This window comes from Micromonospora avicenniae (assembly GCF_900156065.1).
In the GTDB taxonomy this organism is placed as follows: domain Bacteria; phylum Actinomycetota; class Actinomycetes; order Mycobacteriales; family Micromonosporaceae; genus Micromonospora; species Micromonospora avicenniae.
The window spans coordinates 56865-114535 of sequence record NZ_FTNF01000003.1; the positions used below are offsets into that span (position 1 = coordinate 56865).

Genomic DNA, 57671 nt, shown 5'->3' on the forward strand with positions numbered 1-57671 from the left:
TCCTCGCCCCATTGGTGGGACGATCGCTTCTCGGCGCGCTGTGGTCGTGAGGCGCGGGTGGTCGTCTTCCACAGGTGCTCGGCGTCGGCCACGATGACCGATCCGTCGGAGAACTCGACCTCGTAGCAGGGGCGGCCGTGGCGTACCTCGAAAGCGGCCGTGACGGTGGTCGGCGTGCCGTCGGCGGCGAGGAGGCGGTCCCCGACGGTGACCTCGCCCATGGTGGTCCAGCCGTCCGGGGTGGGCAGCGGGGTGTCCAGAGCGAGCGCCTTCCCGAGACCAGGCCGGCCCGCAACGATGATCAGCTGCCCGCCGTGCAGGCCGTTGAGCAGGCGATCCAGATCGGTGAAGCCGGTCGGCACACCGGTCATCACTCCGCCCTGCGCGCCCACCGCCTCGATCTCGTCGAGCGTCGGCTGGAGCATGTCGGCCAGTACGGCGAAGTCCTCACTGACCCGGCGCTCGGTGACGTCGTACACGGCCTGCTGGGCGAGGTCGACGATGTCGTCGACCTCGCGGCTGCCGCCCTGGGCGGTGCCGTAGCCGAGCTGCACGATCTTGGTGCCGGCCTCGACCAGCCGGCGGAGCACCGCCCGCTCACTCACGATCCGGGCGTAGTAGGCAGCGTTGGCGGCGGTCGGCACGGCGGCCATGCAGGTGTGCAGGTAGGGCGCGCCGCCGATGCGGGCCAGGTCACCGGAGTCGGCCAGTGCGGCAGCGACGGTGATCGCGTCGGCGGGCTCGCCTCGACCGTAGATATCGAGGATCGTGTCGAAGATCGTGGCGTGCACCGGCCGGTAGAAGTCGTTGGTCTTCAGGATCTCGACGACGTCGGCGATGGCGTCCTTGGAGAGCAGCATGCCTCCGAGGACGCACTGCTCGGCGGCAACATCCTGCGGTGGGGTCCGCTCGAACTGACCGTCCTGCTGGGTGGGCACCTGTGGCTGCCGCTCGGCTCGCGGCTCCGCCCGCCTGTCGTCGGTGACCGACACGGTTCCCCCCTCCGCTGCGTCGGATCCTCGCACCGGCTCCGCCGTCCGGGTGCGACACTCCTGCCGACCGGGCCGGGCGATCGGGGGTCATCGCACGGGTGGTCGGGGGCCAACGATACGGAACCCGAGCTCAGCGACTCAACACCGCCGGTGGACGAGCCTCGGGACAACCTGTGGACGCCGAAGGGCGGGCATGTGCGCAGCGTGTGCACAGGCTGTGGACAACTGTTGGGGAATTCGCCCGCTCACCTACCCTGAGCTGGGATTATGCGATCCCCAGGCTGTGGACGAGAAGTTTTCGGTCGGATCGGCACATCCGCCGTCCCGTACGATCTCCACCGGACGGCTACACCTGGGCAGCGGATCGCGCCAACGGTTGAGAAGGGTCACGCTCCGGCCGTGAGTTACCGGGACTGGGGACGCGAGGCGAGCAGCCCGCACGAGCGTGAGCCGATCGCCTCGTGGGACGAAGCCGGCGCACCCGCCCCGGCCGATCCCTATCTTCCCGATGAACGCCCGGGTCCGCCGAGCCGCCGCCAGGCGCGCGACCGGGAGCAGGACGAGCACGTCGACGCCTACCTTCCGCGGTGGGCGATCGACTCCGGGATCCGCCGGCCCGACGGCGGCGGGCGCCATGCCGCACCGGACGACGACGGTGACGGAGCGGTGCGGCCGAGCTCCGGTGAGGGTCGGCGCACCGACCGCGCCGGCGGCCGGCGACGGGCGCACGGGACCGGTTGGCGGGATGTGCCGTCTCCCGAGTTGGAGCACACCGCCGAGTGGACGTTCGACCGCCCGCAGGAGCGGGGATACGTGGGCAGGCGGCGGGCCGACCCGGCGGACGACGCGTGGTTCCCCGGCTCGATCGCGGCCCGTCGCGCCGAGGCGACGGAGCCGGCGTACCAGCCGGCGGTCGACCCGTGGGACGCGTCCGGGATGCAAGCCGTGCCGGCGGCGATCGAGGTGGACCCGTGGGACGCCTCGGGAGTGCATGCGTGGCCGGCGGTGGGCGGTGACCGTGGGCACGGTACCGGCCAGTGGAAGCAGCCGGAAGGCGCCGGTCGCTGGGAACAGCCGAGCCGGCGGCGTACCGATGCCATTGGCGCACACCGAGGCACGAGGCAGACGCCGCCGCGCCGGCGGGTCGACACGGTCGCGTCGGACGACTGGGCGCGGCGCCTCGAGGATGACCTGCTCGACGCGGATCCGGTCGGAACGCTCCGATCGCTGCTCTACACCACGGCGTGCTACCTGATCCCCGCCGTTCTGGTCTTCGCCTGGTTGCTGACCCTCGACGCGCGGCCACCGGCCGGCTGCGTCACCGACATCACCGGCGGCGGCTGTGGCTCGCCCCGGGCCCATGTGCTCGGCTCGCTGATCGCCGCCGCGCCCCGCTACGGCGTGGCGCTGGCCAGCAGCCTGGTGGTGGCGGCCCTGCTGCGAAAGGTCGGGACGACCTGGCGCTCCACGACCGTCGCGCTCGCCTCGGCCGTCGTGGGTGGCGGCCTGTCGACGGTGCTGATCAGCGCCGTGACGGGGCAGCCGGTCGGCTGAGCGCCCCGGCCGGCCCTCGCCGCCGCACCGTCCCCACCGGCCCCGCTACGAGTCCACGGATCCGCGGATCGGCCGCGGTGCGGTAGCGGTCTGAAAAGGCCAGGGCCCGCACCGATCGCTCGGTGCGGGCCCTGGTCGTGGTGCTTGGCGCGTCAGGCCGCGACGACGTTCAGGTTGAACGAGGCCGTGACCTCCGGGTGCAGCTTGATCCGCACCGGGTAGGCACCGGTCGACTTGATGTGACCGGGCACCTCGAGACGACGCCGGTCGAGGACCGGACCGCCGGCGGCCTTGACCGCGTCGACGATCTCGGCCGGGGTGACCGAGCCGAAGAGCCGCCCGCCGTCGCCGGCACGGGCCTTGAGGCTCACCTTCAGGCCTTCGAGCTGGCCCTTCACCTCGTTGGCGTGGCCGAGGTCGCGGATCTCCCGGGCCGACCGGGCCCGCTTGATCAGGGTGACCTGCTTCTCCGCGCCCTTGGTCCAGGCGATCGCGAAGCCCTGCGGCAGCAGGTAGTTACGGCCGTAGCCGTCCTTCACCTCGACGATGTCGCCAGGGGCACCGAGGCCGGAAACCTCCTGGGTAAGGATGATCTTCATTTCGGCGCCTCCTCTCAGCGGGTGGTGGCCGTGTACGGCAGGAGCGCCATCTCACGGGCGTTCTTGACCGCACGGGCGATCTGCCGCTGCTGCTGCGAGGTCACGCCGGTCACCCGCCGAGCGCGGATCTTGCCGCGGTCGGAGATGAACTTCCGCAGCAGCGCGGTGTCCTTGTAGTCGATGTAGGTGATCCCGTCCTTGTCGAGCGGGTTCACCTTCTTCTTCGGCTTGCGAAGTGCCGCAGCCTTGGCCATTGCTCTTGCTCCTGGTTTGCGATCACGGGCGCTCGGCGCCATTAGAACGGGGGCTCCTCATCAAAAGATCCGCCGCCCGAACCGGAACGCGAGGGGGCGGGCGCAGCCGAAGCCCAGGGGTCGTCGAAGTTGCCTCCGCCGCCCTGGCTACCACCGCCACCACCGCCGCCGAAGCCGCCGCCACTGCCGCCGGAGCGGGCCATCTTCTGCACCTTCGCCGTGGCGTAGCGCAGCGACGGGCCGATCTCGTCGACCTCGAGCTCGATGACGGTGCGCTTCTCACCCTCGCGGGTCTCGTAGGACCGCTGCCGCAGCCGGCCGGACACGATCACTCGGGCGCCCCGCTGGAGCGACTCGGCGACGTGCTCGGCGGCTTGACGCCAGACGGTGCACGCGAGGAACAACGGCTCGCCGTCCTTCCACTCGCCGGACGCCCGATCCATGAACCGGGGCGTCGAGGCGACGCGGAACTTGGCGACCGCAGCCCCGGAGGGGGTGAACCGCAACTCGGGGTCATCGGTCAGGTTGCCGATGACCGTGATGGTGGTGTCTCCTGCCATGACCATCTCCTCGCGCACTCATCGTCTCGTCGTACAGGCTCTCAGAGCCGTACGACAGCGTGGATGAGGCTGATCCGGGCGAACCGGGTTGGATACGCTCAGCGCATTTCCGGCCGGATGACCTTGGTGCGCAGCACAGACTCGTTGAGTCGCAGCTGACGGTCCAGCTCGGCCACCGCCGCAGGCGTCGCCTGCAGGTCGATGACGGCGTAGATGCCCTCGGCCTTCTTGTTGATCTCGTACGCGAGGCGCCGGCGGCCCCACACGTCGGTCTTCTCCACCGAGCCACCCGCGGTCCGGATCACGTTCAGGTACGTGTCGAGCGACGGGGCGACGGTGCGCTCCTCGAGGCTGGGGTCGAGGATCACCATGATCTCGTAATGACGCAAGACGTGCTCACCTCCTGTGGGCTAAGCGGCCACGGTCCTTCCGTGGCAGGAGGTCGTGCGTCGTGGACCGCTCCGGGATCGGGGGAACCCGCCCGGACGCGGACAACCGGACCAGGATACCCGGTCCGGACGATCAAGCCCGGGGTGGTGGTACGGCCGTCGAGCCGCATGTTCCCCACCCGGCCCGGCCGACCGGCGTCGCCCGGCGGCGGCCGGGTCCCGCCGGGCGGAACGGCGACGGGGCCCGCGCCGAGCACCAGGCTGGCAGCGGGCCCCGTCAACGAGGCCGCGGGGCGTCCCGTCCGCATTCCTTGGGTGGGACCTGGGGAGGAACGACCACACCGATGAGGTTGGACCGGAGACGCCCCGCGGAGCTTTATCGTGTTGTTACCTGACGATACAACGGCTCTCGTCACTTGTTGGGGGTATTGGCACAATTTTCGGCGGATTTCCGATGCTTCCGTCTTGTCGCCCGGTCTGGGCAGCTCGGGGCGAACCCCCGCCACGCCGGGCCGCATGACGAGGGAGCCCCGCACCAGGGATGGCAGGTCGTCGTCCGTCGCGGTTCGAGCCTCCACCGGCGGTGAGCCGACGGGCCAGGGCGGCGGGAATCGCAACCTTCCTTCCCACCTCATCAACGACCGCGGAACCCTCGGGTGACGACGCGAGGCACCGACTTGCTCCCGCCGTGATTCCCCGCGTCGGACGCTCGACGTAGGCTCGCCTGCATGCGTATCGGAGCCCACGTCGATTCGACCGACCCGCTCGCGGAGGCGTCCACCCGAGAAGCCGACGCCGTGCAGTTCTTCCTCTCCGACCCGCAGGGATGGAAGGCCCCGAAGTCCCGGGAGGACGCCGAACGGCTGCGCAGCGCCGAGGTCGACATCTACGTGCACGCGCCGTACGTCATCAACGTGGCGACCCTCAACAACCGGATCCGGATTCCCAGCCGCAAGCTGCTGCTCGCCCACGCCACCGCGGCCGCCGACGTCGGCGCGAAGGGGCTCGTCGTACACGGTGGGCACGTCAACTCCGGTGACGACCTGGCGGTCGGCTTCGACAACTGGCGCAAGACCTTCGCGTACGCGGCGGAGTCGGGCGGGTTCAAGGTGCCGGTACTGATCGAGAACACGGCCGGTGGCGAGAACGCCTGCGCGCGCCGACTCGACGCGCTCGCCCGGCTCTGGGACGCCGTCGCTGACTACGAGGTGGGCTTCTGCCTGGACACCTGCCACGCGCACGCCGGCGGTGAGGAGCTGTTGGGCCTGGTCGACCGGGTCAAGGCGATCACCGGACGGATCGACCTGATACACGCCAACAACTCCAAGGGGAGCTTCGACTCCGGCCAGGACCGGCACGACAACCTCGGGGGCGGCACGATCGACCCCGACCTCCTAGTGGCGGTGATCCGGGCGGCCGGAGCGCCGGTGGTCGTGGAGACTCCCGGCGGTGCGGCCGGCCAGGCCGAGGACATCGCCTTCCTTCGTGAGCAGCTCGGGACGGAGCGCCCTGCGGCATGACGACCGGACAGTCGGAAACCGGTGGCGTGCCCGCGCCGCCCGGCGACAGCCAACGACCCACGAGCGGCGCCGCGCCGCGCCCGGCCGGCGATGCCGGAACGGGCAACGGCCGCACGGGCGCGGCCGACAACGGGGACGGGACCGCGCGGAGAACCGACGGGGCGGCCGCGACGACCGCGGGTGGGCCGGGGGCTGCCGCGGCCGAGCCCACCACCACCAGCGCCGAGCCCACCGCCAGCGGCTCGGCCGCCGATGCCCCCGGGGCCGGTAGGAACGGCGTGGCAACCGTCGGCGAGGCCGACGCGGACCACGGAACCGCCGCGAACGGCAAGGCCACGGCCGACCGGGCCGACGCACTCGGCAGTGCCGACGGGACTGGCACGCCCGGCAAGGCCGGCGCCGAGGGGAAGACCGGCACGAAATCCGACTCCGGTGTTGGCGGCGAGGCGGGCGACCGACCGGCGGACCAGGCCACCGCCACGGAGGCGGACAAGAAGGCGGGCGAGACGGCCGAGGAGGCCAAGGACCCGTGGAGCTCCTTCGGGCCCGCTCCTGAGGCGGTGCCGAGCCGACCGCGCCGGGTGGTGCGCGCAGTCGGACGTTTCCTGATCCACGAGTGGACGCTGGCGACGCTCGGGGCGCTGGCCCTCGCGGTGCTGATGACGTGGCCGACGCTGCGCTACCCGCTCTACACGATGCCGCAGGACACCTGGGATCCGAGCCTGCAGGCCTGGCAGATGGCCTGGTCCGGGCACATCCTGCTGGCCGACCCGGCCCAGCTGTGGCAGTCCAACAGTTTCTTCCCGGAGCTGTGGAGCTTCGCGTTCTCCGACACGCTGCTCGGCTATGCCCCGGCGGGCATGATCGGCACCGGCCCCGAGGCCGCCGTCCTCCGCTACAACATCATGTTCGTGCTGGCGCACGCGCTCGCCACGTTCGGGGCGTACGCGCTGGCGCGGCAGCTCGGCTCGGGGCGTACGGGTGCGGCGGTGGCCGGGGTGGCCTACGCGTACGCTCCCTGGCTGCTGTCCCAGGCCGGCCACCTGCACGTGCTCTCCAACGGCGGCATTCCGCTGGCGCTCGCCATGCTGGCCCGGGGGCACGGCTGGTCGCTCCGGCACGGTTACCGGCCCGAGCGACGACACGACGGCTGGGTCTACGTCGGCTGGCTCGTGGCGGCCTGGCAGCTGAGCCTCGGCTTCGGCATCGGGCTGCCGTTCGCGTACTTCCTCGGCGCCACGGTGCTCGTCACCGCGGTCATCTGGTACGTCCGGCGGACCTGGTTCTGGGCGGTACGGCGTCCGTTCGGCACCCGGCTGTTCGTCGCCGACCTGGTCGGCGGGGCGCTCTTCGCCGGTGTCGGCGTGCTGATGGCGATCCCCTACTTCAAGGTGACCGAGCTGCACTCGAACGCCGAACGGTCGATCGGCGACATCGCCCTCTTCTCGCCGCCCGCCTCCGGCTTCGTCACCGCGCCAGCGGAGTCGCGCATCTGGGGTGGGCTGCACGAGGGGGCGCGAGCGGCGCTGCCCTGGCACCCGGAGATGACGCTGCTACCCGGCTTCGTGCTCTACGCCCTGGCCGCGGGCGGCCTCTTGTTCTCGGTCTGGAAGCTGCGGCACCGCCTGCTGCTGCTCGCCGGTGTGCTGGGCACGATGGTGCTCGCCATGGGCACCCGCTTCTTCGGCGGTACCTGGACCTACGTGCCGCTCTTCGAGCACCTGCCCGGCTGGAACGGGCTGCGTACGCCGGGCCGGCTGATGCTCTGGACCACGCTGCTGCTCTGCCTGCTGGCGGCGGGCGCGGTCACGGCTCTCACCGAGCGGGTGTACGACCTCGCCAGGCAGCGGATCCCGTCTTGGCCTGGTCCGTGGCTGCGGCTGGCCACCCTGCTGCCGTTGCTGCTGGTGGCGGTCGAGGGTCTGAACACCACGCCGCACCCGGTGGCCCCGACCCAGCCGGCCGCCATGCGCCTGGTCGATGGCCCGATGCTCGTGCTACCGAGCAACCAGAGCCTCGACCAGCACGTCATGCTCTGGTCCACCACGCACTTCCAGGACATCGTGAACGGGGGCAGTGGCTTCACCCCTCAGCAGCTGGACGAAGTCCGGCGGGTGACCCAGACGTTCCCCGACCAGACAAGCGTCGACTACCTGCGCACGCTGGGCGTACGTAACGTGGTGCTGCTGCGCGACCAGCTCGCCGGTACTCCGTGGGAGATGTCCGTCGACAGTCCCGTGGACGGGCTCGGCATCACGCGGGAGGAGATGGGCGACGCGGTGGTCTATCGGCTCTGGCCCGGGGAGTCATCGGCCACTCCCCAGCCGCAACCGACCCCGTCCGGCCAGCCCGGCCTACCGACGCAGCCAGGCATGCCGACGGGCCTACCCACGGGGCTGCCGACGAACCTCCCGACCGGACTACCCACGAACCTGCCGACGGCGCTGCCCACGAACCTACCGACCGGGTCTGGCGGGCGATGACGATCCGATGATCCGGTCGTGCGGACATGGTGCCAGGTGATGTGAAGCTTCCCGCAACGAACGGGGCCGACATCGAGACGGCCCCGCGAGGCAGGAGGAACCACCATGAAAACGCGAATCCGAACCATCCTCGCCGGGCTCGCCACGCTGGCCGCCCTTGCCGTCGCCACCCCGGCGCAGGCGGCAACCGCCGCTCCCCTCGGCACCGCCGCGAACCCGTTCACCGTCTCGGCCACTTCGGGCTGCGGATCGAGCTGCGACGGCAAGGACCCATCCGTGTACGCCATCTACTACAACGGCCGAATCACTACCTGCTCGGCCGACGCGATCACCGCGCGGGTCAACACCAACGGCATCAACCTGGAACTGCGCTACAGCGCGATCTGCCGCACGGCCTGGACCCGGGTCCCCAACGACTTCTACTACCCGTACATCCGGAGCTACTACCCCGACGGCCGGCTCCGCGTCGAGTACAACGGCTTCGAGGGCGCCTACTACTCGCAGATGGTCAACGACGCGAACCTGCTCGCCGAGGCGCGCGCCTCGGCCGGCCCGACGACCTGGTACACGGGCCGGTACTGAGCCGGTAGCGACCAATACGGACCGGGCGGCGTAACTCTGCGCCGCCCGGTCCGTCGTCATGCGTTCGGCGAATCGCGGCTATGGGCCGGCGATGCGATGAGCATGATCCCGTGGTGAGCGCGCCGGTGATGCTGCCCCTCACTGGTAGCGCCGTCGCACGTCGCGTCACGGCGCAACCGATCTCGATCAGAGGGGATCAGGTTGAAGCAGCGGGTAGGAACAAGACAATGGCTGACGGCGGCGTGCCTCGCCGCCGCCATCCTGGCTGTCCAACCGGCGTCAGTGCACGCCGAGGAGAAAAGAGAGCCTGCGCCGGAACCGACCAAGCCGGTCGCCCAGGCACCGCGCGAGTCCGGCGACAACAGCATCACGCCCGCCCAGCGGGCACGTATGGCGAGTGAGGAGCCACTGGTCAAGGCGGCGTTGCGGATTCGCACGGCTGCGCAGAAGGCCAAGGCGGCCGGCTTCGCCGGGGTGGCGTTGCGCGACGGCACGGTGACCGTCTACTGGAAGGGTCCGGTGCCGGCGGCCAGCCAGAAGACGATCGACCAGGAGTCGGCCAAGGTGCCGGTCGTGGTACAGCCCGCCGCGCACTCCGCAGAGGAGCTGGCCAAGGCGGCCGACGAGATCGGCCGGACGTTGCGCGCCTCCGGCGACCGCTCGGTCGTCTCGATCGGCTACCCGGTGACCGGCAGCGGCATCACCGCCACGGTGACCGGCGCGAAGACGCCGGCCGCCCTCGCGAATACCCCGGTGCCCGTGACTGTGAACCGGACTGCGCCGAAGTCCGTCAAGCCTGCTTCGCAGGGTTCGGCGCCGGGCCGCCGGACGGGCTCACCGGCTAGCGCGGGGACCGCCGGCACGACGGCTACCGGAGACTCGATGGGCACCCTGGCGTTCGGCGACTGGCCGCACCCGAGCCGGCAGGACGACACCGTCCCGGCCTGGGGCGGGGCGCACATCATCAACTCCAACGCGACCGGCGGGAACCAGGGCTGGCAGATCCGGGACGACGAGACCTCTGAGGTAAGGCCGGCCGACGACAAGTGGCACTGCACCTCCGGCTTCCCCGTCATCGTCAACGGCAGCGGCCAGGAACTCATGGTGCAGGCGCTCGGCTGCGGCGGCCCGCAGCGGGCATTTGTCGAACCGAACGGTGAGCCAGTCAACGTGCCAACCAGCAGCATCACGGTGGATGCCTCCTCCGGCGTCTCGTTGACCGTTCCCGTCGGCGGCGCCGAGCCGTACCTCTACGGCGGGGACGCCTGGGCGCAGACCGGCTGGCAGATCGGCGGCTGGGAGGCACCGGTGACAGGCCAGACCGTCTGCGTTTCCGCGGCCGAGACAGGGACTTTCTGCGACGTCACGATCGGCGATGAGGTCGACTCGGAAACCGCGTTCATCCCGACCTCACAGGGCGACTCCAACGAGACCCACAACATGACCAACCTCTACACCCACCCTCATGACGGACCGGTGTGGTCCGACCGGCGGGTCTACAAGCTCGCGGACGGCAGCGTCTGCAACGCGTTCGACTTTTTCAAGGAGGAGGACGAAGAGCACTGCTGGCGCGTTCCGTTCGCACCGGGTGACATGGGCGCTGCCGTCTACACGATGCCGGCCACCGGTACCACGACCGGCGTGATCATCAAGGGCATCCTTGTTCACCACCACGACGGATACCTCCAGAACCCGCTCAACTACCACATGGTGGGGGCCGATCGGATCTCGGCCGCCTACCCATATATCAGCCCCCTGACTTCGAGGAACGACCGGCCGTGAAGAAGGGAGGAACGATGAGTATGTTCAGCACGAGCGGACTCCGTACCGGCAGACCGATGGCGTTGGCCGCAGCTGTTGCGGTCGGCCTCGCGCTGTTGTGGGTCCCACCAGCGCAGGCGAAGCCACAGCCGACCCGGGAGCCGGTCGCCGTCGGGGCGATCGGTGCGACGGAGCGGGACAAGGTGATCGGTACGGGCTGGCAGTCGTCGCCGGACCGGGCGTGGACCACCGCCGGGGATGCGGAGGGCTTCCACGTCCTGGTCGCCGACGCGGCCGACGGTTACACCTGGCGCACGGTCGCCACCCTCAGCGAGAGCGGGTTCGACACCGACCGCTGGATCGGCAACGCGTGCGTCACCGGTTCGGGACGCCGTGCCGTGGTCGTGTACGCGCCCCGGACCTTCACGAACAAGGCCGAGCTGAGCGCACGGGGCGGCTTCACCGCCGTCGTCGATCTGGAAACCGGCGCGGTGAGGAAGCTGCCGGTTACCACCAGCCTCGCCTATTTCAATCCGGGCTGCGGCACCGGGGAGGCGGTGGCGCTGACGCAGGAGGGCGATGAGGAACGGCCCGGCACCCGGCTGCTACGCCTGGACGCCGTCCAAGCGAAGCTGGGGCCGAAGGTCACGGTGAAGGGCCAGCTGACGTCGGCCGTACCCGTCGGGAACGGCTTCATCGGTGCGCGCGGCGCCTATCTCACCAAGGTCGACAGCAAGGGAAGCACGACGAACCTCGGCGAGGGGAGCAACGTGCCGTTCGCCATCCGGCCGGACGGCGCGGGTGGCGTCAACTACCTCGAACTCGACGGCACCTCGATGCGGGCACGTCGGCTGGCCGGCGGCAAACAGGTCACGCTGGCCGAGGGCGGTGTCGGCTCCTTCGGGCTCGAACCCGGCGCCGGTGGGCGGGTGTTTCTGACCGGTCGTCCGACCAGCGTCAGCTCCCTGCCCGCGGCCGTGCAACGGCTCGACGTGCCGGCCACGGCGGAGGTCTCCACCACCGGTCGGCTCGCTTTCGAGCGGACGATGACCGCCGAGGAGACGCTTCCTGGCAGTACCCCGCCGGTGGATAGCGCCCCAGTCCGGTTGAAGGCGCTGGTGCCACAGACCCGTGAGGCGGTCTCCTTCCAGGTGGCGCCGGCGCACGCCGCCACTGCGGGGGCGACCGAGGTCAGCCCGGCGCTGGGCCGCCCGCGCACGGCCGCGGCGGGTACGACCAGCCGGGCGGACGCCGCCAAGGCCGCCGCGGACGACGATCTGATGACGCGGTACGACCCGGAGGACCCGGATCCGTGGTGCGCGGTGCCGCGCAACGACATGAAGACGCTGGCATACCACCCCCGCCCCCGCCAGATCGAGTGGGCGGTCGACTACGGCATCTTCGGGGCGCTCACCCAGGTCCGGCCCGCGAACTTCAAGAACTTCGGGCTGCCGTCGTACTCCCCGCAGGGACTGTTCCCGCCACACCCGCTGGTCGGCGGCGGCCATGTCTCGGCACAGATCATGCTCGGCATCCTGGCGCAGGAGTCCAACCTGTGGCAGGCCTCGCAGACCGAGTCTGGCGAGTACGGCAACCCGTTGATCGGCAACTACTACGGGCGCAACTACTACGACGAGGACACCAGCGACGACTGGCGGATCCACTGGGACGAGGCGGACTGCGGCTACGGCGTCGGGCAGGTGACCGACGGCATGCGCAAGGCCGGCAAGGAGAAGCCTGGCGAGGTGGCCCGACCGGCCGTTCACCAGCGGGCCATCGCGCTGGACTACGCGGCCAACATAGCCGCCTCGCTGCAGATCCTCCAGGACAAGTGGAACCAGACCTACTCCAACGGTCTCGTCGTCAACAACGGTGACCCGACGAAGGTCGAGAACTGGTACTTCGCAGCCTGGGCCTACAACAGCGGCTTCTACCCGTCCAAGGGAGACGGATCGCCGTGGGGTGTCGGCTGGAGCAACAACCCGATCAACCCCCGGTACGATCCGGCGCGGCACCCGTTCCTGGATGTACGGGACCCGTTCGACCTCGATGACAACGTCCCCGTTTTCAGCGATGCGGCGCACCCTCAGGACTGGCCCTACCAGGAGAAGGTCATCGGCTGGGCGGCCCAGTCGATCGATACGGGCGACGACGGCGTCGGCTTCCGTACCGCGTTCTGGATCGGGGAGCCACTGGACGCACGGCTGCGACGAACCCAGCAGAAGCCGGAAACCAGTCTCTTCTGCGACGGCTCGAACAATTGTGACCCGCTGGCCCGTGTGCAGCCGAACGAGCCCGGTCTCGAGCAGGAGCCTCCCGGACCCTGCCTGCACAAGAACAGTGCGGGTCAGTACGACCTGAAGTGCTGGTATCACGCACCGGTCACGTGGAAGGGGGACTGCGACGAGAGTTGCGGCTTCGAGGGCATCCGGTACGACGTGCCGGACAACTACGCCGAGCCCGTTGACGGCACGCACAACCCGCCGCAGTGCACCCCGGTCGGCCTGCCGGCCAACGTGATCATCGTGGACAGCATCTCCTCCGGCACAGCCATGCCACGGTGCGGCAACGCCCCGCGCAACGACGGGTCCTTCATCATGGAGTTCGCGGAGGGCTGGCCCGGCGAGTACACGTCGAAGATCGACACTCACCAGCTGGACAACGGGTTCGGCGGCCACCACTGGTTCACCCGGGCTCGCGGGTCGTACCGGTTCCAGGTGATCGCTACCTGGCGGCCACCGACCAGTCAGACCGGGCGCACCGGCGTGTACGTCTACGTCCCGCCGACCGGCGGGCGGGTCAACGACGCGTACTACGAGATCAATACCGGTGACGGCCGGATCCGGATGGTGAAGGTGGATCAGGAGGCGTACCACGGTAGCTGGGCGTTCCTGGGCAACTTCCAGCTCGGGTCCGGCGCATATGTCCGGCTGGACACGATGCTTTCGGGGCCGTCAGAGAAGTCGATCAGCATCGACGCTGCGGCCTTCGTGCCGGGCGGCGTCTGACGGATGAACCGATGGGGGTACGCGAGGCGTGTACCCCCATCGGCGTCGGGCTTTCGCTGCCACCCAGGGAAGCAGGGCGTCCTGCGGTGGACTTCGTTATGAAGACCGTCCGATCGGTTGGCGGGGTGGGGCGGCCAGACCCGCTCTTGAATCATCCCCAACCGCCGGCAGATGTCTCGAGCATTGGCTGGGTCTCGGCTCAGGTGCAGAGGCTTTACCGGTGCAGTGTGACGACCCGGTCAGGCCGATCAGGTCGCTGGTCGAGGGCCGAACCACAAGAAATGTCGGCCATGTCGACGTGTGGATCCTTGGCTGCCATCCCCGACAGCCGGACGCAGAGCCGGACGTGAACCTCGGCGGCGACGAAGCCACCACCATGACCGGCCCCGTCGTAGGCAACATCCACTTCGAGGCGGCCGTCACGGCCTGCGCGCTGGCCGAAGACGACACCGTGACGGTCTGCCGCACTCGCGGCTGTCGCCAGGGCAGTCAGCCGCTGTTCAACAGTCTGCGTGGTCAAGGCCGGATCGGCGAGCACGACGGTAGCCGTGTTCCGGGCGAGAGCGGCGCGAGATCGCACCGCCTCGGTCGCTTCCGCCGTCGCCTGCCCCTCCGAATCCAGACCACAGCCGGCCAGGCAAAGTAGCGTGACGCCCGCGAGAAGAAGGCATCTTCTCGCGGACCTCACCGTGACTGCCCGGGTCACATGCCCATCATATCGACGGCCACATGGTTCATGACCGATGCGTAGCGGGATGTGCCGTCCTTGTTCGGATGAAAGGATTGCTGCGACAAGCCCCAGCGATTCCAACTCTCCGGCAGATAGTCCGGCAGTGGGCCATTCTCACCCGGCGTGAGGGTAAGGACTATCTTGTTGAGCGCCTCCGGGTCGCCGCATACTCCGTGGCCGGCGAACGCGACCGTGGGGTCACCGAAGTAGGTGGGGATGCCCTCGGCGCTGGCCTCCGTGCTGGCCTGCCCCATCACCGTGGCCAGCAGCAGAGCGGTGCTGTTCAGCCACGTCCGTTCCCCATCGTTGATCTCGCTGAAGCAGAAGAGACCTGTCTGCTCGAACAGCTTCGGGTAACCCATCAGCAGAATCTGTGCGTGGGGCGCCTTCTTGTGGATTTCCCGCAGCACCGTTTTGATGGACTGCTTGACCGGCCCTTCGATGTTCTGCTTGACGGTCGCCGCAAGGGGCTCCGTGTCACCAGGATAGGTGTCGGTGTCGCACTGAAAGCTGTTCAGGATGCAGAACTGGAGCACATCGGCGAAGCGCGCGTCGTTGCCGCCGATCGACAGGGTCACCAGAGTGGTGTTCTCATCAAGGAATCCGCGGTCGAGTTGCGGCAGTTCACCCCAGTGGTAAGCCGCCGACTGTCCCCAGGCGTTCGTCGGGAGCGGCTGCCCGTCTGGCGCGGTGTAGCCGGGCAGCAGGTTCTCCGTCTCGGCGCCGGAGCAGGCGAGAAACTGGTAGTCCATGCTCGGGTCCCAGGCGTCCGAGCGGCTGCCGATGTTCGACGTGCTGTCGGAGAGCACGGCCAATCGAGACCAGGCGTACCGCGACCGATGGCACACATCCTGGTAGCGCACCTGGTCGTTGACGACTTCCTTGTAGTCCGTCTCCGGGTAGTAGTCGGCTCCGTCCAGGCTGGAGGCACCCTCACCGGAGGAGAATGAGTCACCCAGCGCGACGATTTGATGCCGAGGCTTGGCAGCCAGCTTCTGCACGGCGATGGCGTCCCACGCCACGTCTTCGTCACCGGTTCCGTCGTACGCCTCGTTGGTCAACCGCACCCGCGGTGTACCGGCGAACTTGAAGACCCCGAGGGATACCCACTGACTGCGCTGTACGCGTTGCAGGATCACACGCTTCTTGCCGCTGGCAAACCCGGTGCCGAGATCGACCTCGTACGCGGCCTGGCGGGTATGCGCGCCCTGCTCCGGCAGGTGCACCATCACCCGGGCCCAGCCGTTGACTGCCTGATTCAGGGCCCAGGTACCCGTTACCTTCATTTTTCCACCAAGGTCGCCCGGCGCCCAGGTATGGGCGAACCAGAAGTGGCCCCCGAATCCGCCACCGATCTGATGAAAGTCGACCTTGGACGCAAACCGGCCTGCCGAGTCGTTGGCAAAGGTCAGCCCAAAGGTCCCTGAGTTGGTCCAGTTATTCGTGCATCCCGCACGGATTGGGGGAGTCCCGCCAGGGACGTCATCGACTATCAGGCTGCCGGAGGGCAGGCCGGACAAATCGCATTTCGGCGGGTAGGTGTTTGCGTCTTCCTGGTACGCATACCCAGGATCGAACCGCAGGACCTCGTTGCCGAGTTGGCTGGGGCCCTTCCACGTTGCCGACTGGTGGTACCAGCACACCAGGTCGTACTTGCCCGCAGCGTTCTTGTGCGCGCAAGGCCCTGCGGGCTCGCCCACCACGTCGGGATCGTCCGGCGTGTGCAGCTCGCCGGGGTGGCAGTCGTTCGAGTCGTCGCAGAACAGGTACGTCGGCGGTTTCACGTTGACCCGGTCCTCGACCGAAACCCACCAGGCTGCTCGAAAGCCCGCCACGGAGATGTCCGGGCCCTCCGGCAGGCTCGGCGGGTGCCCAGCAAAGCCCAACACCTTCTCCTGGTAGGGCCAATCCTGTGGGTGAGCGGCATCGGCGTAGGTGTCCTCGAGGAAGGGCCTGCGGTCCGGCTTGTATCGCGGGTTGGCCGGGTTGTTCGCCCAGCCCAGGCCCCATGGCTCGCCCGTGCCCAGATCTGGATGCAGGCCCGAGTTGTAGGCCCACAAGGCGTAGAACCAATTCTCCAGACCGGCTGGGTCTCCGTTGTTGATGATCAGATTAGCGGCTCGGGTTTGGTTCCACTTGTCCTGCAGCACCCGCAATCCGGCCGCCACGTTGGCGGCGAAGTCGAGGGCGACCGCCCGCTGCGAGTCGTACGGCAGCAGCGTCTCTCCGGGCTTCGCGTGCCCACTGCGCCGCATCCCGTCGGTGAGCTGGGTGACACCGTAGCCGCAGTCGGCCTCATCCCAGCGCACGTCCCAGTCGTCGTCCGGGTTCTCGTTGTAGATGTCGCGCCCGTAGAAGTTGCCGATCAGCGGATTGCCGGTGACTCCCGGCAGGGCGTGACGCGTTGCCTGCCACATGTTCGATTCCTGGGCAACCACGCCCAGCATCACCTGCGCCGGCACCCGGCCGCCGCCGAGCAGTTGGTGCGGCGGGAACAGATCCTGTGGTGTGTACGCCGGCATCCCGAGGTTTTTCCAGTTGGCGGGTCTCTGCACGTACAGAGAGTTAGTGATGGCCTGGTCGATTGCCCACTCCACCTGCCGCGGCTTGGGCTGCAACACCTGGTTACGGGGATCGTTGCGCGGCACCGAACACCACCGCTCGTCCTCGGCGGGTTCCGTATCGGAGCCGGTGGCGTCGAGCGAGCGCTTGCCGTCTGCGGATGATGCATCTGGCCGCAGGGCTGCGGACGGATCTGTTGTAGTTGATCGCGGTGTCACCTGGAAGCTGACGTCGCGACCCGTGCCCGTGACTCGGGCTTCGATGGCGACCCGGCCGACTTCGGTGGCCTGCGCCGTCGATTCGGCCATCGCACCTTGGTCGGTACGCTGCACCCGGGTCAGCGCAAGCTGCCCCTCTGAGGAAAGTTCCGCCGCCGCCGGCACGTCGAGTCGTTTGACCCCGTCCGGTAGCGCCTGCAGCTCGGTCGGCCGCCCGGTGATGAAAAGCTGACGGCTCGCCCCGGCGCCGACCGACAGATCGCCGAGTGGCCCCTTTGCTAGCGTCCGCACCGTCGCACCCGGCCGAGGCGCCACGTAACCCACCCGCGCCCCGCCGTCGGGGCGGTCGATGAAGAGGACGTTGCCCTTCCGGTCGGTGGTCATACCAAACGGTGTGCCGGCAGTGCGGACGAGCGGGACGAGTCGGCCACCTTTTTTCACCTGCACCAGGCGGGATCCGCCCGCAGCCACGATGCCAGCTGGGGTGAGTACTGGTGCCGTGAGCTCGGCCTCCACAACCTCGGCACCGCCGAGCTTTCCGGTGGCGACGTCGAGCGTGGTCAGTCGAGTCCGCGGCTGATCGCTCAGATTCTCCTCACGCTGACCATTCAGCTGGGTGAGCACGGCGCTCTCCCCCGCACCGCAACTGGGATTGAAGTACGCGAGCGATGTGCGGATCGGCAGTCGGGTGACCTCGCCAGTTTTCAAGTCAACCGTGGCGGTGAATCCACCCCGGTCGAACAGGTCCGACCTGTTCGTGAAGGTCCGTGGCGCGTACACAACCACGAGCCGGCGACCGGACGCGGTCAGGCACGCGTTGCCGATCCACTGATCGGCTTCCACACCGGGGACCGTCAGGTCGGCCACTCCGTGCCAGGTGTACCCACTGCTGACGGTGGCGGCCAACACGTGGAAGCCATCGGCGTCGCCGGAGGTCGTCCAGGCAAGGTCAGACGAGTGCGTCCACCCCTGCGGGAGCAACTGGTCGCGATGTTCGGGTCGAATGGTGTTGGTTGCCTTGGCCTGCTCCGCCTTCGGCGGCGATGCGGGCTCGGGCGGGGCGGCGGCTGCGGGGAGCGCGGGTGCCGCCGAAGCGGCGACGACGACTACGGCGGCCGCCGCTAGGGTGGCCCATTTTCGGATCATGGCCTTCCTACCTCGAGAGGGGATGGGACCAAAACACACTCATCGAGGCCGCCATCGTTCGGCCATCAGCGCCTCATCAGTTCTCAAGGGAGGGCGCAACAGTCCATCCACTAACACACACGCGACGGCGACGGCATGCCGCTACGAATGGAGCGGCATGCCGTCGACGGAGCGAGGTTGCAACTGTCAGTTAACGCAATACTCCATCCACTGGGCCAGTGCCGAGTAGTAAAAGTAGAGGCAGCCACGCGGGTTCTGGTTGGCGGCCGCCATTGGCGTCCAACCCGTCTCGCCGGCGTACGCGGCCAGGGTCTTTTTGTACGTCACCGAGTTGCCCTTGATGCGTGCCTCGCCCGTCGATCCGTACTGATTGGTGTACCTGGTCCAGTAGGCCTGGCAGCCGGAGGAATACCTCAGCTCGATGTAGACACCGTTCTTCGCCACCCCGTCCGCCACCGTCGTTCCGGTGCAGCCCAGCGAATTGGGATCCTTTCCATTGCAGGAAAGGTAACCGGACCCGCCACCGTTGCGGCAGAGGTCGGGATCGGCCGCAGTGCCCGCCCACGCCGCATTGGGCGAAGCCACGAGGGCACTGGCGGCCAGCACCGTCGCCGCCAGGAAGTTCCGTGTCCGCCTGAAATTGAAAACCCGAGCCACAGCAGTTCCTCTCACTCACAGTGATCGGGCCGACTGTAATCATGGGGCTCATCATTTCCCCATCGCCCGGCCACCACGATCCCGCGCCGCTCACACGGCAAGACGTCAAACCACCACGTAGGCAGGACCGATGACCCGCCGATGGGAAGACAACGGCATCGTCTGGCCTGCGACCGTGCAGCGTCGCGGCTCCTGCCCGGCACCTTGGCCCGGCCCAAGCCGGCAACTCCCCGGTCAGACCCGAGCGGTGGGGTCGGCAGTAAACCGTGATATCCGTCTCGCCATCCATGGCGCATCAGGAGCGCCGTCGAGCACCCCGCCGTCCGGGTCGTCGGCGTACGTGGCCCGGACGGCGTCGCGCCCCGGTCGCAGGATGTCGCGCACGATCAGCCCGCAGAGCACCACCACGGTGACCAGCCGCAGGCTGGCGGCGAGCACGAACACGCCCTCCGGGAAGACGGGCCGCCCGGTGGAGGCGCCGAGCAGTTCGCCGTAAAACGCCGCGAAGTAGCAGACCTCGGCCAACTGCCACGCGAGGAAGGCCCCCCAGCGCGGCCTGGCGAGCACGGCGAGCGGCAGCAGCCAGAGCACGAACTGCTGGGACCACACCTTGCTGAAGATCAGGAAGGCGGCGACCACCAGGAACGCGAGCTGCGCCAGCCGGGGACGGCGTGGTGCCAGCAGGGCCAGGGCGGCCACCCCGAGGCAGACCAGCCCGAACAGGGCGTACGAGAGCAGGTTGAGCGTCGGGATGTTGCCGTTCAACCACTCGAACGGGCCCTGGCCGCCGACCTTGCCGTCGAGGTAGCGGCCGATGTACCAGAGCGTCCCCCAGTCGATGGGACGGGTGCTGTTCAGTTCGAAGAAGCGGTCCCAGTTCTCCCAGTACGGCACAGCGGCGGGCAGGTTCACCGCCACCAGCGCGACCGCGCCCGCCGCGATGGCGGTGAGCGCCGCGCGCAGCCGCTTCGCCCGCAGGGCGAGCAGCAGCAGCGGCCAGAACAGGAAGAGTGGCCAGAGTTTGGCCGCGCCGGCCAACCCGAGCAGCGCGCCGGCCAGCACGGGCCGCCGCTTCGCCCAGGCCAGCAGGCCGAACGCGCCCAGCCCGATGGCGAGCAGGTCCCAGTTCACCGTGGCGGTGAGCAGCAGAGCCGGCGACAGTGCGAAGAGCGCGGCGTCCCAGGGTCGTCGGCGGCGCAGTGCCAGGATCACCGCGACCGTGGCCACGGCGAGCGCGCCGAGCACCAGCGCGTTCAGGTTGTAGAACCACTGGCCCTGGTTGATGCCGGGGTCCTCGTTCCCGAGGGCGTGCACCGGCAGACCGAGCGCACCCATGAGATAACCGGTCAGCACCGGGTACTCGACAGGGTGGTCCCGGTAGGGCACCTTGCCCTCGTTCAGCCCTTCGGCGTAGTAGAGGGCGAGCACGTCGGTGTAGCAGAACCGCGTGTACTGCACGTTGTTCTGCCAGGCGCCGTCCTGGCAGGGGGACTTCTGCACCCAGTGCAGCGCCAGCGTCAGGCAGACGAGGGCCAGGACGATCCGGGCCGCCGTCCAGAACCGACGTTCGCGGCCGGCCGGCCGGTCGAGGGCCACGGCGTGGTCGCCCAGCGGGCCGCCGATGAGCCCGGAGACTCCCCGGACGAACCCGTCGGAGCGGGACGGGTGGTCGCTGGTGCGGGCATCGCCGAGGCCGGGCGTCGACTGGGTGCTCATGAAGAGGCATCCTGCCGCAACACCGCGAGGAGAACGAGCACATGCCCCCACGTCAAGGCGTCTGCCCGAGACAGCTGCTCTCCCTCCGTGTGACCTTTTGTACCCACAGCAACGCACATATTGTCCCGTTCACCCCTTCTTCAGTCCTTGACGGACATGGAGGAACGGCTATGCTGAGCGCGGTCGTCCCACGGCCAGGAGAAAGCCACGGGGGCAGTTGTGGAATTTCAATTTCTCGGTCCACTGACCATGCGATCAGGCAATTCCTCTTTCCATATTTCGGGGGAGCGCGGTCGCAAACTGCTTGCCCGCCTCGTAATCGACGTCAACCACGACGTCACCATCGATCGTCTAATAGACACCGTATGGGACGCCGATCCGCCGGCCACTGCGCGTCAGCAAATCCAAAACCGCTTGGGCCGACTCCGCGCCCTGCTGTCGCAAAATGCCTCGGGCCAACAGATCGTCCGACATGGCAACTGCTACCAGTTGCAATCGGCCGAAGAACACGTCGACGGATTGAGGTTTCGCCGGCTCTGCGCCGAGGCGGATATCGCCCACCGGTCTGGTGATGCGGCGCACGCGACCGCTCTACTCCGCCAAGGGCTCACATTGTGGCGCGGGAATGCGCTCCAGGACATCCACTCGGACGCCTTACAAGGGGATGCCACCCATTGGGAGGAGTTCCGCCTCCGCGCCATCGAGAGCCTGGTGGCTCTCGAATTCGCTAGGGGAGCCGGAGTTTCCATCATTTCCGATTTGCAGTCCTGGGTCGCTAGATATCCCTATCACGAGGGTCTGCACTGCCGCCTGTCTGAGGCCCTGCACGAGGCGGGGCGAACGGTCGAATCGCTGGCCGCCATCCGGGATCTACGGCACCGGCTAGATTTGGAACTGGGAATCGCACCGGGCGCCGCAGTCAATGAGCTGGAGCGAAGCATTCTCGTAAGCCAGGAGGCACTGCCACCAGCCAGCATCCACCTTGACCGGGAGGCAGCCGAGGCGCTGCGCCGGGCACTGAGCGAAACCACGCGTGCACTGGCGATCCTGGCCACTGTCTTGGCCTGCTGACCGAAGCCGAACGTTCGGGTCGCACCGCTAGCACTCTCTGGAGTTCGGGCCTGAACTGAGGACTACCAGGGAATAATCTGACGCCGCCGGCGGCCGGACAGGGGTCCGGCCGCCGGCGGCTCGAATTTCGTTCAGTACTGGTCGGGTGGTGTGCTCGGTAGCAGTCCGCCGCCACGGCCTCCGCCGCCGGGGCCTCCGCCGCCGGGCCCGTCCGGTCCGCCACCGCCGGGATTGCCGCCACCAGGGTTGCCGCCACCGTTCGGTGGGCACAGCACACCGAACGGGTCGGCGCACGGCGGCGGCTGCTGGGTGGGCGGCGGTGCGGGCTCGACCCCGTTGCCGGCCTTGTCGTCGCCCATGCCGGTGATGTTCGGCAGGTCCAGCTTGTCCTTGCCCTTGAGCGCGGCGTCCATGAACCGCTTCCAGATCGGCCCGGGCAGGCTGGAACCACCGATGTGGGTGCCGTCCTTGAGTCGGATCTGCGGCTTGTTCTGGTCCCGGCTGCCCACCCAGACGGCGGTCGCCACCTGCGGTGTGTAGCCGACCATCCACGCGTGCGCGTTGTCGTCGCTGTCGTATTCCCAGGTGCCGGTCTTACCGGCGGCTTCGCGGCCGCCGTCGAGGGACGCCCTGTTCTTGCCCGGGATCTCCTTGAGCACCGCGGTCACCTCCTTGGCGACCTCCGGCTTGATCCGCTGCTGCGGCTTGATCTGCTCGCCGGTGCCGGGCACGTTGACCCACTTGCCGGTGTCCCGGTCCTGCTTCTGGATCTTGCGGATGAAGTGCGCCTTGATGTACTTGCCGTCGTTGGCGAACGTCGCCATGCCGTTGGCGTGGTCCAGGACGGTGATCGGGTACTTGCCGAACCCGGTCCGGTTGTCGAACGGGTTCCGCTCCTTCTTCGACAGGTCGTAAGCGCGCGGCGGGTCGACGCCCCACATGGTGGTCACGCCGGCCTGCTTGGCCATGTTGACGACCTTGTCCGCGCCGATCTTGTCTGCCACCCAGTAGAACGGCACGTTGTACGACTGGACGGTGGAGACCTCGAGGGTGCACCACTTGTGGCAGATGCCGTCGCCGCGGCCGGCGTTGCCGATCTCGTTCTTTTCGGGCTCGCCTTCGGGAACGAACGGCGTCGCGTCCCAGTGCGACTTCACCGAGATACCCTCGTCGATCGCGGCGGCCAGCGTGTAGACCTTCATCGACGAGCCCGGCGGGTGTCCACCGGTGAGGTCGCCGTTCTTGTCGATGTTCTTGCCGGCGTAGTCGAAGTCGGCGCCGCTGTCACCGCCGTAGTAGGCGAGCACCCGGCCGGTCTTTGGCTCGATGGACACCACTGCGGCCATCAGGTTCTTCGGCTGACCGTAGAGTTCCGAGCCCTTCACCGACTGCCGCGCGGTGTTCTCGGCAGCAGTCTGCATCTTCGGGTTGATCGTGGTCGTGATGCGGTAACCGCCGTCCCGCAACTCGTCGACGCAGTTCGGCTTGCCGGCCGCGCCCGAGTCGGAGCAGATGCCCATGGCATCCATCTCCTGCCGGACGTAGTTGATCACGTTTCCACGCGGGGTGTCGACGCCGAACCCCGCGCCGCCCTTCTTCGGCGGCAGCACCTTCGGGTATTCGGTCGGCGCCGGCTCCTTGCCCGCGGCGTTCAGCCAGCCCTTCTCGACCATGCCCTTGATGACGTAGTCCCAACGGCTCTTGGCATCGGTCGGGTTGACCGCCGGGTCGTACCCCCTGTGCGTGGCGCTTGCCTCCGGCTGCTTGATCAGGGCCGCGAGCACCGCACCCTCGGCTGGCGTGACCTTGTCGATGTCCTTGCCGAAGTACGTCTGTGCCGCCGCCTGGACGCCGTACGCCCCGCGGCCGAAGTAGATGACGTTGAGGTAGTGCTCCATGATCTGGTCTTTGCTGAACTGGTCGTTCAGCTTCGAGGCGAAGATCGCCTCCTTCACCTTGCGGGCGTACGTGTCGTCCTGAAGGTTCTCGTACGCATTGCGGGCATACTGCTGGGTGATCGTGGAGGCACCCTGCTTGTCGCCGCCGGTGAGGTTGTTCCAGGCGGCCCGGACGATGCCCTTGTAGTCGACACCGGAGTGCTCGTAGAAGTTGCGGTCCTCCGCGGAGGCGACCGCGTCCCTGACGTACTGCGGGATCTGATCGATCTTCACGAGCTGCCGGTTCTCTTCGCCGAGTTTGGCGATCGGCGTCGTTTCGTCGCTCATGTAGACCGTCGTGGAGAGCGGCAGCGGCAACGACTGCGGCAGCACCACGTTGGTGGAGTAGTAGGTGAAGCCGACGACGCCGATACCGGCGAGCATGATGAGCACCGCGAACCCGGCGATGATGAAGTTCATCCGCTTGCGCTTCTTCGCCCGCGCCGCGCCCGCCGAGTCACCCGCACCGCGACCACGGCGCGGTCCACCCGGTCCGCCTGGGCCACCCGGCCCACCCGCCCCCGGCGGGACGCTCGCCCGGGCCACCGAGGCACGACCACCGACCGACGCGGACCCGACACTCGCCCGTCCGGCGGAGGCCGCGCCCACTGCCGCGGCGCCGACGGAGGCGCGACCGGCCGGACCGGCCGGGGAGACCGGAACCGAGGCTCGGCCCGCGCCCGCGCGTCCGGACGCACCGCCCGGTGCCGGCGAGACCGGCACCGACGCCCGTCCCGGGCCACCGGCCGATGCCGAGCCGACCGAAGCGGAACCGACGGACGCCGCACCGGAGGCGCCGCCACGCGACGGGACGGATGCGCGCCCGCCCGAGCCGGTGCCGCGGGACGCCACCGACGCGCGTCCGGCCGAGGCCGAGGCCTCCTGGCCCGACCAGCCGTTTCCGCGCGCGTCCTCGCCGGGGCGACGGTACGAGCCGTCCGCTCCCCGTCCGGGGTCTCCGCTCGGATTCGGGATCTGGGCCCGCCCGCGCGAACTGGGATCGCCGTACGAGTTCATTCCTCACACCCTGCCGGTCGCGGTGGGGCACCACTGCGCCACCACCGGGTTGCCGTGAGCCGATTCACGCGTGACTGCGACACATGTGTGCCGAACGCGCGACATCGCTGCCCGATTAATCGGGCTTATCAGACCAATCACCGTCGTCCATCCTGGCGCTCCTGTGCGACGCCGGGATCGGGCGACCGGTTTGGACTCACCGTTGGGCCTCTCGCCTTCGCCGTACCGTGCCGGAGACGTCGCCACCCACCGCGTCGCCCTCCGATCCGCCCTCGGCCAGGCCGTCCCGACCGAGCAGGTACTGCTCGACAAGATGGTTCCAGTCACAGCCGAGGCACACCTCCACCACAAAGACCTGGAACTCACGTAGCGTCATCGCCAGCACCGGCAGCTCCGCCAGTGTGCGGGCCTGACCGGCGGACTGCTTGAGTTCGTCGCCGTAAATGTAGTGGACGTGGATGAGGTTCTCGCTCCGGCAGATCGGGCAGCGCTCGTCGGTCGGCTCGCCATGGAACCGAGCTGCGTTCTTGAGGTACGGCGAGGCGTCGCAGACGTCGTACGTGCCGACCCGGCCGGCCAGGAGCTCACGCAGCACCGCTCGCTTCCGAAGCGAGTAGTCGACAACCTGGCGCTGCGTACGCATGCGGAGAAGGGTACGCGCTCCGGCCGAACGAGGCGACAGGGGTGACTATCCGTAGTCGAAGGACCTCGTTTTCGGGGTTTGCCCTGATCGGGGCGAGCGACTAACGTGCGATGTATCGGTCCGATACATCGCGGCGGTTATCGCTCCGCGCAGAGGGTAAGAGGGGATGGCCCGTGCTCGAGCTCGCCATCCTCGGCCTGCTGCAGGAGTCTCCGATGCACGGCTACGAGCTGCGCAAGGAGTTGGCTGCCAAGCTCGGCGCAATCCGAGCGGCGATCAGCTACGGCTCGCTCTACCCGACCCTGCGCCGGCTGCAGGCGGCGGGCTGGATCACCGAAGCTGCTGAGACACCCGCCACCGCCGAGGAGGTTCCCGCGCTGACCAGCCGACGTGGTCGGGTGGTCTACAAAATCACCGCGGAGGGCAAGGAACGCTTCGCCCAACTCATCGCACAGACGGGGCCCGAGACGTACGACGATACGGGCTTCGGTGTGCACTTCGCGTTCTTCGCCCGGACCGACCAGGCGACCCGGCTCCGCATCTTGGAGGGTCGCCGACGCAAGATCGAGGAGCGTCGCGAGGGACTTCGCGACGTACTGGCACGGGCGGCCGAGCGCCTCGACGCATACACCCTGGAACTGCAGCGCCACGGACTTGAAGCCTGTGAGCGCGAGGTCCGCTGGCTGGAGGAGCTCATTGCAAACGAGCGCTCCGGCCGTGCCCCGACGGTCCCGCAACTCGGGACGGCCGGCGGCCGACGAGAAGAGTTCAGCCCGCCTCCACCTGGAGAGTCCAGGAAAGAGCGGCCGTGATGAAGAAGAAGGAGGCAGACGCTATGGGCTCCGTCCGCGTCGCCATCGTCGGTGTGGGTAACTGCGCCTCGTCCCTCGTGCAGGGCGTCGAGTACTACCGGAACGCCGACCCCAACGATCGCGTCCCGGGTCTCATGCACGTCACCTTCGGCGACTACCACGTCTCGGACGTGCAGTTCGTCGCGGCGTTCGACGTGGACGCCAAGAAGGTGGGCATGGACCTCGCCGAGGCGATCGTCGCCAGCGAGAACAACACCATCAAGCTCTGCGACGTGCCGCCGACCGGCGTCACCGTGCAGCGCGGCCCGACCTTCGACGGTCTGGGCCAGTACTACCGCGAGATCATCGAGGAGTCGGACGCCGAGCCGGTCGACGTGGCCAAGGCGCTGCGCGACGCCCAGGTCGACGTCGTGGTCTCCTACCTGCCGGTCGGCTCCGAGCAGGCCGACAAGTTCTACGCCCAGGCCGCGATCGACGCCGGCTGCGCGTTCGTGAACGCCCTGCCGGTCTTCATCGCCTCCGACCCGGAGTGGGCGAAGAAGTTCGAGGACGCGGGTCTGCCGATCGTCGGTGACGACATCAAGAGCCAGGTCGGTGCCACCATCGTGCACCGCGCGCTGGCGAAGCTCTTCGAGGACCGCGGTGTCGAGCTGCTGCGCACGTACCAGCTCAACTTCGGCGGCAACATGGACTTCATGAACATGCTGGAGCGCAACCGGCTCGTCTCGAAGAAGATCTCGAAGACCCAATCGGTCACCTCCCAGATCCCGCACGAGATGCAGAAGAGCGACGTGCACATCGGCCCGTCGGACCACGTGCCGTGGCTGGACGACCGCAAGTGGGCGTACATCCGCCTGGAGGGCCGTTCCTTCGGTGACACCCCGCTGAACGCCGAGCTCAAGCTCGAGGTGTGGGACTCCCCGAACTCGGCCGGTGTCATCATCGACGCGGTCCGGGCCGCGAAGATCGCGCTGGACCGCAAGATCGGTGGCCCGATCCTGTCGGCCTCGTCGTACTTCATGAAGTCCCCGCCGGTGCAGTACGCCGACCACGACGCGCACGCCGCCGTGGAGGCGTTCATCGCCGGTGAGGTCGAGCGCTGACGCGCCGACGCAGCAAAGCAGTGAGGGCCGGGTCCGGGTGGACCCGGCCCTCACTGCATCCGGCCCTCGGACGACGATCCGGAACGCCTGAAGCCGCGACCGGCGGGTGCCCGCCGCCGTGGTCAGGACCAGGCGCGTTGCAGCGCGATCCGGGCCTCCAGTTCCAGCAGGTGCACCTTGCGGTCCAGCCCGCCGCCGAAGCCCACCAGCTTGCCGCCGGCGCCGACGATCCGGTGGCAGGGCACGATCACCGGCACCGGGTTGCGGTTGCAGGCGACGCCCACCGCCCGAGCGGCCCCCGGGTCGCCGACCAGCCGCGCCACCTCGCCGTAGGTAAGCGTCTCGCCGTGCGGAATACGGGTCATCTCCCGCCAGACCGCCCGCTCGAAGTCGGAGCCGCGCGGAATCCTGACCGGCACGGTGAAGTCGGTGAGCTCGCCGGCGAAGTACGCGCGCAGCTCGGCGACCGCCTGCCGGGCCGGGTCGTCCTCCGGCTCGGCCGCGGCCGCGTCGACCCGCCCGAAGTGCGTCCCGCACACGCTCGTGCCATCGGTGGCCACGGAGAACTCGCCGATCGGTGAGTCGAGCACGGTCCAGCGCATCCGTCCATTCTCCGCGCCCGTACGACACCTTCGCCAGGCCAGGCATGCCCGGCGCGGTTCCGGCCCGATCAGAGCAGGTTGACTCCGAGCAGCAGCGAGCCGGCGATCAGGCAGCCGCCGCCGAGGACGGTCAACCAGATCAGCTTGTTGGGCCGGGTGTCCTGGGGGCGTACCACCGAGAGGAAGAAGCCCAGCGGCATCAGGACCGGCGCTGCGACCAGCAGTGACCGGATCGCGGTGCGCGTGCCCTCGGACGCGTCGGCCTGGTCAATGTAGGGCAGGACCGCGAGCGCGAACAGGACCAGCACGCCGGCGTGGGCATGTCCGGCCGTCCAGAGGCCGCGGCGCACCGGGTTGTCGAGGTAGCCGCCCTTGCGGCGGGCGAGGTGAGTGAGCAGCGTCAGGCCGCCGTACGCGACGGCGACGACGGTGATCAGCAGGATGCCGGCGGTGGTCAGGGTTGCCGAGGACATGGGGGCACCTCCATCTTGTCGCCGTAAAGATTGCCAAGCCGACGACATCTTGTCAATGGCTAGATCGAGCTCGGAACAATATTCGATGCTGATCGACCTCAAGGGCCGGGAGTTGGCCCGGCAGTCGCTGCCGCAGGCGCTGGACAACCTGACGCTGACGGCCGGGCCGGTCTGATGCGTTGCGGAACGTCGATACCGTGCCGGGCGTGGCCACGGGGACACTCGCTTTTCTGATCATCGGCGGGGCCGGCGTCGGGGTACTGGCGCTCGCCCTGCTCGGCACGGAACTGCTCCACTTCGGCGGCGCCGACGTCGACGGGCCGGTCTCGCTCGAGACGGTCGCCGGTTTCGCGGGCGCCTTCGGCTTCGGAGCCGCGATCGTCAACGAGCTCATCGGTGGTCGGACCACCGGCGCGGTCGCCTCGGCGGCGGCCGGCGGAGCGCTCGCCGCGGTTCCCGTCGCCTGGGTCGCGGCCCGGCTGGGCCGCGCCGCCCGCCGGATGCGGACCGATGCCACCCCGACCCGGAACGACCTGGTCGGCGCGGTGGGGCTGGTCGTCACCCCGGTACCGGTGAACGGCTACGGCGAGGTCCGGATACGGCTGGCCGGTCAACCGGTCAAGCTCAACGCCCGCGCCGACCAGGCCATCGCCGTCGGCACGCGGATCTTCGTGGTCGAGGCGCTCAGCGAGACCAGCGTGCACGTCGAGCCCTACTGATCCAACCCCCTCGCAGACAGGAAACCTGCATGCCCCTTTTCATCGCCATCGGAGGCGCCGTCCTCCTCGTCCTCGTTCTCGTGCTCTTCGTGCTCTCGCGGATCAAGGTCGCCGGGCCGAACGAGGCGTTCATCGTCACCGGCCGCAAGGGCCGCACCACCCAGACCGCCGACGGCGGCCGATCGACGGACATGTCCGGGCAGAAGGTGGTGCTCGGTGCGTCGGTCTTCGTCCTGCCGGTGGTGCAGAAACTCCAGTCGCTCGACCTGTCCAGCCGCCGCATCGACGTCGGCATCAAGGGCGCGGTGAGCAAGCAGGGCATCCGCGCGGACCTGCACGGCGTCGCCATCGTCAAGGTCGGCGGCACCGAGGATGCCATCCGGGCCGCCGCCCAGCGCTTCCTGCACCAGCAGGACGAGATCGAGGACTTCACCCGGGAGGTGCTCGCCGGCGCGCTGCGTTCGATCGTCGGCCGGCTCACCGTCGAGGAGGTCATCCGCGATCGGGCCGCGTTCGCCAGCGCGGTGGCCGAGGAGGCCGAGCACTCGATGACGAACCAGGGCCTGGTGCTGGACACCTTCCAGCTCCAGGACATCCTCGCCGAGGGCTCGTACCTCCAGGACCTGGGCCGGCCGGAGGCGGCCCGGGTCCTCAAGGACGCGGCCATCGCCGAGGCCCGGGCTCGCCAGCAGGCGGAGCAGGAGCGGCTGCTCGCCGAGGAGGCGATCGCCGAGGCCAACCGGAACCTGGCCCTCAAGCAGGCCGGGATCCAGGCCGAGATCGACGCGGCGAAGGCGAAGTCCGCGGCCGCCGGGCCGCTCGCCCAGGCGGAGCGGGACCAGGCGATCCTCTCCGAGCAGCAGAAGGTGGCCGAGCGCAACGCCGAGCTGAAGCAGCGGCAGCTCGACACGGAGGTGCGCAAGCCCGCCGACGCCGCCCGGTACAAGGTGGAGCAGGAGGCCGAGGCGGCCCGCAACGCGGCGGTGCTGCAGGCCGACGCCCAGCGGCAGTCGGTCATCGCCGCCGCCCAGGCCTCCGCCGAGCAGGCCCGGCTCACCGGTGAGGGCGAGCGCGCCCGCCGGGCCGCGCTGGCCGAGGCGAACGCGATCGAGGGCGCCAAGGAGGGTGAGGCGGAACAGCGGCGACGTTCGGCCATCGCCGAGGCCGTCGAGCGGGAGGGTCAGGCCGAGGCCGCGGCGATCCTGGCCAAGGGTCAGGCCGAGGCCGACGCGATGGCCCGCAAGGCCGAGGCGTTCGCCGCGTACGGGGAGGCCGCCGTGCTCGACCTGCTGGTCAAGGTGCTGCCCCAGGTGGTCGAGGCGGCGAGCGCGCCGATCGGTGCGATCGACAAGATGACCGTCATCTCCACCGACGGCGCGTCGTCGCTGACCAAGTCGGTGGCAGGCAACGTGGCGCAGGGGCTGCAACTCGGCAGCGACCTGACCGGCATCGACCTGGCCGGGCTGCTCGCCCGGCTCGGCGCGGCCGCCGACAACGGCAAGTCGAAGCCGGCCGTCGAAGCCTGAGCCGAAGGGACGGGCCCCTCGTCAACGCGCGGCGCGTTGTCGTAGGGGCCCTTCTTCGTGCCGGTCAGGAGACGATGCCCTCGTCGCGGGCCCAGCGGAGCAGTTCCGCCTCCGCGGCGTCACGGTCCAGCGGGCCGCGCTCCAGACGCAGGTCCTTCAGATATTTCCAGGCCCGGCCCACCACCGGCCCCGGCGGTACGCCGAGCAATTCCATGATCGCGTTGCCGTCGAGGTCGGGGCGTACGCGTGCCAGGTCCTCGTCGGCCGCGATCCGGGCGATCCGCTCCTCCAGCGCGTCGTAGTCCGCGGCCAACTGTGCCGCCTTACGACGGTTACGGGTGGTGCAGTCCGAGCGGGTCAGCTTGTGCAACCGGGGCAGCAGGTCACCGGCGTCGGTGACGTAGCGGCGCACCGCCGAGTCGGTCCACTCGCCCCGGCCGTACCCGTAGAAGCGCAGGTGCAGCGCGACCAGCGCGGTCACCTTGGCGGTGACCTCCTTCGGGTAGCGCAGCGCCTTCATCCGCGCCTTGGTCATCCGCGCGCCGACCACCTCGTGGTGGTGGAAGCTGACCCGGCCGTCCGGGCCGACCGCCTTGGTGTCCGGCTTGCCCACGTCGTGCATCAGCGCGGCCATGCGGAGGATGAAGTCGCAGCCCTCCTCCTCGAAGCCGACCGCGTTGCTCACCACGGTCAGCGTGTGCTCGTAGACGTCCTTGTGCTGGGCGTGCTCGTCGATCTCCAGTTTCAGCCCGGTCAACTCGGGCAGGAAGCGCTCGGCCAGCCCGGTGTCGACCAGCAGCCGCAGCCCGGTGATCGGGTCGGCGCCGCAGAGCAGCTTCGTGAACTCGTCCCGGATCCGCTCGGCGGTGATCCGGTCCAGGTCGGCCGCCATCGCGACCATCGCCGCGCGCACGTCGGGATGCACCGCGAAACGTAGCTGCGCGGCGAACCGGGCGGCACGCAGCATCCGCAGCGGGTCGTCGCGGAACGACTCCTGGGGCGAGGCGGGCGTACGGATCACCTTGGCGGCGAGGTCGTCGAGACCGCCGTGCGGGTCGGTGAACCGGTGCTCGGGCAGGCTCACCGCCATCGCGTTGATGGTGAAGTCGCGCCGCTTCAGGTCCTCGACGAGGCTGGTGCCGTACTCGACCACCGGGTTCCGGCTGACCTGGTCGTACGCCTCGGCGCGGAAGGTGGTGATCTCCAGCCGCAGCCCGTCGCGTTGCGCACCGATGGTGCCGAACTCACGACCGGTCTCCCAGACCGCCTCCGCCCAGCCCTTGACGATCCGCAGGGTCTCGTCGGGGTGGGCGTCGGTGCAGAAGTCGAGGTCCTCGCCGAGCCGCCCGAGCAGGGCGTCTCGCACGGAACCGCCCACGAGGTGCAACTCGTGACCGGCCCGGGCGAACCGGCGGCCAAGCTCGTCGGCGACCGGGGAGACCCGGAGAAGTTCGGCGACGGCGTTGCGCTGCGCGGCGGTCAGTTCGCGGCGGTCGGCGGCGTGCGATGCGGAGGCTTCGGACATGGGATCGCCAGCCTATCGGGCCGGGTCTGGATCTCCTGCGGCGGGCGCGGGTAACGGGTTCGGGTTGACTAAGGTCTGTGACGTGCGGGCAGGTGCCCTGCTTGACGTACCCCGGGGAGGCTGGAGATGAGCGGCGGGCTCTACCGCAGCGCGAACGCCGCACAGGGCGGTGGCCCCGGCGGGTACGACGGACGACCTCCGTCGGACGGCGCCACCTTCATCTCTGCGGAGCCGCTGAACCAGCCGGCGGCGGAGGCGGTGGCACCACCGCAGGAGGTCGTCGCGGAGACGAGTGCCGCCGCGAACAGCGCCGTGATGGCAGTCGGCAGTCTCGTCAGTCGGGGCACCGGCTTCCTCCGGAACCTGATGATCGGCGCCGCGCTGGGCAACCTGGTCGGCAACGTCTACACCACCGCGCAGTTCCTCCCGAACCAGGTGTACGAGTTCCTGCTCGGCGGCGTGCTGACCAGCGTGCTGATCCCGGTGCTGGTGCGACGCAGCAAGGCCGACCCGGATCGGGGTGAGGCGTACGCCCAGCGGCTGCTCACCCTCGCGGTGCTCGCGCTGGCCGCCGCGGCGTTGATCGCGGTGCTCCTGGCACCGGTGCTGACCACGCTCTACGCCAGCGGCAAGGACCCCGCCTACACCGGCTTGGTCACGAAGCTGTCCTGGCTGATGCTGCCGATGCTCTTCTTCACCGGGTTGAGCGCGCTGATCGCCGCGGTGTTGAACACCCGGGGGCATTTCGCCGCGCCGATGTGGGCGCCGATCCTCAACAACCTGGTGGTCATCGGCACGTTCGGCCTCTACATCCTGTTCTACGGCGCGAAGGCCATCCGGCCGGAGGACATGGGCTGGGGACGGATCCTGCTGGTCGGCGGGGGCACCCTGCTCGGTGTGGCGGTGCAGTCCGCCGGCCTGCTGCCGGCGCTGCGCAAGGTGGGATTCCGGTGGAAGCTGCGGTTCGACTTCCGCGAGCTGGGGCTGCGGGAGCTGGCCAGGCTCGGCGGGTGGATGTTCTGCTACGTCGCCGTCAACCAGCTCGGCCTGTTCGTGATCGTCAACGTGCTCACCCGGGCGGCGGGCGAGGACAGCGCCGGTCTGCTGATCTACAACAACGTCTTCCTGCTGCTGATGATGGCCCACGGCATCATCGCCGTCTCGATCATCACCGCGCTGATGCCACGGATGAGCGCCGCCGCGGCCGACGGCCGGTTCCACGAGGTCACCGCCGACCTGTCCCGGGGCACCCGGATGGTCACCGCGGTGCTCGCGCCGATCGCGGTCTGCTACGCGGTACTGGCCGCGCCGATCGCGGTGGTGGTCTTCCAGTACGGCGCGTTCAGCGGTGACAACGCGGTGGCCACCTCGACGGTGCTGCTGGTCGCCGCACTCGCCCTGGTGCCGTTCGCGATCAGCCAGCTCTTCACGTTCGCCTTCTACGCCCTGCCGGACACCCGCACCCCGGCGCTGGTGAACATCCCGGTGGTGGTGCTGCGGGTACTGATCCAGGTCGGCCTCTATCTCGCCTTCTCGCGCACCTTCGCGGCGGCCGGCATGATGCTCGGTAACGCGATCTCGTACGTGGCGGCGGCGGTGATCTCCGCGATCCTGCTACGGCCGCGGATCGGACGCATCGGGCTCGGCGCGATCATGCGCACGATGGGCCGGGTGATCGTCGCGGCGCTCGGCGCCGCCCTCGTCGGTTTCCTCGTGGTCACCGTGCTTCCGGGTGACTCGGCGCAGTTGGGTCGGGGCGAGGCCGTACTCCAGCTCGTCATCGGCGGCGCGGCGATCGGCGTGACCTACCTGGCCCTCGCCATGGCGTTGCGGATCGGTGAGATCACCGAGGTGGTGGGCATGGTCCGGCGCCGCCTCGGCCGCTGACACCATCGCCGAACCGCCGGTACGGTGCGTCACCGTGGATCACCAGCCTGGGGATGCGCCTGTGGATAACTCAGCGATTCACCGGCCAACCGCCGGATCGGCCTGTGGATAACCAACCGTACGGCTGAGCGTGGCCGACCGTACGGTGGGAACGACGGAGTTGGGCGCGCGACCACCACTCCGGTCCGAGCCCCTCCGGCAGCCTCTTGCGGCGAACCCGTAGATTGGCTAGTACATGTGCCAGCAACGTGACTGACAACGGTCGTAACCGGACGGCGTGTCATACCCCCGGCACCTCCGGCGGCTACGGCGGGAAGATGACATGTCGGGGAGGCGGGCAACCCGGGTAAGGTCGCTCTCGACGGGTACGGCAGGCGGCGGCGCTCGCGTCGGCACCGGTCGGCCGGTTCCTTCGAAGGCAGAGCGGGAAGCCACATGCCCAGCAGCGCGGGTCCATCGATCGACACGATCACCGAGGGAGGACGGGTGACCCAGGTCGGCGAGGGTCAGGACGCGGACGAGAGCGCTCCGCCGGTCATGACCTTCGGTGCTCCCACGACCGGTGAGATCCTCGCCGAGCGGTACGAGCTGGTCGAACACATCAACAACGACAGTGCCGGGCGGTTGGTCTGGCGAGGTGTCGACGTCATCCTGCGCCGCCCTGTCGCGGTCGTGCTGCGCTACCCGGGCGGCGACTCCGCCACCGAGATGCTCCAGGCCGCCGTCGCGGCCAGCCGTGTCATCCACCCCAACCTCGTCGGCGTCTACGACGCGATCGACGAGGACGAGCGGGCGTACGTGGTCCGTGAATGGGTGGACGGACGGTCCCTGCGGGAGATGGTTGCCGACGAACCGCTGGACTCGGCCCGGGCGACCGCGATCGGCTCCGCCGTCGCCAGCGCGCTGGCCGCCGTCCACGCCACCGGAATGGTGCACGGGAACGTACATCCCGGCACCGTCATGATCTCTGACGACGGCCGGGTGGTGCTGGCCGACGCGCGTACCGACGGGAACGACAGCCAGGAGAGCGACGTCCGCGCGGTCGGCGGCATCCTCTACTTCGCGCTGACCGGGCACTGGCCGCACACCGAGGCGCCGCTGCGGGGCGCCACCGCCGGACACGGCCGTGCCGCCATCCCCGACGCGGTCCGGGACGCCGACGGCGCGCTCGCCGCGCCCCGGCAGGTCCGTGCGGGCGTGCCCGCGTACCTCGACGATCTGACCATGGATCTGCTCGACGCCGAGATCGCGCCGCCGTCGTCGGACGTGCTCGCCGCCGAACTGGCCCGCCTCGACGTACCGGCCGAGGATCAGTTCCTCGACAACAGCGGCCCGTTGCGCTTCGCGGCCGAGCCCGGGGAAGAGCCCTCGCCGCTGGCCGCCGCGGGTGGCCGCAAGGTCGCCATCGGCATCGCCGGGCTGCTGGCGGTCGCCCTGGTCGGGCTCCTGATCGGTATCAGCACCCTGGGCGGCGACGACAAGGACCCGCAGACCAATCCGGTGGCTGCGCCGAGTTCCAGCGCACCCGCCCAGGCCGAGCCGCCGGCCGCGGCCGTCGGCCCGCTGCGCGTCCGGGACGTACGCATCGTCGACCCGGACAGCAAACTGCGGGATGAGTTGGACCACGCGAACAAGGTCATCGACGGTGACCGGGACAAGGGCTGGGGTACCGACACCTACACCACCGCCAAGTTCGGCAACCGAAAGTCCGGCATGGGGGTCTGGATCGACCTCGGCGGCCCGCACACGGTGAAGTCCGTCCAGGTCAGCCTCTCCAGCACCGGCGCCACCGCCGAACTGCTCGCCGGCACCACGAACCCGCCGTCGACGTCCAACGGCGACAAGCAGCTGGTGCAGGACTACAAGAAGACCCGGATCGGGCAGCCGTTCGAGGAGCACGACGGCACCACGATGGCCTTCGACGGCTTCGACGCCGACACGAAGTACCGCTACCTGCTCTTCTGGATCACCCAGCTGCCGCCGAATGACCGGGGTTACCAGATCGACGTTCAGGAAATCACGGTCCAGGGGTCGTGACCCGGCCGCCACGCTCCGGGCACCGCCTCCGCCGGACGTGGTGATGGAAGAGCACGACACGCGGACGACGGCGGGCCTGCCTACCCCGGCTGGGCCCGCCGACCCGTCTGACGATCTCGCTCTGCTGCGCGCCCACGTCGCCGGCGACCGGGATGCCTTCGCTCAGCTCTTCCAGCGGCACCGTGACCGCCTCTGGGCGGTGGCGCTACGGACCATGGGCGACCGCGAGGAGGCCGCGGACGCGCTCCAGGACGCTCTGCTCTCCGCTCACCGGGCCGCGAGCCGGTTCCGTGGCGACTCGGCGGTCACCACCTGGCTGCACCGGATCGTGGTGAATGCCTGCCTCGACCGCATCCGCCGGCGGCAGGCGCACCCGACTGTGCCGTTGCCCGACGGTGTACGCACCGACGGTGGCTCCGCCACGGGCGGTGTGGAGCCGGCCGCTCCGGTACACGATCACGACACCGCGCTGGTCGTCCGCGAGGCGCTTGCCGCGCTGCCCGTGGAGCAGCGCGCGGCGCTCGTGCTGGTGGACGTACAGGGCTATCCGGTCGCCGAGGTGGCGAAGATCCTCGGCGTGGCCGAGGGGACGGTGAAGAGCCGTTGCGCCCGGGGCCGGGCCCGGCTGGCCGTCCTTCTGGGCCACCTCCGCCCGACGGCGGGCGGTGCGGCGACGCCGGCCGGTAGCAGCTCCGGCGTGCCCCCCGTCACCGACGGGAACCCGCGCCGGGTGGAGGGCGTCGGATCAGGGTCGGGGCGATCCCGGCAGGACGTCAAGCGGGAGGACACGTGACGGTCGGGCGATTCCGGGAGGTCGACCACGATCTGCTCGCCGACTACCTCGGCGGGGCGCTGGACGGCACGCCGGAGCAGGCGGTGGTCGCACGCCTGGTCGCCGAGGACGCTGCCTGGTCCGAGGCGTACGCAGAGCTGGCCCCGGCTGTCGCCGCCGTCGAGGGGGATCCCGCCCGCTGGGGGGAGCCGGCTGCCGAGGTGCCGGTGGATGTCGCCGACCGGATCGTCACGGCGCTCGCCGCGCTGCCTCCGGTGCCCGGTGCGCACGAGGAGAAGCCGTCCGAGCCGGACGTGGACCCGACCGGCAGCCCACTCGTCCCGGCCCAGAGCGGTCGGCGCCGGCCGGCTGTCGGTGTACCGCGGTCGGATCGGGGTGCCCCCACCGGTCCCGGCCGGCAACGGCGGCGCCTGGCGCGGGTGGCCGGGCCGGTGGCGCTGGCCGCGGTCGCCGTGGCGGTCGTCGGCCTCGGGGTCGACCAGTTCGCCGGTGGAGGGGACGACGCACAGACCTCCGGTACCGCCTTGGATGCGCCCGCGAATGCTCCCGAGGCTGGGGCCGCACCGGTGCGGACCACGGGGCCGACGACGCACAGCGGCATCGACTACGCGCCCGTGAATCTGGGCTCTGTGCTCGCGTCCGGCGGGCCCAAGGCGCTCGCGGGTAGTTCGGCCCCGACCGGGCGGGCCGCCAGCGGAGCGCAGCACGACCGGCTGTCGGCGCCGTACCGGGGTGACCAGCTCGACCGGCTGACCGATCCGGCGGCGCTGGACACCTGCCTGAGAGAGATCGCCGCGGAGCACCGGGGCGGTGCGCTCGTGGCCGATCTGGTCGACTACGCCGCGTTCCAGGGCGAGCCGGCGCTGGTCGTACGCTTCACCGACGCGACGGGCGCACGATGGGCCTGGGTGAGCGGCCCGGAGTGTGGGGTGCCGGGCTCCGGCGCGGACACCCGTTATCGGACGCGGGTAGGGTGAGTTCGCGGTCAACCGGCGTTCGGGCATCCGCGTGACGTGACCCACCGGACGCCTGGCGCGGGAATTCCCGGTTCGTACGATGACGTTTCGGAAGTAGCTGCCGGCTCCTCCAGGCGTCGGCACAGGATCGGTATCGTGCGCGCGCCGATGCCGAAACACACACAACTCGGGAGACGGCAGTGGACGAGGTCCGCAACCTGATCATCATCGGCTCTGGGCCGGCCGGTTACACGGCGGCGGTCTATGCCGCGCGCGCCAACCTGAAGCCGCTCATCATCGAGGGTGTGCAGTCCGGTGGTGCGCTGATGACGACGACCGAGGTGGAAAACTTCCCCGGCTTCGCCGACGGCATCCTCGGGCCCGAACTCATGGACAACATGCGTAAGCAGGCCGAACGGTTCGGTGCCGAGTTCCTGACCAACGACGTGACCCGGGTCGAGCTGGTGGACACCGGTGACGCCGGCTCCGGCGCGGTCAGCACCGTGTGGGTCGGCGAGACCGCCTACCGCGCCCGCGCCGTCATCCTGTCCACCGGTTCCGCCTGGCGGCCGCTCGGCGTGCCGGGCGAGCAGGAGTACCTCGGCCACGGCGTCTCCTCGTGTGCGACCTGCGACGGCTTCTTCTTCCGGAACCAGCACATCGTCGTCGTCGGCGGTGGCGACTCGGCGATGGAGGAGGCCAGCTTCCTCACCCGCTTCGCCGACTCGGTCACCATCATCCACCGCCGTGACTCGTTCCGCGCCAGCAAGATCATGGCCGACCGGGCGCTGAACAACGACAAGATCAAGGTCGAGTGGAACACCGTGGTCGAGGAGGTCCTCGGTTCCGACGGCAAGGTCTCCGGTGTCCGCGTCCGCAACGTGCACACCGGCGAGACCAAGGAACTCGACGTCACCGGCGTCTTCGTGGCGATCGGCCACGACCCGCGTAGCGAGCTCTTCCGCGGCCAGGTGGAACTGGACGACGAGGGGTACGTGAAGGTGGAGGCCCCCACCACCCGGACCAGCGTGCCTGGCGTCTTCGCGGCCGGCGACCTGGTAGACCACACCTACCGGCAGGCGATCACCGCCGCCGGTACGGGCTGCGCCGCCGCCCTCGACGCGGAGCGCTTCATCGCGACTTTGCAGGGCTGAACAACCCGAACGACCCTGGAGGAGGGCCATAGTGGGAACAACCAAGGCTGTCACCGACGCGAGCTTCGCCAGCGACGTGCTGAAGTCCGACAAGCCGGTGCTTGTCGACTTCTGGGCCGAGTGGTGCGGGCCGTGCCGCAAGGTCTCGCCTCTGCTCGAGGAGATCGCGGGCGAGATGAGCGACCAGGTCACCATCGTCAAGCTGAACATCGACGAGAACCCGGAGACCGCCCGGGCGTACCGGGTGATGTCCGTACCGACCCTGACGATCTTCAAAAACGGCGAGCCGGTGCAGTCCATCGCCGGCGCCAAGCCCAAGGGCGAGCTGGTCAAGCTGATCGAATCGGCGCTCTGACCAACACCTACGCCGCGACCCCGCAACCGGTCCATCCGGTTGCGGGGTCGCGTTTTTTCGCCGGGCGAGCCACCTCACCCGGCCGGAACGCATAACCTCAAGCACGGGCCGCCCGGCCAGCCAGCACCCGTGCAGAGGGGGTCGTGCGTGCGTCCGATCCGTCCCGGTGATCGCGGACCCGCGGTCACGGAGATCCGTACGGTCCTGGCCGGTCTCAACCTGCTGCCGCCGGCGGACGGCGCGCAGATCGACGAGTTCGACACCGCGACCGAGCGGGCGGTACGCGCCTTCCAGCAGTCCCGCGGGCTGAGCGTGGACGGTCGCGTCGGTGCGGAGACGTGGCGGGCCCTGGAAGCGGCCCGCTGGCGGCTCGGCGCGCGCACCCTCTACCACGCGGTGCCCGAGCCACTGACCGGCGAGGACGTTCGTTCGCTGCAGGAACGCCTGCTGGAGATGGGGTACGACGCCGGCCGGGCAGACGCCATCTACGGCATCCGGACGTCCCGGGCGGTGGCCCAGTTCCAACGCGAGGTCGGCCTGACCCCAGACGGCGCGTGCGGTCCGCACACCATGAACGCGCTGCGCCGGCTCGGCCGGAAGGTGGTCGGCGGTCGCCCCCAGTGGCTGCGCGAGTCCGACGCCATCCGGCAGTCCGGGCCGACCCTCGTCGGCCGGACGGTGGTGATCGACCCGGGCCACGGCGGCACCGACCCCGGTGTGGTGGTGCCGGACGGAACGCTGCGCTGGACCGAGGCGGATCTGGTGCACGACCTGGCGAGCCGGCTGGAAGGGCGGCTGGCGGCCTCCGGTGTGCGAGTCCAGCTCACCCGCGGCCCGGCCCCCGGTGAGTGCCTGCCGGACACCGACCGGGCCCAGCTCGCCAACGCGCTCGGCGCCGACGTGTTCATCTCGCTGCACACCGATGGGCACCTCAATCCCGACGCCGACGGGGTGGCGACCTACCACTACGGCACCAACAACGGCGTCACCTCGGCGACCGGCGAGCGGCTGGCGGGGCTCGTACAGCGGGAGATCGTGGCGCGTACCGGGCTGCGGAACTGCGGCACCCACGCCAAGGCGTGGGACCTGCTCCGGCTGACGCGAATGCCGGCGGTCCGGGTGGAGGTCGGTTACCTCACCTCACCGACGGACCGCGCCAGGCTGGTCGACCCGCGGTTCCGTGACCGGGTCGCCGAGGCGATCGTGGCCGCCGTACAGCGGATGTACTTCCCCATCGAACGGGACGTGCCGACCGGCTCGATCGACGTCAGCGAACTCCGGGCGGTGGTGGCGGCCGGCACGGTGGTCGACTGATCCCCTCGGATCAGTTCGTGCTCGATCGGGTGGCAGCGGCGGGTCGGACGGGGCGGAGCAGACTCTCCGGGCTCATCGAGCCGAGCAGCTTCTCCAGCGCGTATTCGACGTCGGACTTCCAGCTCAGCGCGGTACGCAGCTCCAACCGGAGCCGAGGGAAGCGGGGATGCGGACGTACGGTTTTGAAGCCGACGGAGAGGAAGAAATCGGCCGGTGCGACGCAGGCACGGGAGTCGTCGGCCGCGTCACCGAACTTGGCGTCGCCGAACGCCTCGATCGCCTTGATCCCGCGCTTGGTGAGGTCCCGCGCGACACCCTGCACGAGCATCCGTCCCAACCCGCCGCCGGCGAAGGACGACACCACGTTCGCCGTCATCAGTAGCGCGGCGTCGGCCGAGACGGGCGAGGTGGGAAAGGCCATCGAACGGGGAACGTACGCCGGCGGGGCGTACATGACGAAGCCGGCCGGCATGCCGTCGACGTAGGCGAGTTTGCCGCACGACCCCCACTCGAGCAGGGTCTGGGAAACCCAGGCCTCCTTCTCCAGACCCGGATCACCGGCGGCGCAGGCCCGGTCGGCGGACACCGGATCCAGCTCCCAGTAGACGCACTGCCGACAAGGACGGGGCAGGTCCTCCAGCGTGTCCAGGGTCAGGTTGACCAGACGTCGCGACATTGGCGCACCCCACACTCAGGCTCGGTGGTGAACCGGCACGGAACGACAGCGCCGCCTTCCTGCCCCCGACGAGCGATCGTACGCCGCCAGCCGACCGTACGGGAGGGGACGCGCTAACGCCCACCGGAGCGGGTGACCGTCCGGGGAATGGACGCACCCGATGTCCGGTGACCGGCTAGGCGGATGCGGTCTAGGATCGAAAATCGGCGCCCCGTGCCGCCATGGTCGCCGGTGTCCGGGGTACACCCCCGGGCGGGAGTCCGCCCTCCAGCGATCGAGGTGATGTCATGGCCGGCACGACGCTCGACGACTACACCGACCGGTACGCCCGGCGCGTACGGGGCATGAAGGCCTCGGAGATCCGAGCCCTCTTCGCAGTGGCGAGTCGTCCGGAGGTCGTGTCGCTGGCCGGCGGCGCTCCCTACATCACGGCGCTGCCGCTGGACGCGGTGGGCGAGATGCTCGGCCGCCTGGGCTCCGAGCACGGCGCGACCACTCTGCAGTACGGCATCGGCCAGGGGACGCTGGAGCTGCGCGAGGGAATCTGCGAGGTGATGGCCCTCTCCGGGATCGACGCCGCCTGCGGCGCGTCGCCGGACGACGTGGTGGTCACGGTCGGCGGGCAGCAGGCGCTCGACCTGGTGGCCCGCCTCTTCCTGGATCCGGGTGACGTGGTGCTCGCCGAGGGCCCGACGTATGTCGGCGCGCTCGGGGTGTTCCAGGCTGCCCAGGCCCAGGTGGTACATGTGCCGATGGACTCCGACGGGCTCATCCCCGAGGCGTTGGAGGCCGCCATCGCCGAGCAGGCACGCACCGGCCGGCGGGTCAAGTTCCTCTACACCATCCCCACCTACCAGAACCCGACCGGCGTCACGCTCACCGAGGAGCGACGGGAGCGGGTCCTCGACATCTGCGAGCGCGCCGGTCTTCTCGTGATCGAGGACGACCCGTACGGTCAGCTGGGGTTCGAGGGCGAGGCGCCCGCGCCGCTGCGAGCCCGTCGACGAGAGGGCGTCTTCTACCTCGGCACCTTCTCCAAGACCTTCGCCCCCGGCCTGCGGGTCGGCTGGATCCTGGCGCCGCACGCGGTCCGCGACAAGCTGGTCATCGCGAGCGAGGCGCAGATCCTCTGCCCCAGCGGCTACGCGCAGGCCGCCGTCGCGACGTACCTCAACACCATGCCGTGGCGGGAGCAGCTGAAGGTCTACCGCGAGGTCTACCGGGAGCGCCGGGACGCGCTGCTCGACGCGCTCACCGACCTGATGCCGGAGGGCACCAGCTGGACCAGGCCCGGCGGGGGTCTCTTCGTGTGGGCCACGCTGCCCGCCGGCCTCGATTCGAAGGCGATGATGCCGCGTGCCGTCGCCGCACGCGTGGCGTACGTGCCGGGTACCGGCTTCTACGCCGACGGCTCCGGCGGCGGCCACATGCGGCTGAACTTCAGCTTCCCGCCACCGGAGCGGATCCGGGAGGGCGTGCGCCGGCTCGCCGGGGTGATGGAGCAGGAGATCGCCACGCGGCAGGTCTTCGGTGCGGTACGTGGCGAGGGTCCCCGCCGCCGGGCCGGTTCGGACACGCCGGGACCGGCCTTGGCATGATTCCGGCATGGGTAAGACCGCTGCCGACCGCCCCGAGCTGACCGAACCAGCCGGCCACGACGACCTGCACGTCCTGGTGCTCGCCGGCGGGCTCTCGTACGAGCGGGACGTCTCGCTGCGCTCCGGCCGCCGGGTGCTCGACGCACTCCGGGCGGTCGGCATGGACGTCGAACTCCGTGACGCCGACATCGCGCTGCTGCCGGCGTTGGCCGCCGACCCGCCGGATGCCGTCGTCATCGCCCTGCACGGCGCGACCGGGGAGGACGGCTCGCTGCGCGGCGTACTCGACCTCTGCGACGTCCCGTACGTCGGGTGCGACGCGCGGGCGTCCCGGTTGGCCTGGGACAAGCCCTCGGCGAAGACGGTGCTCCGCGAGGCGGGCATCCCCACTCCCGACTGGGTGGCGCTGCCGCACGACCGCTTCTCTGAACTGGGCGCCGTCGCCGTACTGGACCGGATCGTCGACCGGCTCGGCCTGCCACTCATGGTCAAGCCGGCGCAGGGCGGTTCCGGCCTGGGTGCCGCGGTGGTCCGGGAGAACGCGGCCCTGCCGGCCGCCATGGTGGGTTGCTTCGCGTACGGCTCGACGGCGCTCGTCGAGCGGTACGTCCCGGGAATGGACGTGGCCGTCTCAGTCCTCGACCTCGGCGACGGCCCGCAGGCCCTGCCGGCCGTGGAGATCGTGCCCCGCAACGGCGTGTACGACTACGCCGCCCGGTACACGGCCGGACGGACCACCTGGCACGCGCCCGCACGCCTCGACTCCGGGGTCGCGGCGAACGTGGCGGAGGTGGCCCTGGCCGCGCACCGCGCCCTGGGCCTGCGGGACCTGTCCCGGGTCGACCTCATCGTCGACGCCGACGGGCAGCCGCACGTGCTGGAGGTCAACGTGTCGCCGGGGATGACCGAGACGTCGCTGCTGCCGCTCGCCGTCGCGGCCGCGGGCCTGGACTTCGGGCAGGTGCTGAGCGCGCTCGTGGCCCGCGCCGCAGCCCGTCGGCCCTGACCTCCTCGGCACTGCGCGGCCGCAGTGTGAGGCGTTCACGGCCCGTAGGCGAGATTCGTGCCACCGCTGGCCTCGATCAGCCAGGACAGCGAGCCGCTGCCGAACGGCCAGCCGGTGGTGGCCACCTCGACCCAGCCGCCTCCCGATGAGTCGGTGCCCGCGTGCCACCACCACCAACTGCGATCGTCCCCGGCCCCTTCCTCGGTCGGGTCGAAGTAGTACAACCAACCCGACAGGGTCCACGGCCCCTCGCTGACGGCCGCTCTCTCCGTCGGCGTCATCGCCCGCCACTGCCGCAACCATGCCTCGACATCAAGGTGCTCGCTCGGCTCCGGCTCCCTGGGCTCAGGCGCGCACCGTTCGACGAACCAGGTCGGCAGCAGCTGGGGCCACCGCTCGAATGCGGGCCAGTCGCCTGTCCGCTCGACCACCCGCGTCAGCACCTCACGCGCATCGGCGATGACCCGGGCGGGATCCTCGGCGGTGAACCGGACCCGGACGAGAAACAGCCGCTGCTGGTCGTCCTCGGCCTCCAGGCCGGACCGGAGACGCCGCAGCTCGCCCTCCATGATCTCCACGGCGAGAAAGTGTGCACCACCACCGGCGTCGTCACACCTCAATACCGCCAGACCACAAGATCAGGGCCCGCAACTGCCGCCCGCTGCCGGCTCTCGCGGAGTTGCTCCGGGCGTTACGACCCCGTCCCGTACGTCGCAGCGAGGAGCCGGCGGAGTCGGCCGAACCGTGGTCCGACGAGGCCGTGAACGCCTGTCGGTCTTCGCGGCCGAGACGACGGTGGTGACCGGTGCTGGAGTCGACCGGAGTTCTGCGCGGTGGCTCGCCCCGGCCCCGGCCGAACCGCCGCCGCCCGCCGTCGTGGAGCTGGGCCCGGTGCGTGCCGTTTCCGCGCACTCGGTCCAGCCGACGCGGCCCGTGGACCCGTTGATCGGGTCGGTCGGGAAGTGCCGCGCCTAGGCCGGCTTCGCCGCTGCCACGTCGTCCTCGGGGCGCCTCGGCGAAGGCACCTTCGGCTGCCGTCCGGCTTCCCCGTCCGAGGCGTTCCCTGCAGCCTCAGAGCCCGCCAGAGGCGTCGGGCTCTCCGTCGCCTCCTCGACCACCGGGTGCTCTGCGGCAGCCCCGCTCCCGGGGACGTCGCCCGCGGAGAGCGCCTCCGCGTTGCCGTCGTCCTCGCCCTGCGGGCCCTCGTCGAGGGCCGAGCGGTCAGCGTCACCGTCGGCGTCGGCCTCGGCAGCAGCCATCCCCTCGCCGGTAGGCGTCTCCTCGGCAGCCTCGATCACCGAGGTCTCCGGCGCGGCCTCGGTATCCGTGTCGGGAATCGACGAGGCGATGCTGGACGGCGCCTGCCACTCGATCCGGGGCGGCTCCGCGAGCGGACGGCCGCCGAAGTCCGCCAGCCAGGCCGCAACCAGTGCGAGGTTCTCCCGCCACTTCGCCTCGGGGATCGGCGGCAGGATCGAGTCCCAGAGGGACAGGAACGTGCCACGCAGTTGAAGGCGACCGTACGGGCGGGCGAGGAACCACAGGTGCAGGTGCGCGGAGCCGTCGCCCCAGCGATTCACGTGAACCCGGGCCACGTCGTCCAGCGACCGGATCGCGCGCTCCAGCCGTACCGTCATCACACCCAGCTCGGCGGCGAGCAGGTTCGGCAGGTCGCCGAGGTCGAGGTGGGATCGGGTTTCCAGGATGAGGACCATCGGCAGACCGGTCGGCCGATCCATGGCGCGCACCCGCCACCGCTCACCGACCCAGATGTACGCCTCGTCGGGCGCGCCGCACGCGATGCATTCCCGGTTTCCCTCGCCCTTGCGGGGCGGCTCGACCGGGACCGGATCATCGATTTGCTTGACGCGAAGGTCGCCCTCGAAGGGGAATGAGGGCCACTGGGTGAAGTCCGGAACTGCGGGAGGGGTGTCGTGCACGAGGCTGACCCTAGTCGAGTCCGGCACCGCTGTCCCTACTCCGCAACGACCGATGTGACAGGCCCTCCAGAGCCGCTCCGGCGGGTCCGCGCCGGAGATATCCACAGGCCCCCGGAGGCCCGGTGTTCGCGCGTAATCCACAGGTACGCAAGGGGTTCCACGCGCTGTTTCACGTGAAACGGCAGTCGCCTGTGGATAACTGGTGTGGATAAGTTCGCCTGCCGCCGACACGCCCGCCCACCCCGCGTTCCGGGTGCTCCAGCGGCTCCGTTTCACGTGAAACGCCGGGGGGCCCGGCCGTTCCTCCCCGGAGGCGGCATCGACCTGAGTTCCGCGGACGGCGTACTCCCGCGCGACGCGGGACCGCACGACCTTCTCGCCCATCGTGTGTGCGTTCGGCGAGGGGACGGGCCCCTGAAAGCCCGAGCTGACCGTCCCGGTTCCACCGACGAGGCCGCGGCAGGGCAGCAGGGGTGCCGGTCGACGGCTGTCCCTGACAGCACGACGGCCGCCCACCCCGGCGAGGGTGCGCGGCCATCGGGGGCGGTCGCGTCAGGACTCGGACGACTCCTCGCTGACGCCGATGATCCCCACGATCCGCTCCAGGTCGTCGACCGTGGCGAACTCGATCGTGATCTTGCCCTTGCTCCGGCCGATATCCACCTTCACTCGGGTGTCGAAGCGGTCCGACAGCCGATCGGCCAGATCGTTGAGGGCCGGCGCGTGCGGCTTGGGACGCCGGTTGGCGGCCGAGGGCTTCGCCGGGCCGTCGTTCAGGGCGAGGGCGACGATCTCCTCAGTCGCACGGACGGAGAGGCCCTCGGCGACGATCCGCAGCGCGAGCTGCTCCTGCGCCTCCGCGTCGTCGAGGCTCAGCAGAGCGCGGGCGTGCCCGGCGGAGAGGATCCCGGCGGCGACCCGCCGCTGCACCTGGGCGGGGAGGTTGAGCAGCCGGATGGTGTTGGAGATCTGCGGGCGGCTGCGCCCGATCCGGCGGGCCAGCTCTTCGTGCGTGGCCCCGAACTCCTCCAGCAGCTGCTGGTAGGCGGCCGCCTCTTCCAGCGGGTTGAGGTTCGCCCGGTGGATGTTCTCCAGCAGTGCGTCCCGGAGCATCGCGTCGTCCCGCGTGTCCCGCACGATCGCCGGGATGTTCTCCCTACCGACCGCCTGGGCGGCCCGCCAGCGGCGTTCGCCCATCACCAGCTCGTACTTCTCGTCGTCGAGCTGGCGGACGACGATCGGCTGGAGGAAGCCGACCTCCTGGATCGAGGTCTTCAGCTCCTCGAGCGCCTCCTCGTCGAAGACCTGTCGGGGCTGTTTCGGGTTCGGCAGGATCGCGTCGACCGGGATCTCAGCGAACCGCGCTCCCGGCACCGGACTCAGCGTCGACTCGGGCTCCGGCGGCGCGACCGGTGCTTCGACAGCCGGCGGGGCGGCGGCCACCGCACCCGCGGCCGGCAGGTTGTTCGCCGGCTCGACGACCTCCGTTCCGGCAACCGGCGCCGGCCCGGTCGGGATGAGTGCTCCCAGACCTCGACCCAGGCCGCCCCGAGGACGGTTCTTCATGCCACGCCTCCAGACGACTCGTCCGCACTACGCATTCCGGCCCACCGGTTCCTTGACGCCTCGCTCGGCGATCTCCTGGGCTGCCTCGAAGTAGCTCGTGGCACCCCGCGATCCGGGATCGTAGGTCATCACGGACTGCCCGTAGCTGGGCGCCTCGGAGACGCGCACGTTCCGCGGAATGACCGCCTGCAGGACCTTGTCGCCGAAGTGGTTGCGGACGTCCTGCTCGACCGCGTCAGCCAGGCGGGTGCGCCGGTCGTACATGGTGAGCAGGATCGTGGAGACCTCGAGGCGCGGGTTGAGGTGCTGCCGGACCAGGTTGATGTTGTTGATGAGCTGGTTCAACCCTTCGAGCGCGTAGTACTCGCACTGAATGGGGATCAGCACCTCCTGGGCGGCCACCAACGCGTTCACGGTGAGCAGCCCGAGCGAGGGCGGGCAGTCGATGAAGACGTAGTCGAAGTGGCCGGGGTACGCGGCGATGGCGCGGGCGAGCCGGGACTCCCGGGCCACCACGGAGACCAACTCGATCTCGGCACCCGCGAGGTCGATGGTCGCCGGTACGCACCAGAGGTTGGGGATGCCCTCCACGCCCTGCGCCACCTCCTCCAGCGGCACGCTGTTGATGAGGCAGTCGTAGACGTCCGGCACGCCGGTGTGGTGCGGCACGTTCAACCCGGTGGAGGCGTTGCCCTGAGGGTCGAGGTCGACCACCAGCACCCGATTGCCGTGCAGCGCGAGCGCCACGGCCAGGTTGACGGTCGTGGTCGTCTTACCCACGCCGCCCTTCTGGTTCGCGACGCACATGACCCGGGTCCGCTCCGGTCGAGGCATCGTCACCTCGCCACTGGGGTTCAGGATCTGCACGGCGCGCATCGCCTCCATTGCCAACGGTGGGTCATCATCTTCGGCCGTTTCACGTGAAACGTACGAGGGATCAACCGGCGTGGCCTCGTACGGCTCGGCCGGGACAGCGGGGGTGTCGGGCGCTGCGGTGGCATCCGATACCGCATCGGGGGTGGGCTGTTGCGGGACGGCCTGCTCGATCCGAGCCGACGCCGTGGTGTTGCGCCGGGTCGTGGCCGACCGCGCCTCGGACGGTGCGTTCACCGGCCGCGGTACCGAGTCCGGCGGGCGGATCGCCTGCTGCTCTGGCCCGGACCCGTCCGGGGACCAGGCGGGGTAGCTGGTTTCACGTGAAACATGGTCGTTGGCCGACCTGTTCGTTCGTGGGTCGTCGTACCTGCCGTCGTCATGCACCTGTCATCCCTGCCCGCTTCGGATGGTCGGTCCGCATCCGTCAACTGGCCACGCCCGCACACGCCCTTCACGGTGTCCGTAGCCAGCGGGAGCGGCCGGGACCGTCAACGTCCGTCGCCATCCGCTCCACACTATCGACGCGCGGTCAGCCTACGGCGCACAGGCGCGGCCGGTCCACGTCGGGTTCTCATCCCTTCCTCCACCCGCAACGGTTCCAACGACCCAGGCACGTACCGGGAAAGGCTTGCGCCGCAACGGAACCGCTGGTCATCCAGCGCGGCGGCGACCACCGCGAGCCCTGCCGCTGCGAGCGCGACAGGTATCACAGTCGAGGCGGCCGCCGCTGACGGCACGACAGCTCGCTCGCGCCGTCAGCGACGGCGCGAGCGGCCACCCCGGGACCGCTTGGCGGCCGCCGTCCGGGCCGGACCCACGACCCGCTCCCGTACGACCTCCACCACGGTGGTCGGCGGGTCGATCACTCCGACGCCGCAGAGGTGCACGGTCGGCTCCCCGCCGCCGAGCTTCGCGACAGCGGCCTCGTGCTCGACGATCTCCTCGGCCGCCGAGGCGCCCTTGAGCGCGACCAGGCGCCCGTTCGGCACGGCGAGCGGTAGGCACCAGGCCGCGAGCCGGTCCAGCGGAGCAACGGCGCGAGCGGTGACCACGTCTCCGCGCAGCGGGGCCATGCCGTTCGCGCCGGTGGCCGCCTCCTCGGCCCGACCACGGAACACCCGGACGGACCCGCCCAGCCCGAGCCGCTCCACCACCTCGATCAGGAACGAGGTACGTCGGGCCAGCGGCTCGATCAGGGTCACCGCCAGGTCGGGGCGCGCGATCGCCAGGACGAGACCAGGCAGGCCGGCACCGGAGCCGACGTCCAGCACCTCGATGCCCTCCGGAATCCGCTCGGCCACCGCCGCGCAGTTCAGCAGGTGACGGTCCCAGATCCGGGGGGCCTCCCGGGGGCCGATCAGGCCGCGGACCACCCCGTCGGTGGCGAGCAGTTCGGCGTACGCGGCGGCGATGTCGAGGCGGTCACCGAAGAGTGCCCGGGCCGCATCGGCCAGCTCCACCGGCAACGTGGCGACGGCGGGGTCGGGGGTGTCCGCCGTACCGGAGGAACGCGAGAAACGTTCCGAGGGGTCGCCGGGCCGGACAGCCGACGGCCCGGGTGAGGTGCCACCCGGGCCGGTCGCGGCGTCTTCGTGGGTCACCCGGTCAGTCCACCGGCCGGACGACGATACGACGGTTCGGCTCGACGCCTTCCGACTCGCTCTCCACGCCGGCGATCGCGTTGACCACGTCGTGCACGCACTTGCGCTCGAAGGCGGACATCGGCTCCAGCCGCACCGACTCGCCGTACTCCTTGACCTTCTCCACCGCGTTGCGGGCCACCGCGGCGAGTTCCTTGCGCCGGGTGGCGCGGTAGCCGCCGACGTCGAGCAGCAGCCGGCTCGGCGTACCGGTCTGCCGGAAGACGGCGAGCCGCGTCAGCTCCTGGAGCGCTTCGAGGGTGGCACCGCGCTGGCCGACGAGGCTCTGCAGCCTGGCGCCGACGACCTCGACCACCGGGCGCCCACCGGATACCAGCTCGTCGATGTCGCCGTCGTAGTCGAGGATGTCGAGCAGACCCTCGACGTAGTCGGCCGCGATCTCGCTCTGCCGGAACAGGTCGCTTTCGGCCGGGGCCTTCTTCTCCCGGCCTGCGCCGTTGGCCTCCTCGGCCTCGACCTCGGTGTCGTCGCCGGACGCGACGGGAGCCGTCCCCTCCTCGTCCAGGGACTCGTCGGCGCGGGGGATGCTGGTATCGGTCACGGTGTCATCTCCGTACTCGCTCGGCCGGACCGTCGGTCCGCTGGTCTCCCGGGCCCGGCTGGAGGTCGCCGGTGCCACGGGCACGTCTGTATGGGCAGTTTCGCCCGTGCCCGCGTCGCGCGCGGTGTGTTCCGCCCGGCGCCGGCCGTACGGCGGCTGCACGGTGCGGAACGGGCCGCCGACGGTCTCCCGCGGCGGCCCGGATCACGTCAGCCCTGCCGCTTGGCGGGGCGCCCCTTCTTCGGGTTGGCCGGCTTCGCGCCCGGCTTCGGGGCGGCGACCTTCGGGGCGGCGGCCTTGGTCGGCACCTGCGGGGCGGGCTTGCGGCCGAACAGGCCACTCGTCTTGGCCGGCTGCGCCGGGTTGCGGGTCGCCGTCGCGGCCTTCGAGGCGGTGGGCGGCGGCGGGTACTTGCGGAGCACCCACTGCTGCTGGCCGAGCGTGAAGAGGTTGTTGGTGACCCAGTAGATGATCACACCGATCGGGAAGATCGAACCGGACACCAGGAGCGAGAGCGGGATGCCGTAGAGCATCAGCCGCTGGATCATCCGCTGCTGCGGGTCCTCGGCCCAGCCGGTCTTGAGGATCATCTGGCGGCTGGTGAGGTAGGTGGTACCCATCATCACCAGGACCAGGACGCCGGCGATGAGCTTGACGGTGGTGCCGTTCGCGCCCAGGTTGGCCAGTTCTTGGGGGGTCGAGCCGAAACGGCCGGAGATCGGGGCGGTGAAGAGCTTCGCGCTCGAGGCGCTGTTGAACTGGTCGACGGTCCAGCCGTACAGCGTCTTGAGCTGGTTGTCCGGGTTGAGCCGCTTGAGCGTGTGGAACAGGCCGAGGAAGACGGGGATCTGGAGGAACATCGGAAGGCAGCCCATGAGGGGGTTGGCCTTTTCCTTCCGGTAGAGCTCCATCATCTCCTTCTGGAGCGTCTCCCGGTCACCCTTGTGCTTCTCCTGCAGCGCCTTGACCTGGGGCTGCAACGCCTGCATCGCGCGCTGCGACTTGATCTGCTTGACGAAGACCGGGAACAGGATCACCCGGACGGTGACCACCAGGAAGAAGATGGCCAGGATCCAGGCGAAGTTCGTGCCGATGACGGCGTCGACGGGCACTCCGATGGCATCCCAGGCCGAGTGCCAGGTCAGCAGGATCCACGAAATCGCGTAGTAGATCCAGTCGAGACTCAATTCGGAGCTCCAGTCACATCGGCACGGCGGCGACCGCCCGGCTCCGGTACCGGGTCATGTCCACCTGGGTGGAAGGGATGGCAGCGCAACAACCGCCGGACCGCCAGCCCGGTCCCGCGGACCGCGCCGTGCCGGCCCACCGCCTCTAGCGCGTACGCACTGCACGACGGGTAGAACCGACAGCGGGCCGGCAGTGCCGGACTTATCCAACGACGGTACGCGATGATGGGCCCGATCAGCACACGGGCGGCCAGGCTGTCGGACCGGGGAGCGGCGGAACCGAGACTCACCGGCGCCGCCTCCGGGCCACCTGGGCGGCGGCGATCGCGGCGTCCAGGTCGGCGCCGAGCCGCGGGTAGGACACGTCGGCGGCCTCGGGGAGCGCTCGGACGACCAACGTGCTGCCCGGGGGCAGTTCGCCCAGCCGTTCGCGGACGAGGTGCCGCAGGCGGCGGCGGACCCGGTTACGAACGACCGCCGGCCCGACGGCCTTGGATACGACGAAGCCGGCGCGAGTCGGCGCGGACGACTGCTCCGCGCCGGCGTTCCGCGCCGGCTCCGACGAGGTCGGTGTCGCTGGCTCGGGAGAGATCGGCAGGGTCAGGTGCACCACGACCGCGCCACGGCCGGCGCGTCGGCCACCCCGGACCGCTGCGGCGAAGTCGGTGCTGCGCCGCAGTCGCTGCGCGGCGGCCAGCACGACTGCCTCACGTCTCCCCGGACCTGCCCGGTCGGCCTCAGGCCGACAGGCGGGCGCGGCCCTTGGCGCGACGGGTCGAGAGGATGGCCCGCCCGGCCCGGGTGCGCATGCGCAGCCGGAAGCCGTGGGTCTTGGCGCGCCGGCGGTTGTTCGGCTGGTAGGTGCGCTTGCTCACGTCAGGCTCTCCGTTGTCCTACGTCCCGGGACGGTGAAGACCCGGGAGTCGTGTGGTGGTCCAGGCCACTACGCGGTGGCCTCCAATCGGCGCTGCCCGACGACGCGGCACCTCACCGATTCGGGGAGACCTACGCGGGCAGCAAGCACCCATCACCCTAGCAGAGGGCGTGAGAGCAGCCGCTCCAGCCTACGCAGGGAGGCAATGACCGTCAAACGGCACCGCCCGGGCCGGTACGGACGCACCGACGACCGTAGCGGCGGTTTTCACTCATACCGCGAACGCGGGGGCCGCGTCGCCGGTTGATGGCGCAGGGACAACGCTGTTACCGTGCCCGATTGCGGTCGGCGTCGGGGGTTGAATCGTCGACGACCGGCAAGACCGGACAAGGTAGTGAATCGTTCGGCACGGTGTACCCGCTTCAGCGCCCGATCAGGCAGGGGCAGGTCCCACCCGCGTCCGACGAACGGCCACAATCGGTCGGTACACAGGCTGTGGATAACTTGTGGACGACGACTGGTCGGCCGTTCGGGTGGTAAAAGCGCCATCCGCGCTCACGCGGCGGGCCCGCGACGGCCGGCTGGCAGACAGCGACGGCCGGGGAGCAGAGGCGAGGGGGTGGCACGACGGTGGCCGGTTCGACCGACCTTGCCGCGGTGTGGACGGCGACGACCGACGAGCTCGCCGACGAGATCATCTCCGCGCAGCAGCGGGCCTACCTCCGGCTGACCCGACTGCGCGCGATCGTCGAGGACACCGCGCTGCTCTCCGTACCGGACGCCTTCACCCGGGACGTGATCGAGTCTCGGCTGCGCCCGGCGATCACCGAGGCGCTCACCCGCCGTCTCGGCCGGCCGATCCAGGTGGCGGTCACCGTACGGGTCGCCGAGGACCCGGCCGGGCGACCGGCCGGAACCGTCTACCGCAGCACCCCGGAACCAGGGCCGGTCGATCTGGAGGTGGGGCCGGCAGATCTGCTCGACGCGCCCCACCCGGCCGCACGGCCGGACCCGCCGATCCCCGAACAGCCGCAGCCGGAACGCACGCTGGACCATTCGCCGCAACTCGTCGAACCGCACCACCCGGACTTCGGTACGGGCCGGGACGCGCAGGAGACGCTGTTCAGCACCGCGTTCGCCGACCCGGGGCCGGCTCCGGCACCTCGGGCCGCACCGGAGCGGCGCGCCTTCGACGAACAGGCCGCTCGGCTCGATCCGCCGGGCCCGGACGCCCGCTCCTACGAACCCCGGTACCGCGAGGAAGCCCCGTCGCCGCGTGATCAGCACGTGATCCGGGCGCTGCCCCGCGACGGTGGGACCGACAGCGGCCCCGGCCGTGGTGGCGCGGATCACCGGTCGGTGCTGCGGGACGACCGCCGGCTGCCGGGAGCCGACACGGGCGGAAACCGGCTGAACCCGAAGTACATGTTCGAGACGTTCGTCATCGGCTCGTCGAACCGCTTCGCGCACGCCGCGTCGGTCGCGGTGGCCGAATCACCGGCGAAGGCGTACAACCCGCTGTTCATCTATGGCAGCTCCGGGCTCGGCAAGACCCACCTGTTGCACGCCATCGGGCACTACGCCACGACCCTCGGGAACGCCCGCTCGGTCCGGTACGTCTCGACCGAGGAATTCACCAACGACTTCATCAACTCGCTGCGGGACGACAAGACCAGCGCGTTCCAGCGGCGCTACCGGGACGTGGACATCCTCCTGATCGACGACATCCAGTTCCTGGAGAACCGGGAGCGGACCCAGGAGGAGTTCTTCCACACCTTCAACACCCTGCACAACGCCAACAAGCAGATCGTGATCACCTCCGACCGCTCGCCGAAGCAGCTGGCGACCCTGGAGGACCGGCTGCGTACCCGGTTCGAGTGGGGCCTGCTCGCCGACATCCAGCCGCCGGACCTGGAGACGCGAATCGCGATCCTGCAGAAGAAGGCGGCCCAGGAGCGGCTCTACGCGCCGCCGGACGTGCTGGAATTCATCGCCTCCCGGGTGTCGAACTCGATCCGCGAGCTCGAGGGCGCGCTGATCCGGGTGACCGCGTTCGCGAGCCTCACCCGGTCGACGGTCGAGCTGTCCCTGGCCGAGGAGGTGCTGCGGGACTTCATCCCCGACGGCGCCGGCCCGGAGATCACCGCCGACCAGATCATGGTCTCCACCGCCGACTACTTCGGGGTGAGCCTGGAGGATCTGCGCGGGCACTCCCGGTCCCGGGTCCTCGTCAACGCCCGCCAGGTGGCCATGTACCTCTGCCGGGAGTTGACCGACCTTTCGCTGCCCCGGATCGGGCAGGCGTTCGGTGGACGCGACCACACCACGGTCATGCACGCCGACCGGAAGATCCGGCAGCAGATGGCCGAGCGCCGCTCGCTCTACAACCAGATCGCCGAGCTGACCAACCGGATCAAGCAGAACACCTGAGGCGTACGCGGGCCGCACGCGCGGCCGCGATGCGCGACCGAGTGACCCGAGCCCCGCCCACGGCGGGGCTCGACGTTTTCCACAGCCGGTCGCTTGACCCTCGAGCCGGTCGAACCCACAGGATCGGGGCCGTGTCCGTCCACCGCCCGCGATCGTTGTCCACATCCCGTTGTCCACCGACGGTGGATAACTACGCTGGGTCCGCTCTCGATTTACCCACAGGTTGTGGACAACTCCTGGGGACAGGGTGTGGACGCCTGGGGACAACGGGGCCGTCATCCACCGATGACGGCCGACCTGTGGGCAAGCTGTTGAAGGTTCTGGGGATGACGACGGATCCGACGGTCCGGACGATCCACAGGCCTGGGGAGAAAGTCGGTGGATTGACGGTGGATAACCGGTGGACAACGGTGGACAACCTGGGGGTTAACGCGGCCTGTGGACCGGCACCCGGGTTTATACCCGGGTTCTCCACAGCCAACTCACCGGTGGATAAGCTGTCTCACCTGCGCAAACGCTGGTTCTCCACAGTTTGCACAGGTGCGATGAAGACGATGAGTTATCTCTTCTGAAAAAACAAAAACCAATCATCACCGTTGGACTTTCTGTGGATCGGGCCGGACGCTGCCGAGGCAGCGGTGAGCAGGGACTCCCTCCGTGGGGTCGGGCACACAGCCGATGTCGTCGCGTCTTAAGGTGCGATGAGTACCCGCCCCGTCGGGCGGGTCGGCAGGCAGCGGTCGGCATGAGAGAGTTGTTGTCGACGTCGACGCGGAGGCATTGATGAAGTTCCGAGTGGAGCGCGACGCGCTCGCCGAGGCCGTGGCCTGGACCGCGAAGAGCCTGCCCAACCGGCCGTCCGTTCCGGTGCTGGCCGGCGTGATGCTCCGGGTCACCGACGGCAACCTGCAGGTGTCCGGGTTCGACTACGAGGTCTCCAGCCAGGTGACCGTCGAGGTGCAGGGGGACGCCGACGGCGCGGCGCTGGTCAGCGGCCGGCTCCTCGCCGAAATCACCAAGGCCCTGCCGGCCAAGCCGGTGGACATCGCCGCGGTCGGCGCCCACCTCGAGCTGGTCTGCGGCAGCGCCCGGTTCACCCTGCCCACGATGCCGGTGGAGGACTACCCGTCCCTGCCGGAGATGCCGGAGAGCGCCGGCACCATCGACGCCGCCACCTTCGCCGCCGCGGTCGCCCAGGTCGCCATCGCCGCCGGGCGGGACGAGACCCTGCCGATGATGACCGGTGTCCGGATCGAGCTGTCCGGCAGCACCCTGGCGATGCTCGCCACCGACCGTTACCGGCTGGCGCTGCGCGAGATCCAGTGGAACCCGGACGACTCGGATGTGAGCATCAACGCCCTGGTGCCCGCGCGTACCCTGCACGACACCGCCAAGGCACTGGGTCCGATCGGCGGCGAGGTCACGCTGGCGCTGGCCGCCGGCGGTGCCGGCGAAGGCATGATCGGCTTCGCCGGAGGCACCCGGCGTACGACCAGCCGCCTGCTCGACGGCGCCAACTACCCGCCGGTCCGCTCGCTCTTCCCGAGCAGCCACAACGCCGAAGCCCGGGTGCCGGTCAGCACCCTGATCGAGGTCGTCAAGCGCGTGGCGCTGGTCGCCGAGCGGACCACCCCGGTGCTGCTCAGCTTCAGTGCGGACGGGCTCGTCGTCGAGGCCGGTGGGTCCGAGGAGGCACGCGCCAGCGAGGCGATGGAGGCCACCTTCACCGGCGACCCGCTCACCATCGGCTTCAACCCGCAGTATTTGATCGACGGCCTGGCCAACCTGGGCGCACAGACCGCAGTACTCTCGTTCGTCGACGCCTTCAAGCCCGCGGTGATCTCGCCCGCCGGGGAGGATGGCGAGGTCGTACCGGGGTATCGCTACCTCATCATGCCGATCCGCGTGTCTCGCTGATCGCGCCCGCAACACCCACGCACCGGAGGTAAGAACACATGCAGCTCGGCCTGGTAGGACTCGGCCGGATGGGCGGCAACATGCGCGAGCGGTTGCGCGCCGCCGGCCACGAGGTGGTCGGTTTCGACCACAACGCGGAGCTGAGCGACGTTGCGTCCCTCGCGGAGCTGGCGGAGAAGCTCGAATCGCCGCGGGCCGTCTGGGTGATGGTCCCGGCCGGCGTCACCGACGAGACCATCGACGCGCTCGCCGAGGTGCTCGGCGAGGGCGACATCGTCATCGACGGCGGCAACTCGCGGTTCAGCGACGACGCCCCCCGGGCCGAGCGGCTGAACGAGCAGGGCATCGGCTACATCGACGTCGGGGTCTCCGGCGGCGTCTGGGGCCGGCAGAACGGCTACGCGCTGATGGTCGGTGGCGCCGAGGAGCACGTCGCCCGGCTGATGCCGATCTTCGAGTCGCTCAAGCCGGAGGGCGAGTTCGGTTTCGTGCACGCCGGCCCGGTCGGAGCCGGTCACTACGCGAAGATGGTGCACAACGGCATCGAGTACGGCCTGATGCACGCGTACGCCGAGGGCTACGAGCTGCTGGCCGCCTCCGAGCTGGTCACCAACGTGCCGGGCGTCTTCAAGTCGTGGCGTGAGGGCACCGTCGTCCGCTCCTGGCTGCTCGACCTGCTCGACCGGGCCCTCGACGAGGACCCGGAGCTGACCGAGCTGAGCGGCTACACCGAGGACACCGGCG

General features: G+C 69.8%; 47 protein-coding genes and 1 pseudogene (2 of these 48 cut by a window edge). 24 read left to right on the top strand and 24 right to left on the bottom strand.

Translation table 11 applies throughout. The annotated features are described in order from the left end of the window. A protein-coding gene (locus tag BXA10_RS05970; protein ID WP_342742864.1) for a replicative DNA helicase crosses the window boundary here: on the bottom strand, positions 1-1025 show its 5' portion. It extends 3217 nt beyond the left edge of the window; 1025 of the gene's 4242 nt are visible here — the first part of the coding sequence; it begins with the start codon at positions 1023-1025; its stop codon lies beyond the left edge, outside the window. 366 nt (positions 1026-1391) lie between these two features. Here BXA10_RS05970 and BXA10_RS05975 point away from each other — a divergent pair, with 366 nt between their 5' ends. Continuing rightward, on the top strand, positions 1392-2546 hold the full coding sequence (locus tag BXA10_RS05975) for a hypothetical protein (protein ID WP_076468433.1): 1155 nt from the start codon (positions 1392-1394) through the stop codon (positions 2544-2546). A gap of 152 nt (positions 2547-2698) precedes the next feature. On the opposite strand, the gene rplI is transcribed toward BXA10_RS05975, so the two are convergent. The 4 genes from rplI to rpsF all read right to left on the bottom strand — a co-directional run bounded on the left by rplI (position 2699) and on the right by rpsF (position 4348). Continuing rightward, entirely contained in the window at positions 2699-3145 is a 447-nt protein-coding gene (gene rplI / locus BXA10_RS05980) for a 50S ribosomal protein L9 (protein WP_076468434.1), read from the bottom strand. Between the two features lie 14 nt (positions 3146-3159). Next, a complete protein-coding gene (rpsR, locus tag BXA10_RS05985) occupies positions 3160-3399 on the bottom strand; it encodes a 30S ribosomal protein S18 (protein WP_013289355.1) in 240 nt (79 codons plus the stop codon). Between the two features lie 41 nt (positions 3400-3440). Further along, positions 3441-3977 (bottom strand): single-stranded DNA-binding protein, encoded by a 537-nt coding sequence (locus tag BXA10_RS05990; protein ID WP_175649130.1) that lies wholly within the window; start codon positions 3975-3977, stop codon positions 3441-3443. An 80-nt stretch (positions 3978-4057) separates the two neighbouring features. Next, on the bottom strand, positions 4058-4348 hold the full coding sequence (gene rpsF, locus BXA10_RS05995; RefSeq protein ID WP_076468436.1) for a 30S ribosomal protein S6: 291 nt from the start codon (positions 4346-4348) through the stop codon (positions 4058-4060). Between the two features lie 728 nt (positions 4349-5076). Between rpsF and BXA10_RS06000 the strand changes: the two genes are divergently transcribed. From BXA10_RS06000 to BXA10_RS06025, 6 genes are all read left to right on the top strand, one after another. Beyond that, positions 5077-5868: a deoxyribonuclease IV gene (locus BXA10_RS06000; protein ID WP_076468437.1), complete on the top strand. Its 792-nt coding sequence runs from the start codon at positions 5077-5079 to the stop codon at positions 5866-5868. Then, positions 5865-8351 (top strand): PT domain-containing protein, encoded by a 2487-nt coding sequence (locus BXA10_RS06005; RefSeq protein WP_245828147.1) that lies wholly within the window; start codon positions 5865-5867, stop codon positions 8349-8351. The genes BXA10_RS06000 and BXA10_RS06005 overlap by 4 nt, the downstream gene beginning before the upstream one ends. Before the next feature lie 105 nt (positions 8352-8456). Then, positions 8457-8933 carry a DUF2690 domain-containing protein gene (locus tag BXA10_RS06010; protein WP_076468439.1) on the top strand — a complete coding sequence of 159 codons (477 nt, stop codon included), beginning with the start codon at positions 8457-8459 and terminating at the stop codon, positions 8931-8933. Positions 8934-9323: 390 nt separating this feature from the next. After that, entirely contained in the window at positions 9324-10715 is a 1392-nt protein-coding gene (locus tag BXA10_RS06015) for a chymotrypsin family serine protease (RefSeq protein WP_076468440.1), read from the top strand. 14 nt (positions 10716-10729) lie between these two features. Further along, positions 10730-13702, top strand: coding sequence for a golvesin C-terminal-like domain-containing protein (locus BXA10_RS06020; protein WP_139337896.1), 2973 nt, complete (start codon positions 10730-10732; stop codon positions 13700-13702). A gap of 220 nt (positions 13703-13922) precedes the next feature. Then, on the top strand, positions 13923-14348 hold the full coding sequence (locus tag BXA10_RS06025; protein ID WP_139337897.1) for a hypothetical protein: 426 nt from the start codon (positions 13923-13925) through the stop codon (positions 14346-14348). A 56-nt stretch (positions 14349-14404) separates the two neighbouring features. Here BXA10_RS06025 and BXA10_RS06030 read toward each other — a convergent pair whose 3' ends face one another. From BXA10_RS06030 to BXA10_RS06040, 3 genes are all read right to left on the bottom strand, one after another. Further along, positions 14405-18358 (bottom strand): SGNH/GDSL hydrolase family protein, encoded by a 3954-nt coding sequence (locus BXA10_RS06030; RefSeq protein ID WP_076468446.1) that lies wholly within the window; start codon positions 18356-18358, stop codon positions 14405-14407. Positions 18359-18544: 186 nt separating this feature from the next. Beyond that, a complete protein-coding gene (locus tag BXA10_RS06035; RefSeq protein ID WP_076468448.1) occupies positions 18545-19015 on the bottom strand; it encodes a DUF2690 domain-containing protein in 471 nt (156 codons plus the stop codon). 234 nt (positions 19016-19249) lie between these two features. After that, positions 19250-20731 (bottom strand): glycosyltransferase family 87 protein, encoded by a 1482-nt coding sequence (locus BXA10_RS06040; RefSeq protein ID WP_076468450.1) that lies wholly within the window; start codon positions 20729-20731, stop codon positions 19250-19252. A gap of 219 nt (positions 20732-20950) precedes the next feature. Here BXA10_RS06040 and BXA10_RS06045 point away from each other — a divergent pair, with 219 nt between their 5' ends. Then, positions 20951-21802: an AfsR/SARP family transcriptional regulator gene (locus tag BXA10_RS06045; RefSeq protein WP_139337898.1), complete on the top strand. Its 852-nt coding sequence runs from the start codon at positions 20951-20953 to the stop codon at positions 21800-21802. Between the two features lie 164 nt (positions 21803-21966). On the opposite strand, the pseudogene BXA10_RS06050 reads toward BXA10_RS06045, so the two are convergent. Both BXA10_RS06050 and BXA10_RS06055 read right to left on the bottom strand, forming a co-directional pair. Continuing rightward, positions 21967-24756: pseudogene (locus BXA10_RS06050) on the bottom strand (transglycosylase domain-containing protein); the annotation flags it as partial. Positions 24757-24952: 196 nt separating this feature from the next. After that, positions 24953-25399: a DUF5318 domain-containing protein gene (locus BXA10_RS06055; protein WP_076468456.1), complete on the bottom strand. Its 447-nt coding sequence runs from the start codon at positions 25397-25399 to the stop codon at positions 24953-24955. A gap of 173 nt (positions 25400-25572) precedes the next feature. Here BXA10_RS06055 and BXA10_RS06060 point away from each other — a divergent pair, with 173 nt between their 5' ends. Next, positions 25573-26211, top strand: coding sequence for a PadR family transcriptional regulator (locus tag BXA10_RS06060; protein ID WP_076468458.1), 639 nt, complete (start codon positions 25573-25575; stop codon positions 26209-26211). Between the two features lie 23 nt (positions 26212-26234). Then, positions 26235-27314, top strand: coding sequence for an inositol-3-phosphate synthase (locus BXA10_RS06065; RefSeq protein WP_076468460.1), 1080 nt, complete (start codon positions 26235-26237; stop codon positions 27312-27314). Between the two features lie 122 nt (positions 27315-27436). Here BXA10_RS06065 and BXA10_RS06070 read toward each other — a convergent pair whose 3' ends face one another. Both BXA10_RS06070 and BXA10_RS06075 read right to left on the bottom strand, forming a co-directional pair. Next, complete coding sequence (locus BXA10_RS06070; RefSeq protein ID WP_076468462.1) at positions 27437-27916, bottom strand: methylated-DNA--[protein]-cysteine S-methyltransferase; 480 nt, start codon at positions 27914-27916, stop codon at positions 27437-27439. Between the two features lie 68 nt (positions 27917-27984). Next, on the bottom strand, positions 27985-28389 hold the full coding sequence (locus BXA10_RS06075) for a hypothetical protein (RefSeq protein ID WP_076468464.1): 405 nt from the start codon (positions 28387-28389) through the stop codon (positions 27985-27987). 206 nt (positions 28390-28595) lie between these two features. Between BXA10_RS06075 and BXA10_RS06080 the strand changes: the two genes are divergently transcribed. Together BXA10_RS06080 and BXA10_RS06085 are read left to right on the top strand one after the other, a co-directional pair. Further along, positions 28596-29108, top strand: a complete 513-nt coding sequence (locus BXA10_RS06080) for a hypothetical protein (RefSeq protein WP_425436039.1) — start codon at positions 28596-28598, stop codon at positions 29106-29108. Positions 29109-29137: 29 nt separating this feature from the next. Then, a complete protein-coding gene (locus tag BXA10_RS06085) occupies positions 29138-30634 on the top strand; it encodes a flotillin family protein (protein ID WP_076468469.1) in 1497 nt (498 codons plus the stop codon). 64 nt (positions 30635-30698) lie between these two features. Here the strand turns inward: BXA10_RS06085 and BXA10_RS06090 are convergent, their stop codons facing one another. Continuing rightward, the gene (locus BXA10_RS06090; protein WP_076468471.1) at positions 30699-32159 is read right to left on the bottom strand and encodes a CCA tRNA nucleotidyltransferase; all 1461 of its coding nucleotides are present in this window, start codon (positions 32157-32159) and stop codon (positions 30699-30701) included. 126 nt (positions 32160-32285) lie between these two features. On the opposite strand from BXA10_RS06090, the gene murJ reads away from it, so the two are divergent. The 7 genes from murJ (at position 32286) to BXA10_RS06125 (ending at position 40655) form a co-directional block, all read left to right on the top strand. Then, positions 32286-34046 (top strand): murein biosynthesis integral membrane protein MurJ, encoded by a 1761-nt coding sequence (murJ, locus tag BXA10_RS06095; protein ID WP_076468473.1) that lies wholly within the window; start codon positions 32286-32288, stop codon positions 34044-34046. Positions 34047-34481: 435 nt separating this feature from the next. Then, the gene (locus BXA10_RS06100) at positions 34482-36083 is read left to right on the top strand and encodes a protein kinase family protein (RefSeq protein ID WP_076468474.1); all 1602 of its coding nucleotides are present in this window, start codon (positions 34482-34484) and stop codon (positions 36081-36083) included. Between the two features lie 43 nt (positions 36084-36126). Then, positions 36127-36876, top strand: a complete 750-nt coding sequence (sigM, locus tag BXA10_RS06105) for an RNA polymerase sigma factor SigM (RefSeq protein ID WP_076468476.1) — start codon at positions 36127-36129, stop codon at positions 36874-36876. Then, complete coding sequence (locus BXA10_RS06110) at positions 36873-37853, top strand: hypothetical protein (RefSeq protein WP_076468478.1); 981 nt, start codon at positions 36873-36875, stop codon at positions 37851-37853. Before sigM ends, BXA10_RS06110 begins: the two co-directional genes overlap by 4 nt. A 179-nt stretch (positions 37854-38032) precedes the next feature. Then, positions 38033-38986, top strand: coding sequence for a thioredoxin-disulfide reductase (gene trxB / locus BXA10_RS06115; protein WP_076468480.1), 954 nt, complete (start codon positions 38033-38035; stop codon positions 38984-38986). Between the two features lie 31 nt (positions 38987-39017). Beyond that, positions 39018-39341 (top strand): thioredoxin, encoded by a 324-nt coding sequence (gene trxA, locus BXA10_RS06120; protein ID WP_076468482.1) that lies wholly within the window; start codon positions 39018-39020, stop codon positions 39339-39341. Between the two features lie 147 nt (positions 39342-39488). After that, positions 39489-40655 (top strand): N-acetylmuramoyl-L-alanine amidase, encoded by a 1167-nt coding sequence (locus BXA10_RS06125; protein ID WP_076468484.1) that lies wholly within the window; start codon positions 39489-39491, stop codon positions 40653-40655. A gap of 10 nt (positions 40656-40665) precedes the next feature. Here the strand turns inward: BXA10_RS06125 and BXA10_RS06130 are convergent, their stop codons facing one another. Further along, complete coding sequence (locus BXA10_RS06130; RefSeq protein ID WP_076468486.1) at positions 40666-41331, bottom strand: GNAT family N-acetyltransferase; 666 nt, start codon at positions 41329-41331, stop codon at positions 40666-40668. 287 nt (positions 41332-41618) lie between these two features. Between BXA10_RS06130 and BXA10_RS06135 the strand changes: the two genes are divergently transcribed. Beyond that, positions 41619-42929 carry an aminotransferase-like domain-containing protein gene (locus BXA10_RS06135; protein WP_076468488.1) on the top strand — a complete coding sequence of 437 codons (1311 nt, stop codon included), beginning with the start codon at positions 41619-41621 and terminating at the stop codon, positions 42927-42929. Between the two features lie 7 nt (positions 42930-42936). After that, the gene (locus BXA10_RS06140) at positions 42937-43935 is read left to right on the top strand and encodes a D-alanine--D-alanine ligase family protein (protein WP_076468490.1); all 999 of its coding nucleotides are present in this window, start codon (positions 42937-42939) and stop codon (positions 43933-43935) included. A 35-nt stretch (positions 43936-43970) separates the two neighbouring features. On the opposite strand, the gene BXA10_RS06145 is transcribed toward BXA10_RS06140, so the two are convergent. The 10 genes from BXA10_RS06145 to rpmH form a co-directional block, all read right to left on the bottom strand. Further along, the gene (locus tag BXA10_RS06145) at positions 43971-44513 is read right to left on the bottom strand and encodes a hypothetical protein (protein WP_217696733.1); all 543 of its coding nucleotides are present in this window, start codon (positions 44511-44513) and stop codon (positions 43971-43973) included. Positions 44514-44906: 393 nt separating this feature from the next. After that, entirely contained in the window at positions 44907-45875 is a 969-nt protein-coding gene (locus BXA10_RS06155) for a hypothetical protein (RefSeq protein WP_084752260.1), read from the bottom strand. Between the two features lie 552 nt (positions 45876-46427). Continuing rightward, on the bottom strand, positions 46428-47441 hold the full coding sequence (locus tag BXA10_RS06160; RefSeq protein ID WP_076468493.1) for a ParB/RepB/Spo0J family partition protein: 1014 nt from the start codon (positions 47439-47441) through the stop codon (positions 46428-46430). Positions 47442-47468: 27 nt separating this feature from the next. Next, the gene (locus tag BXA10_RS06165) at positions 47469-48701 is read right to left on the bottom strand and encodes a ParA family protein (protein WP_076468495.1); all 1233 of its coding nucleotides are present in this window, start codon (positions 48699-48701) and stop codon (positions 47469-47471) included. A 371-nt stretch (positions 48702-49072) separates the two neighbouring features. Beyond that, a complete protein-coding gene (gene rsmG / locus BXA10_RS06170) occupies positions 49073-49783 on the bottom strand; it encodes a 16S rRNA (guanine(527)-N(7))-methyltransferase RsmG (protein WP_076469214.1) in 711 nt (236 codons plus the stop codon). Between the two features lie 139 nt (positions 49784-49922). After that, positions 49923-50519 (bottom strand): Jag family protein, encoded by a 597-nt coding sequence (locus BXA10_RS06175; RefSeq protein ID WP_076469216.1) that lies wholly within the window; start codon positions 50517-50519, stop codon positions 49923-49925. A 209-nt stretch (positions 50520-50728) separates the two neighbouring features. After that, positions 50729-51706 carry a membrane protein insertase YidC gene (gene yidC, locus BXA10_RS06180; protein ID WP_076468497.1) on the bottom strand — a complete coding sequence of 326 codons (978 nt, stop codon included), beginning with the start codon at positions 51704-51706 and terminating at the stop codon, positions 50729-50731. Continuing rightward, positions 51703-51948, bottom strand: coding sequence for a membrane protein insertion efficiency factor YidD (gene yidD / locus BXA10_RS06185; RefSeq protein ID WP_217696738.1), 246 nt, complete (start codon positions 51946-51948; stop codon positions 51703-51705). Before yidD ends, yidC begins: the two co-directional genes overlap by 4 nt. Before the next feature lie 44 nt (positions 51949-51992). Next, positions 51993-52406, bottom strand: a complete 414-nt coding sequence (gene rnpA / locus BXA10_RS06190) for a ribonuclease P protein component (protein ID WP_076468501.1) — start codon at positions 52404-52406, stop codon at positions 51993-51995. Between the two features lie 37 nt (positions 52407-52443). Beyond that, positions 52444-52581, bottom strand: coding sequence for a 50S ribosomal protein L34 (gene rpmH, locus BXA10_RS06195; RefSeq protein WP_007073824.1), 138 nt, complete (start codon positions 52579-52581; stop codon positions 52444-52446). Between the two features lie 629 nt (positions 52582-53210). Here rpmH and dnaA point away from each other — a divergent pair. The 3 genes from dnaA to gnd form a co-directional block, all read left to right on the top strand. Next, the gene (dnaA, locus tag BXA10_RS06200) at positions 53211-55010 is read left to right on the top strand and encodes a chromosomal replication initiator protein DnaA (protein ID WP_076468503.1); all 1800 of its coding nucleotides are present in this window, start codon (positions 53211-53213) and stop codon (positions 55008-55010) included. A gap of 783 nt (positions 55011-55793) precedes the next feature. Next, positions 55794-56927 (top strand): DNA polymerase III subunit beta, encoded by a 1134-nt coding sequence (gene dnaN, locus BXA10_RS06205; protein ID WP_076468506.1) that lies wholly within the window; start codon positions 55794-55796, stop codon positions 56925-56927. 38 nt (positions 56928-56965) lie between these two features. Continuing rightward, a protein-coding gene (gene gnd, locus BXA10_RS06210; RefSeq protein WP_076468508.1) for a phosphogluconate dehydrogenase (NAD(+)-dependent, decarboxylating) crosses the window boundary here: on the top strand, positions 56966-57671 show its 5' portion. Its footprint extends 167 nt past the window's final position; only the first 706 of its 873 coding nucleotides appear in the window; it begins with the start codon at positions 56966-56968; the stop codon falls past the right edge of the window.

Coding starts and splice junctions, on each gene's coding strand:
- murJ (WP_076468473.1), top strand. CDS start 32,286: ATGAGCGGCGGGCTCTACCGCAGCGCGAACGCCGCACAGGGCGGTGGC.
- BXA10_RS06130 (WP_076468486.1), bottom strand. CDS start 41,331: ATGTCGCGACGTCTGGTCAACCTGACCCTGGACACGCTGGAGGACCTG.
- BXA10_RS06160 (WP_076468493.1), bottom strand. CDS start 47,441: ATGAAGAACCGTCCTCGGGGCGGCCTGGGTCGAGGTCTGGGAGCACTC.
- BXA10_RS06065 (WP_076468460.1), top strand. CDS start 26,235: ATGGGCTCCGTCCGCGTCGCCATCGTCGGTGTGGGTAACTGCGCCTCG.
- BXA10_RS06015 (WP_076468440.1), top strand. CDS start 9,324: ATGGCGAGTGAGGAGCCACTGGTCAAGGCGGCGTTGCGGATTCGCACG.
- BXA10_RS06055 (WP_076468456.1), bottom strand. CDS start 25,399: ATGCGTACGCAGCGCCAGGTTGTCGACTACTCGCTTCGGAAGCGAGCG.
- BXA10_RS06135 (WP_076468488.1), top strand. CDS start 41,619: ATGGCCGGCACGACGCTCGACGACTACACCGACCGGTACGCCCGGCGC.
- BXA10_RS06090 (WP_076468471.1), bottom strand. CDS start 32,159: ATGTCCGAAGCCTCCGCATCGCACGCCGCCGACCGCCGCGAACTGACC.
- BXA10_RS06020 (WP_139337896.1), top strand. CDS start 10,730: ATGAGTATGTTCAGCACGAGCGGACTCCGTACCGGCAGACCGATGGCG.
- BXA10_RS06030 (WP_076468446.1), bottom strand. CDS start 18,358: ATGATCCGAAAATGGGCCACCCTAGCGGCGGCCGCCGTAGTCGTCGTC.
- BXA10_RS06070 (WP_076468462.1), bottom strand. CDS start 27,916: ATGCGCTGGACCGTGCTCGACTCACCGATCGGCGAGTTCTCCGTGGCC.
- BXA10_RS06085 (WP_076468469.1), top strand. CDS start 29,138: ATGCCCCTTTTCATCGCCATCGGAGGCGCCGTCCTCCTCGTCCTCGTT.
- BXA10_RS06140 (WP_076468490.1), top strand. CDS start 42,937: ATGGGTAAGACCGCTGCCGACCGCCCCGAGCTGACCGAACCAGCCGGC.
- rpsR (WP_013289355.1), bottom strand. CDS start 3,399: ATGGCCAAGGCTGCGGCACTTCGCAAGCCGAAGAAGAAGGTGAACCCG.
- BXA10_RS06000 (WP_076468437.1), top strand. CDS start 5,077: ATGCGTATCGGAGCCCACGTCGATTCGACCGACCCGCTCGCGGAGGCG.
- BXA10_RS06100 (WP_076468474.1), top strand. CDS start 34,482: ATGCCCAGCAGCGCGGGTCCATCGATCGACACGATCACCGAGGGAGGA.
- BXA10_RS06005 (WP_245828147.1), top strand. CDS start 5,865: ATGACGACCGGACAGTCGGAAACCGGTGGCGTGCCCGCGCCGCCCGGC.
- BXA10_RS06075 (WP_076468464.1), bottom strand. CDS start 28,389: ATGTCCTCGGCAACCCTGACCACCGCCGGCATCCTGCTGATCACCGTC.
- BXA10_RS06040 (WP_076468450.1), bottom strand. CDS start 20,731: ATGAGCACCCAGTCGACGCCCGGCCTCGGCGATGCCCGCACCAGCGAC.
- dnaN (WP_076468506.1), top strand. CDS start 55,794: ATGAAGTTCCGAGTGGAGCGCGACGCGCTCGCCGAGGCCGTGGCCTGG.
- BXA10_RS06010 (WP_076468439.1), top strand. CDS start 8,457: ATGAAAACGCGAATCCGAACCATCCTCGCCGGGCTCGCCACGCTGGCC.
- sigM (WP_076468476.1), top strand. CDS start 36,127: ATGGAAGAGCACGACACGCGGACGACGGCGGGCCTGCCTACCCCGGCT.
- rplI (WP_076468434.1), bottom strand. CDS start 3,145: ATGAAGATCATCCTTACCCAGGAGGTTTCCGGCCTCGGTGCCCCTGGC.